Genomic DNA, 57,671 nt, shown 5'->3' with positions numbered 1-57,671 from the left:
CGCGAGAATGCCATCAAAGCTTTTACACCTTACTTTGTAATGCGCATTGGCGAACTGCCAGTGATTCCGTACCTGCGCCCGGGCGACCCTCAGATTGCTGAAGAACTTGCGCAACGGGCTAGTGACTACCGAGCTTTCCTCCTGGCGAACCATGGTCCAGTGATCACGGGTACGGACTTTGAAGATGCAGTAGATAACGCAGAAGAGCTAGAAGAGACAGCGAAGCTAGCGTTCATTCTTAAAGACAGCAACATCCGCTATTTAACGGATACTGAGATTCAAGACCTAAAAGGGAGAGGTAAGTAATGGCTAAATTCGCGGCAAATCTGACAATGTTATTCACAGAAGTTCCTTTTCTAGATCGTTTCGAAAAAGCACACCAAGCGGGCTTCAAAGCGGTGGAATACCTTTTCCCATACGCATTCGAAGCGCAAGAACTAGCAAGCAAGATACAGCAGTTTGGTTTTGAGCAAGCGTTATTCAACATGCCTCCAGGTGATTGGGATGCAGGTGAACGAGGTTTTGCAGCTATTCCGGGGCGTGAGGATGAATTTAAAACGAGTGTCGAGACTGCGCTGATGTACGCCAAGGCACTGAACTGTAAAAAGGTTCACGCTATGTCTGGCATTGTTGATTCACGCTTCACTCGTGATCAGCATATTGAAACCTTTATCTCAAACATTCGTTATGCAGCGGATAAGTTTGCCGAACATGGTGTTGAGCTGATGATTGAGCCACTCAACAATCGCGATGTACCGAACTACTTTGTTGCACATCAACGTGAAGCGGTGGAACTCATCAAACAAGTGGCTCGTCCAAACGTGAAATTGCAGCTCGATCTCTATCACGCACAAATTATGGACGGTGATCTGAGTACGTTGATTCGCGATGTGGCGCCATACACAGGCCATATTCAAATTGCTTCTGTGCCTGAAAGGCACGAACCATCGGAAGGCGAACTGAATTACCCACACCTATTCAATGTTTTGGATGACTCTGGTTACCAAGGCTGGATCGGTTGTGAATACAACCCAAGGCATAGCACGCAGCTGGGCCTTAGTTGGGTTAAACCATACCTATAACAATTTTAATTTCTATCCATAAATAACTTGAAACCAATTACAAAAACAAAGGGTCGTGACTATGAATATTATCATAACTGGAGGGGCGGGTTTTCTCGGAACCCTACTTGCCAAATCACTACTAAAAGAAATCAAAGCTGAAAGTATTACTATTGTCGACATTCAAAAGTCGCGCTTAGAGGGCATTGATGACCGAGTCGTTTCTTTAGTCATGGATATGACAAAGCGAGAAAATATAGACCAAGTTATTACTGCCGAAACGACACACATTTTTCATTTAGCGGCAATTGTATCGAGCCATGCTGAGCAAGATTTTGATTTAGGCGTAGCTGTAAATCTGACGACCACACAGTTATTGCTTGAGCGTTGCCGTAAAGTAAACCCTAATATTCGTTTTACGTTTGCTTCATCTTTAGCTGTATTTGGTGGTGATCTTCCGGAAACGATTACACCAATAACAGCACTTCATCCTCAGTCATCCTACGGGACGCAAAAAGCTATAGGTGAGTTATTGGTGAACGACTATGCCCGTAAAGGCTTTGTTAAAGCTGTATCCGTACGTTTACCGACTATTTGTATTCGCCCTGGGAAACCAAACCTTGCCGCTAGCTCTTTCGTAAGCGGAATTATTCGTGAGCCTTTGAATGCTCAAGAATCAAATTGTCCTGTAGACCCTACGCTAAAACTTTGGATATCGAGCCCGTCTAGAGTGGTGGACAATATTCAATATGCAGGGCTAATGCCTTATGAGCAGTTAAATAATCTGTCCTATAGAACGCTTAATTTACCTGGTATTCAAACTACACCAGCTGAGATGATTCAAACAATGGACACTCTAATGGGTAAACAACTTTCTAATTATATTACCTATGAGCATGATGCGGGTATTGATCGTATTGTGAGTAGTTGGCCACAAAAAATTGATTGTACTAAAGAACTGGAGCTTGGATTTAAAGCAGACAGTAATTTCAAGGATGTATTACAACAATTTATTTCTGTTAACAATATGGAGATTGTCTAATGTTACCAACCTCAGTAATTGGACTAATAGTAGCCGTATCAGTCCTTGTTTTTCTTGTATTACGTACAAAAGTACATGTGTTAATTGCGATGTTAATTGCGGCATGTATCGCAGGTATTATTGGTGGGTTAAGTGTTGACGACACGATTGCGACCGTTAGCAAAGGATTTGGTGGAACATTAGGCGGTATAGGGATTGTCATCGGTCTCGGCGTTATGATGGGGGCTATTTTAGAGGCTTCTGGAGCAGGAGAAAGTATTGCCTATAATTTTATAAAGTGGTTAGGAAAAAAGAAAGAAGAGGCCGCTCTTGCTGTAACTGGCTATATTGTTAGCATCCCAATCTTTGTGGATAGCGCGCTTATCATTCTTTATCCAATAGCGAAGTCTTTGTCAAAAACGTCCAATCGCTCGATTTTAACGCTTACGGTTGCTCTGGCGGGCGGCTTGGTCGTAGCGCATCACGCTATTCCGCCGACTCCAGGGCCTTTGGGAGTTGCTGGTATCTTTGGTGTCGATCTTGCCAGCATGTTAGGTTTTGGTTTGATGATCGCAGCGCCTTGTGTCATGGGTATTGTTTGGTATGCAAGATGGTTAGAAAAGCAGTTTCCTGAATTCATTCCAACCGAACATTTCTCGAAGTCTAGTGAGCAACTGATTAATGATCACAAAGAGTACATTGCAAGTAAAGAAGCGAAAGACCTACCATCTTTAAGTAAATCTATCGCTCCAATTATTATCCCAATTTTACTTATACTTGCGAAATCAGTGATGGGTTTATTAGAGGGGACTTTCGGTTTCGAAGGGCTGACTGCAACAACATTTGGTCAATTTATCGCTTTTATCGGCAGCCCTACTATTGCACTATCAATAGCGACGTTACTAGCGGTTTACACATTGGGTAATAACCTTACCAAAGAAGAAGCGAATGAAAAGATGGAACAAGGAATCTCCACTTGTGGCATCATTTTGTTAGTAACAGGAGCTGGTGGCGCGTTAGGTGCCGTATTGCGTGAAACGGGTGCGGGCGCAGAGATTGCTAACCAAGTTGCAGGGCTTCCTATTTCTGCGGTTATGATTCCATTTATTATTGCGACGTTAGTTCGTATTATTCAGGGCTCTGGTACAGTCTCCATGATAACCGCTGCTTCTATATCTGCCCCAGTTTTAGTGAATATTCCTGACGTTAACCTTTTATTCGCAGCGACGGCAGCTACGATGGGATCTCTATTTGCTGGCTACTTTAATGACTCGCTATTCCATATTGTTAATCGATTAATGGGGGTGACTGAGGTTAAGAAACAACTCATTATTTGGACTATTCCAACAACAATTGCTTGGGCTATTGGTGGTTCATTAGTCATGATTCTTAACTTATTCTTCGGATCTCATGGTTCAATCTTTGATCCTGTGTTACCACTTGCTGTACTTTTGGGGTGTGTTGCATTTACAAAATCTTACAGTGCTAAGCACGTCGAATTACAAGAGGTATAAAGGTTTACTTGTACTCTTCCATAAAGTAAAAACCTATCACAATATGTATTTTTATCAGATAGTTTAGAGTTTTTTAATAATATGAACGGCCCTATGTTTGGGCCGTTTTAGTTCTTATAAATAAACTATTTAACTTGAACCGATATAGGTTCCATTTTCAACTTAATCAATATGAAATGGAATTGTTATTTCCCGCTTAGTAAGCGATTACATATAAAGGATATATTCGAGTGTAACCCTAGTGACTTTACTCTAGCGAAGTAGGGTTACTTTATATAAGAGTCCAGTACTTTTAATACGACTTCCATATCTTTTTCACGTTGAGTTTTGTCTTCCTCAAGTACAACGTGCTCAAGTAAGTGACCTTTAATTACTTCTCGCATCAAACCATTTACTGCTCCCCGAATAGCGGCAATCTGCTGCAACACATCTTGGCATTCATGCTCTTCTTCCAGCATTTTTTTAAGTCCATTCACCTGACCCTGTATTTTACTGACTCGAGTGTTGAGCTTCTTTTGATCTCTGGTTGTATGCGACATGTCTTATCTTCTTTAAGTTACGGGCCGAGTTATTCTAACTGATAATGTAGCACTCAATTTATACTGGGGGGTAGTATTTAATACTAGGGGGGAGTATAGTTTGCGATAAATTAGAATCAACAACAGAGAACAACAATGGATTTTGTCGCGTTACTACAACAAGGTAATGGGTGGTTCTTTATTCCCAGTGCCATTTTGCTTGGCGCTTTGCATGGTTTAGAACCTGGGCACTCTAAAACGATGATGGCGGCGTTCATTGTCGCTGTGAAAGGAACGGTCAAACAAGCCGTGATGCTGGGTTTAGCTGCCACACTTTCTCACACTGCAATTGTATGGTTAATCGCTGTTGGCGGGATGTATATTAGCCAGAAATTCACCGCTGAAGCGGCTGAACCATGGATGCAACTTATCTCTGGGGTCATTATCGTGACAACCGGCGTATGGATGTTTTGGCGGACATGGAGCGATGAGCGAGCTTGGAACAAAGCTCAGGATCATGCTCGCGATTGGACGACGCAAGTTGTGGATACAGGACATGGGCATGTTTCGCTTTCGATTACAGAGGAAGGGGAGCATCACCGTTTCCAGTTGCGAACACTCAGCGGTAAACCTTTAACTGCTGAAGGTATCAAGGTTTCGGTATTGAGTGATGGTTATCAACCTGCTGATATCTATCACTTTATAGAGCGTGATGGATACTTGGAATCGGCGTCTTGCATTGAAGTCTCTAAAGGACTTTCTGTCACTTTGATCATCGGGCACCATGATCATACCCATGACTTTGATGTACATTTTCGTCCTGGTTCTCATTTAGAAAGCGAAGATAAGGAATATCAAGATGCTCACGAACGCGCTCACGCTTTAGACATTCAAAAACGCTTTGAGAATCGAGACGTGACGAATGGGCAAATTCTGCTGTTTGGATTAACGGGCGGTTTGATTCCATGCCCTGCTGCGGTAACGGTTTTGCTTATCTGTTTGCAGCTTAAGGCAATGACTCTTGGTGCGACTTTAGTTGTGTCATTCAGTATTGGCTTAGCCTTGACTCTGGTTGCAGTTGGCGTTGTGGCAGCAGTGGGCGTGCAAAAAGCGACATCTAAATGGAGCGGTTTGAATGATGTTGCACGTCGAGCTCCTTACTTATCGGGCGTCTTGATCAGTGCAGTTGGTTTATACATGGGTATGCATGGATACATATCGCTGACGAGTTAAACTCTGTGATAAAGACTCTTTTCCTTTCTTTTTGTATGGGTAATGGCTTCATGCCTTGGTTTGCATGTTTTGCTGCCGGTTCTTGATTGAGAATCACTCGATCCGACATCGCTGCCATATCTACAAACCAAGTCATTCTCGCTTCACCAAGCATCTCGGATTACAACCGCTGCAATTGTGGCTCTAATATCTGAACCTGAGATACTAAATGATAAAACGGGAGCACTGACCACAGCGCTCCCGACGGCAAAACGCTAATTAGAACTCTTTTCTTTAATGTTCGATACCAATTTGGTCGCATAGTTAAATTTAACTATGCAAACGTTTCCTTTTGCGTACTCGTCCCTTCGCCAAACCTCGTAGAAATGTGACGTTTTGAAGACTTTTTTTCCTTCTGTCTAAAGTAATCGGGAACCAAGCAGATACATAGTTATAAAGTTATGTCTTGCTCTGCCAAACAGACCCAAAATGCAGTTTGGTTGGTTTTGGAGAAGAAAGGCTTAGCGCTCGATTAATGAGCATCAATTGAATTGTATTGAGACAATTATAATGAAAAGAATCATCTTATTAGCAGTCTGCGCCATGTTTGGTATTGCTGTCGTGGCGAGTATGGCATCAACGTACCTAATTTCGAGTCAGAAAATCGATGACATCATCTTAAACAAATCCCAAGTTCAAGCTGAGTTTCTAGCGGGAAATGCGAGTTATATTTTGGAGAACTCAGCCAATCCAATGCAAGATTTACAATCGCTTGTTGAGGGGCTGAAACAACGTTCAGACGTGAGTTATGCCGTTGTAATTGATCGTAACGTGACGGCAGTAGCCCACAGTGATAAGCACAAGCTGAACAAAACCTATAACGATGAATATACTGTTGAAGGCGCGACGAGAGGTGTTCAACAGTACTCAAAGTGGTATGCCGATGTACAGAAAGTATGGGTGTTTGACATCATGGCACCAATTTATGTGGATGGTCAGTTATACGGTACTTTTGATATTGGTATTCCTATTACCGAAGTGAGCCAAGCGACGAATGGAATTATTACTTACCAGTTGATCTCTATGGTGGCGATCTTCGTTATGTGTGTTTTGATTCTGTCACTTCTGCTAAATAAACTGATGAGACCGCTTTCTGCGCTTAAAGACGCTCTACAAGACATCTCAAAAGGAGACGGAGACTTAACCGTTCGTTTGCCAGCGAAAGGTAATGACGAAGTCGCGCAAATTTCTTCTGCTTTCAACGTTTTTGTTGGGAAAGTACATGAGATTATTACACAAGTTGTAAATACTGGTGTGGAGCTTAATAGTTCAGCTGTCGCTTTGCGTGGGCAATCTCAACAAGCGCTCACAAGAGGGCAAGAGCAGAACGAGCAAACCATGCTGGTTGTCACATCCATGAACGAAATGATTGCGACGGTCAATGAAATTGCCTCCAATGCTGCTGGAGCGGCAAATGCTGCGAGTGCAGCAAGTAATGAAGCGCAAGATGGCTACACGACGCTAGAAAGAACCAAAACGGCGATGACTAATCTTGAAAACGAGATGAACAGCACTTCCAACATTATCGTGAGTCTTGCTGAAAATACTCAGTCGATTGGTAGTATTCTAGAGGTGATTAGAGGTATTTCGGAGCAAACCAATCTATTGGCTCTCAATGCGGCTATCGAAGCTGCACGCGCTGGTGATGCCGGCCGAGGTTTTGCAGTCGTAGCTGATGAAGTTCGCAACCTAGCGACTAAAACGGCTCATTCTACCGATGAAATTGACAATATGATTCACCAGCTACAAACTGAAGCTCAAAGTGCGGTGAATTCAATGAGTAATAGTAAGACTCTTATTGAAGAAGGAACGGCAGAAACTGAGTTAGCTCGACAGGCTTTAGAAGCAATAGCTGCACAAGTGACGACTATTTCAGATATCAATACTCAAGTAGCAACCGCAACAGAACAGCAATCAACGGTAGCAAACGAAATTAATATGAACATGGATACCGTCAGCCACTCAGTGAAAAGTGCGCTAACGGCGAGTGAGCAACTAGAAGCATCAAGTCAACAACTCGCGGAGCTATCGCGAACACTCGATCGTCACGTGGGAGCGTTTAGAATCTAAACGCCAACTGACCCTCTTTAATAAAAAGCCAGTAAATGTTAATTGCTGGCTTTTTTATTTGAAAAAATCGAGTCTCAAATCGCTTAGCGGTGTCTGTCCTTTCTAGACGATAAAACAAAATATGATAAATTAGTTGAGTAAAGCTTAGCTAAGCGTTAAGTTTCGCATTTTGCTTTAAATGTTCAACAAACATAGATATTTTCTTAGCTACATGTTTTCTAGACGAGTAAAAGGCGTAAAGCACTAAATCCTCAGGTTCGTACTCTAGAGTGACGATTTCTAGCTCACCATTTTTGATCTCATTTTGGCATGACTCAATTGGCAATATTGCGTATCCAAGCCCTAATAACGCGCCATATCTGGCGAGATGACCGCTGTTTACTTTGAATGAAGATTGCACAGTTTGAGTAATATGGCCCCCAACAGGGTTTCTGAATACCCATGGTGCACCATTTACTGCGGTAAGCGTCGTGATGCAGGGAACATGACTTAGATCCGTAATTTTGTAAGGGGTGGCGTATTTCTCAATTAGTTGAGGCGCGGCTAAAATGGCACTGGGCCAGCGTTTTATCTCTCTCGCCACCCAGTTACTGTCTGACAAAGTCCCTCTATGAAAACTCAAAATGACATCAAAGCTGTCAATAACATCATCTTTAGGGTTTAGCGTTGTATCGCAAGACAAAGAGATTGACGGGTATTGCGTGCAAAAGGTGACAACCGCTTTGGCCAGTACAGGTGTGTCTGGCATAAGAATTCGCAGTTCCCCTGTTACCGTGTGCGAGTGGCGCGTTACCGTTTCTAGTGCGGCGTTGAGTTGCTCCAATAACGGACGAGTGCTGCTATAGAGCTCTTCTCCAGCCTCGGTAGGCGTCATTCGCCTTGTTGTTCTATTGAACAACCTAATGTTTAACTTTTCTTCAAGCAGGGCAATGTGTCGGCTGATATTTGATGTTGGTATATTCAAACACTCAGCGGCTCGCTTAAAGCTGTTGTTCTCATAAACACAGTGAAAACTTTTTAACCAGATTTGGTCAACGTTATCAAACATTTCATTATCCCACTTTATTGGATTATCAAGCCAGCATATCGCACTTTATTCCTGTACTAAGTTACATACAATTTTATTTACAAGTTTAAGCGAACAAACAACGAGATATCGCGCTAGAACGTAATCAATAGTGGTGAATTTATGAGCTGGTTAGAACGGTTATTTGAGAATAAAAATATAATAGGTTCGCGCAAAGCGTCTATCCCTGAGGGCGTTTGGACAAAGTGTCCTGAGTGTGAACAAATACTTTATCGTGCCGCGTTAAAAGAAAATTTGGAAGTATGCCCTAAATGCTCATATCACATGAGAATGGCTGCGCGTCAAAGGTTGATCTCTTTTCTGGACCATGGAACACAACAAGAGTTGGCAAGTGAGTTGGAGCCACAAGATATTTTGGGTTTTAAAGACTTAAAGCGATATAAAGAGCGAATTGCTTTAGCGCAGAAAACGACTGGAGAAAAAGATGCGTTGGTGGTGATGCAGGGCAAGTTATTGGGGCTGCCTGTTGTTGCGTGTGCATTCGAATTCTCTTTCATGGCAGGCTCGATGGGCGCAGTGGTTGGCGAGAAGTTTGTCCGAGCAATTGAAAGCGCAATTAATACAAAATCTGGGTTAGTATGTTTTTCCGCTTGCGGAGGGGCGCGCATGCAAGAGTCTTTGGTGGCACTAATGCAAATGTCAAAAACCAGCGCCGCGTTAAACCACTTATCTGAGCACAGATTACCCTATATCTCAGTATTGACGGACCAAACTTATGGTGGCGTCTCGGCGAGTTTAGCCATGTTAGGAGACATCAATATTGGTGAACCTAAAGCAAGTATTGGCTTTGCGGGAAGACGTGTCATTGAGCAAACGGTACGTGAAAAGTTACCAGACGAGTTTCAGCGAAGTGAATTTTTACTAGCGCATGGTGCGCTAGATATGATTGTCGATAGACGTGAAATGCGCGATCGCGTTGGCCGCTTACTGGCTAAGTTAACCAACGCGAGGGTGGTCTCAGAATAGGTTGTATTAAAATTAGACTTAGTACTTGCGTTTATTGAGCCGTAATCATTACAAACCGTTCATTTTGCCCCCATCTTGGTTCCGCATTCATTAGGCTGAGATCCAACGCCGTTTGGTATGGGTCAACAGCAAAATGGTTGCTTACTAACCCCCAGAGCATCCAGTTGATTGCGGTTTCATTCTCGGTAAGCTCTTCGAGTGGCGCTTGGAGGAAAAAGTACTCATCTTCGCCATCGTAACCGAGCCGATCATAGATAATGTTGCGTAGCTCTCGATCCAAATCATGTTGGAGGTTGATTGAGTCGTACAGTTGCTCTTCTGTTGGGCCATTCTCATGGTGATAAACATTGCGTTTTGACTCTTTGTGTAAAGTACCTGCGCCAGTTTCAATGCTTACTTTCTTTTGCGAGTGTTGCTCAAGAACTTGAATGATTTCATCCTCTAGTTGATCGAGTTTACTCAGCAAAACTTGATTGTTTATGTCACCAGCGGGGGAGGCCATCGTTTGGAAGGCTTTCACTCTCTCGTAGACTGCTTTCCCGTGAGGAAGGGCTGCAAAACACTGTTCTTGGAGCGCTTCATTGGCTTGCCAAATGCCCGAGTAGAGCTCGTAATCATGTGTATATGGTGGAAGCTCTTCAGTATCTTCCCCTAATAATTCTCGCCAGTGCTTTTGCCACTGTTCTTCTTTTGCGTGTTTTACACGCGCGTATTGCTTAACCCAGCGGTTACGAAGTTTTACCCCAAAAATGGCAAGTCCCCATGGAGCGAGCAAATAAAAATAATAGTGAGAAGAGTTATCCCAAAAGTAACCGTAAACGTAAACACCAAAAGCAAGCACCCAAGTTCCAATAGTACAAGCAATAACCCCGGACATTATTGATGATTGGCGCTTTGTTTCTCTTAATGTATTACCTTCAGAACATAACCAAAAAATGCCGCCAAAAACAAAGGCAAACGTTGTCATGAAGTAGGCAATCCCCGCTCCCCAAAATCCCCAAAGTGACATGTATTATCCCTAGCCAAATATCTGCTTTATTCACTCATCAATGACTGGAGGAGTAAATGTGTTTGATTTGGCGGAGAATTTACCATTAATGCCAACCTTTTGATATGCACTCTATGACTTATTGGGTATGAGTCACAAATAAAAATAGATGGTATCAAGCATCAAAATTTAATTTAGAACCTTTGATTGTCGTGAACTCTATCTGGAAGAGTTAAGGGGGGCGTTTAAGGGCAATTTTCCTCATAAAGTCGTTATTTAGAAAAAGGTAAATTAATGTTTTTATTGATAATTGTGAGTTTTTTTGGAGTGGGATTGCTCCCATTTAATTAGAGTAAAAGACCTATTTTTGGGAGCGGTTTCATAAATTTTATGACACTGATTTCACTGTTTGAGCTGTAAAGAATATAAACCCCCACTCAATGTATGTTAATAATCAATGAGTGTTGTTATGTCTCATATCCGTTTTTTCCCGCGCCATCGTTTGGCGCTTGCTTGTATGCTAGCGAGTGTGTCTGGCTTCTCTTTTGCACAAAATCAGTGTGCTGTTGCTGATTTACAACAATCGCGAGATCTGGCTACTGCCGTTTCTGGTGCTGAGTATGATTGCTACCACGCATGGTTTTCAGCACCTTCAGAAACGCTGAATGATATCTATAGTGAAGCGAGCCTAAGCCGTATCCAAGTCGCGCTGGATCAAGAAATCGCTCGCTATCGTGGTGAAGCAGATCAAGCTCGTATTCTAGAGAACCTAGGCGAATTTATTCGAGCGGCCTACTACGTTCGCTACAACGCTGGTACTGGTACACCTGAGTTTTCGCAAGCGTTGAGTCAGCGTTTTGCTCAGTCGACGAACCTATTCCTAAACAACCCTCATGCTTTGGATCAAGGTCGTGAACAAGTTGGTGCAATGAAGAGCCTGACTTTGATGGTTGATAACGTTAAGCAGTTGCCGCTGACCATGGATAGCATGATGGCCGCGTTGATGCACTTTAATCGTGAAACCGCACAGGACACGCAATGGGTCGATGGTTTAAACAACTTGTTCCGCTCTATGGCAGGCCATGCGGCGAACGATGCGTTCTACCGATACATGGCAAACAATACACACCATATTGATACGTTGGTGAAATTCGCATCTGATAATGCTTGGGCATTAGATACGGATGCAAGCTTTATCGTTTTCAATGCATTACGTGAAACTGGTCGTTTGCTCGCGAGCCCAGATCAGGAGACCAAACGCAAAGCATTGGCAGTAATGCAACAGGTGATGCAGCGTTATCCACTGGGTAGTGAGCATGACAAACTATGGCTTGCTGCCGTTGAAATGATGAGCTACTACGCACCAGAAGGCCTAAATGGTCTGAATATTGAGCAAGCCAAGCAAGATTTAGCTGCACGTGTAATGCCAAATCGTTTTGAATGTCAGGGACCTGCCATTATTCGCTCTGAGGATCTGACCGATGCTCAAGCAGCGAAAGCGTGTGAAGTGCTAGCGGCAAAAGAAGCCGACTTCCATCGAGTTGCGAATACGGGTAATCAACCTGTCGCTGATGATTTGAATGATCGTGTTGAAGTGGCGGTATTCGCGAGTAACACTAGTTACGTTGATTACTCTTCATTCCTATTTGGTAATACAACGGACAACGGTGGTCAGTACCTAGAAGGTGACCCTTCAAAAGCGGACAATACTGCGCGTTTCGTCGCTTATCGCTACGCGAATGGTGAAGATCTCTCTATCTTGAACCTAGAACATGAATACACGCACTATTTAGATGCACGATTTAACCAATACGGTTCGTTCAGCGATAACTTGGCTCATGGTCATATTGTTTGGTGGCTAGAAGGTTTTGCTGAATACATGCATTACAAGCAAGGTTACCAAGCTGCGATTGAGCTGATTGCAGATGGTAAACTGAGCCTTTCCACTGTGTTTGATACCACGTACTCTCACGATACCAATCGTATCTATCGTTGGGGTTATCTAGCTGTTCGATTCATGTTAGAAAATCATCCACAAGACGTCGAAAGCTTGTTGGCATTGTCGCGCTCTGGCCAGTTCGAACAATGGGCACAGCAGGTGACGTCTTTAGGTCAACAATACGATGCTGAGTTTGAACGTTGGTTGGACACATTAAAAGTGGAACCTGAGCAACCTGATACAGACCCAGAAGAGCCAACAGAACCAACAAGCCCTGAAGCACAAGTGACTGAATTGACGGCGAACCAAAGCCTTCAGCTCAGTGGCGAAGCATACAGCGAAAAACTGTTCTACGTTGATGTTCCAGCCAACACCGTTAACTTCAATGTATCTATTGAGGGTGCGGGTGATGCGGATCTTTACATGAGCTACAACAAAGTCGCGCATTACTATGATTTCGAAATGAGTCAATATGCTGATGGCAGCAATGAAGAGATTGTGTTTGAACCAGAGCAAGATGGTTACGTTAAAGCGGGTCGTTACTACATCAGCTTAACTGGACGTGATAGCTATGACTCAGTGAATCTTGTGGCTGCGTTAGAAGTGGAAGCGCAAACACCGCCAACCCAAGTGCAAGATGATTTAGCACCTGTGGTATTAGAGTCTGGTGAAGCCAAAATGCTTACCGTTCACAAGCAGCGTTATGCAGCAGTTTATGTGCCTGAAGGTGTTGAAGAGGTTCGTGTATGGCTAACGGCTCACTCTCAAACTGGTAATGTCGATCTATACGCGAGTAGGGAGCATTGGCCTACAGTAGAGCAGCACGAGTATGCGTCCAACTATGCAGGCAGCAATGAATACCTTGCGATTCCTGTTACTGAAGCAGGGTACGTGCACTTCGCTCTTCAGGCTCCAGAGCAAGGCGATGACGTTGAAATGCTAGTGCACTTCAACTAAACAGGTTCGATTAACTAAAGTCGAGATAAAACGTCGCTGATACAGCGACGTTTTTGTTTATATCGGACACGATTATAAACAAACAGCGGCGAATGCTAGTTAATCGGCTGATCTATCGAGTTATCAGTTGCCCTTTTTCTAAACGGCTTTAGGTTTGTATTGCAATTTACCGCGCACATAAACTTTTTTAGCGACGCGTTCTGTGACCTAGCTTCTGATTTGTGCTTCCCAAATGGATACAATATATATGCACCCCGTGCAATAAAGTGAAAAGGGAAAGACATGAAAACGCTTATTTATGAAACGTTGATTAGCCTTGCTAACCAAGAACCAGAACAACATGCAAGAATCCGACAAAATCTCTATGAACAGTTGGATCTGCCGTTCGATAAGCAGCTGGCTTTGTATTCTTGTGCCCTTGGTCCTGCAAGTTCAGGCAAGTTGGAGAGCAGTCAAGGCATTAACAACGCGGTAGATTGCGCGGTTAAACTGCTTGAAACTCCTGAGCGCTAATTCACTCGTTGTTTTAATCACGGCCCGAACCCCAAGGGCCGTTTTTAATTGCGGTTAAATTGATTTCAACGTCGTTATTACTCTGCTCTTTCCGCTAGCACTTCTTTGAATGCAAACATGCCGTTTAATGCCGCGGGAAAACCTGCGTAGACGGACATCTGCAAAATGATCTCTTTAATCTCATCCTCGCTACAGCCTACATTCAGCGCTGCATTTAAGTGCACTTTTAGTTGCGGCGCGCAATTCCCCATTGCCGTTAGCGCGGCGACGGTTGCGATTTCTCTCGATTTTAGGTCTAAGCCCGGGCGAGCATAAATATCGCCAAACGGATACTCAATGGTGTACTGAGCTAAATCTGGACAAATATCTTGTAAGGTTTCGATGACATTATGACCAGCGTCGCCATCAATTTGAGAGAGTAGTTCTAATCCTTTGTTAAAGCGTGATTGTTCCATCGGTATGTTCCTAGTGAATAAACGTAAACACACCTTAATCGTTAGAGTTAACTCTAAGTCAACGAACTTTTCCGCTTTTATACAAGGCAATTTTTTCTTCTAGAGCCGATAAGTGCTTTTTCTGTTGCTCAATGTGGCGTTTGAGGTTTTCTTGGTGTTGTTCTAACAGGGCTTGACGTTGTGGTACAGATTGAGAGCCGACTTCCCTTAATTTGGCATACTCTAGAATCTCTTCAAGTGGCATTGCAGTTTCTTTTAAACGCTTAACAAAGCTTATCCAGTTTAGATCTTTCGAACTATACATTCGATGTCCACTCGCGTTTCTATGGACATGTTTAAGTAAACCGATTTTTTCATAGTATCGAAGTGTATGAGCAGATAGCCCGACGAGGTCAGAAAATTCTTTGATATTCATTATTATCCTCCAAGGTAGAGCATACCCCATAGAGATAAGCTAAGTTTCGCATTTTGAAGTCATTTCGGGACAGATACAAACAGAAATCTTTAGTCTTTTAACGCTAGGTATGGTGATTTACTGGATTTTTGAAACGCGCCAAACGTGATCCATCTGCCAGTTTCGTTTTATTAACAATTGATTACTCAACGGGTTGGCTTGGCTATTTTTATCCTTTGGGCCTATTTTAGGGCGTACATAGGTCTTATGTTCTATCTTTTTAAATTTAAGTTTTTGTTAATCAAAACAATGCCTTAGTTTTGTGTTGGTCTGTTCGGGTTGTATGCCGTGTGCCCGTTATTCACTCAGAACGATTTATCGCTGTGCAATGGATGAGTCGCTACGCCTTCGATTTCAGCCTTGAGTTAGTGCTAAAAGGGTGAGTGCCTCTGATGAATAGCTTTTATAATTTCGATTATTGAATTCACTCACAAAAAAATGCAAACAAGTAATCGTGAGTGGAAACGAGCAGGAGAACAACATGAGTGGCTCACAGGAAACACAATCATTCGGTGCAAACGTTATCTTACATGCGTTTGATTGGAAGTATGCTGACATTGCCCAACGAGCAAAAGAAATCCGCGAGCTTGGTTATGGCTCTGTGTTGGTTTCGCCACCAATGAAAAGCGCACACGATGAGCGCTGGTGGCAGCGTTATCAACCACAAGATTATCGTGTTATCGATAATGCTTTGGGTGATACCAAAGATTTTATTCATATGGTTCGTGAACTGGAGCAAGTTGGTGTGTGGGTTTATGCCGACGTAGTGTTTAACCATATGGCAAATGAGGCCCACCTTCGCAGAGACCTTCAGTACCCAAGACAAGAGGTCTTGGAGGAATACCAGAACAACAAACAGAAATATCAGTCGCTAGCGTTGTTTGGCGATCTATCTCAACCACTTTTTGATGAAGAGGACTTTGTTGAAGCATTCGGCATCAAAGACTGGAAAGATAAGTGGCAGGTTCAAAACGGACGTATCACAGGTGGGCCAACCGACCCTGGCTTGCCAACTCTTCGTGTTTGTGACCATGTCGTTGAACAGCAGCGAGCGTACCTAACGGCGCTGAAAGCTATTGGTGTGAAAGGTTTTCGTATTGACGCTGCGAAACACATGACGTTAGAGCATCTTAAGCGTGTTTGGACAGACGACATCACGCGGGATGTGCATATATTTGGTGAAATTATTACCGATGGCGGTGCGACGGAAGAAGAGTATCAGCTGTTTCTTGAGCCGTATCTACAGGAAACTCGCCTAGGTGCGTACGATTTCCCTTTGTTCTCAACCATGTTTAAGGCGTTTGCTAAAAAGGGCAGCTTCAAGTCTCTGATTGATCCCTATTGTTTTGGTCAGGCTCTGTCCCCCGGTCGTGCGATTACATTTGCTATCACACATGATATTCCTAACAATGATGTCTTTCTTGATCTCATCATGGACGAGGAAAACGAATGGTTAGCTTATGCCTATATTCTAGGCCGAGATGGTGGTGTGCCGTTGATTTATACCGACTTAAACACCAGCGGTATTAAAGGCAAAAATGGTCAGCCAAGATGGCAGGGTGCATGGAGCGATCCGAGAATGGCAAAAATGATCCAGTTCCATAATATGACGCATGGCGAGCCGATGAGTGTTCTTGAAGGTAACGATGACATGCTCGTACTTAAGCGAGGTGACAAAGGTATTGTGGTGCTTAATAAATCACAGCGTCAACAGTCTTTGACATTAAAAATCGATGGTAATTGGGTTGATTTGATGACAGAACAAATCATTCCAACTGACGGTAAGTTAATCGTACCATCTAAGTCGTCAATGTTACTCGTAGCGAACTAGAAGATGTACACACCGAGGTTAGCAATTTCGGTGTGTATGTTTATCATCGTCATTCACGTTCTGCTGAAATTCAATATAAACTCAAACTCTCTCGTTTTTGCTAGAAATTTATGAGCACTCGTTAACGCAACATTCTGCTTTTAAAAAACCAATTACGTCATCTAAGCACTGATACTCTGCAACACAAAAAAGGGTTCTACCCTCTCGGCGCTGGGTGAGAAGACCAGCTGAAGCAAGGCTCGAGATATGATGAGAGAGAGTGGATGCCGGAATGCCAAGCTTTTCTTGTACGCCGCCTACCGCGATACCTTTGTATCCCGCTTTGACGACTTCTTTGTAAATACTTAAACGAGTCGGATGCCCTAACTCTTTTAGTGCTTTAGCAACGGCTTCAAGCTCCATACTGACCTCTAAAGAATGACCACAGTAATTTTGTTTCGATAATAGGGAAAGTCTCGGTAAATGCCAACTATTACGATCTCAGAACAATTTAAATCAGATGAGATTCATGCTGGCTCATGCTGGCTCATGCCTTCATGACAACAATTGTCTGTTCTAATGAGACAGATCAATCTTCATTATTATTTCACGCCACGTTCAAAATCCCTCGTCTACACTCAATGTTGAGTTGTCAGTTGGCAGACCAAGGAGGCGGCCATGATTGCGGTTCATAGAGATTATTGTTTGTCTAACAGTTCGGAGTTACATGCCCACGTTAAAGTCAATCCTGTCGGTAAATTAGAAGTTGAGATTGTTGAACTTCAAGAGCGCCACACCACAGAGTTTGATGATTTGTCTTTTGAGAGTCGTGGGTGTGAAACTCGAATCTGTGGTAAAGAAGACACAACTCCGTGGCAGTTCAATCTTGCAGTTACTGATGCGTTAGAGCTTTCTCATTTAGTGGAAGAAGCAAACGAAGAGTATGAGATTTTAATGAATGATCTTATGTAATATCGAGAAGATCATTTTATCCTGCACGGCGTGTGGCTCTGTACTGAAAAAATAAAAACCTCCCAAGTGGGAGGTTTTTAATATGGAGTGCGTTATCGTTGGATAGGCTCTTCTCTTGGTGGTGTTAGCTCTTGGACGTTATCTTCATTAAAGTCATCGGCGTAACCTTTAGGTGGCGGTGTCCAACCACGTTCTGACCGCGATAGTTTGTCATGACGATCTTTTTGCATCTCTTCCGCCATTTTCTCCTCTAACTGAATAAACAGTTGTCGGAAATTGTTGTCATAGCGTTCACCTTCAGAATCATCCTCCCAAGCTTTGTAAAGTATTTCTGACTTACGTGCTTCAACACGCTTATATGTCGCCTTCTGTTGTTCAACAAAGAAGGGGTGAATGCCAAGGGCTTTCATTGTGTGACCGCCCATCTCCAATGCAGAATGGTAGGTCTCTGATTCAATAATATCAGCCCCCGCTTGACGCAAAAGATAGCCATGTCCACGGTCAAAGGCACGTGCAATCACTGTTACTTTTGGGTACGTGTGCTTAACGTACTTCACCAGTTCTACACTCGATTCTTGGTTATCAATCGCCACAACCAACGCAGCGGCGTGCTCAATGCCGGCTGTATGTAGCATATCTGGTCGAGTCGCGTCGCCAAAATAGGCGCGAGTGCCAATCTGGCGCATGTTATCGACTTGGTCAGATTGATGGTCAAGTACTACGGTAGTCACGCCGTTTGATACCAATAGGCGATTCACTATTTGTCCAAAGCGGCCGATGCCGGCGATGATCACCGTGCCTGTTTCCTCAATCGTATCGCTTTCGCGTTCATTTGACTGGCTTTCAAAGCGCGGCAGAATCACTCTATCAAACAGAATAAACAAACCTGGTGTCAGGAACATCGAAATCGCAACCACTAACGCAAGAGTTTGTGAGAGTTCAAATGGGATGACGTGGTTTTGCACTGAAAAGCTTAGAAGCACAAAGCCGAATTCACCTGCTTGAGCCAAGCTTAGGGTAAACAGCCAGCGGTTGCTGCCTTTCACCCTAAATATCAGTGCAAGAATAAACAGCACCAAGGCTTTCAAAACCATCACGCCAATGGTCAATGCCATGACCAACCAGAAATCACCAAAAAGGACCGAGAAGTTGATCCCTGCGCCAACGGTAATAAAGAACAGACCTAACAATAGGCCTTTAAATGGTTCGATATTGGATTCTAACTCGTGGCGGAATTCACTGTTCGCCAATACAACGCCAGCCAAGAAGGTTCCTAAGGCAGGAGATAAGCCCACTAAACTCATCAGTGCAGCGATACCAATGACAAGCATGAGTGCAGTTGCGGTAAAGATTTCTCGCAAACCAGAGCTAGCCACATAATTGAGCAGCGGTCGACTTAAAAAGTGTCCACCAACGACGACGATTGCTATCGATGCTGTGATTACGATGCCGTATGCCCAGCCTGGCAACCCCGCAACGAGGCTTAATTCTTCATGGTGCGCTGCGGCTGTTTGTGCTGCGGACTGTGCCTGTTCAATTAATTCAGGTAAGGCCAATAGGGGAATGAACGCCAACATTGGTATCACTGCAATATCTTGAAAAAGCAACACGGAGAAAGCGTTTTGTCCACCTTCCGTCTTCGTTAATCCTTTTTCGCTAAAAGTTTGCAAAACAATCGCAGTAGAAGAGAGGGCGAAGATCAAACCTATGGCTAAGGCTATGGTCCAAGGCTGGTCAAAGTATAAGGCAATACCCATAATCGCCGCGACGGTACCGCCGACTTGCAGACCTCCTAAACCCATTAAGCGATTGCGCATCGCCCACAACATTTTGGGTTCGAGCTCTAAACCAACGAGAAACAGCATCATCACCACGCCAAACTCGGCAAAGTGCTGTATTGTTGTTGTTTCTTCACCGACTAAACCGATAATTGGGCCAATGACCACACCTGCGATGAGATAGCCTAAAACGGACCCAAGTCCCAAACGCTTAGCAAGTGGGACTGCAATTACAGCAGCAATCAAATATACGAAGGCTTGTAAGAATATCCCTGTCATGAAGCCTCCTTAATGAGCTCTGGCAATGCGCTGTTAAGCTTGATTAATGACGCCGCAGCTTCAACATCCAACCTATCTTCGACTAAAGCTGTTAGCAGGCTCTTGTACCGCTCAACATGACGAGGGATTCGCCCTTCTTCATCTGCTGTACGTGCGCCAAACATCGCGAGAGGGGCAATGTAGTTCATGCCGGTCAGTGCGGACATTTGTTCAATAGGCGCAAGCAGTTGACGAATCGTAAAGTGGTTGTAGCCCTCTGCCTTATAAGCTTCTTCTTTGCCCCCTGCAGACAGCACACAAAGCATGGTCTTGCCTTGCAGTACTGTGCCATCTGTACCGTAAGCAAAGCCATATTCCAAAACCAGATCTTGCCACTCTTTTAAAATCGCAGGCGTTGAATACCAATATAGTGGGAATTGGAAAATCACCACGTCATGCTCACGTAAGCGTTGCTGCTCACGGTCGATATTAATATCGAAACGAGGGTATTCGCCATAGAGATCAACACATGTCACGCCTTCAATTTTTTGAGCTTCTTTGAAAAGTGGAGTATTCACTTCTGAACGATGCTGGGAAGGATGAGCAAAGAGAATGAGTACTTTTTTATTTGCCATAGGGATCCTTGCTATCTAAATAACCATGCCCAGTAGGAGCGCGGGTTGGTTAGAAAATGTAACTCATAAATGATCGCCAAGCTAGTTTGGAAAACTGTTTAAGCTGTTTCAATATCAATAAAAAACCACCAAATAAATTGGTGGTTTTGGGAAGCGTTACGTTTTACTAATCATGAATAGGGACGACTAGAATATCCACCGGTGACTTGTTAATTAAGTGTCTGGAGTAAGAAATAATCTTGCTCCAGAAATCTTGGTGGTGACCACAAATCAGAAGATCCACTTCTTGCTCTTTAATGGTGACCTCTAATTTATCAGCCAAGTCGCCAGTACCTACGAAGAAATGTTTAAGTGGGTAATCCATGTAATCACTAAATGTTTTTAAACATTCCATTGAATGCTCATTCAACGGCCTTTGATCCGGGTTTTCTTTAATGTCTACAAGCTCACGATAGATTTCTCCGTGCGTACCATCAATATGAATAAAGGAGATATCGGAGTCGAGATAGTTTGCCATTGATACCGCTCTGTCGATAAGCACGGTGCTTTCATCTGACAGTTCGAGTGCAACAAGGATATGTTTGTATTTCATAACCACGCCCTTATGTGGATTATCTTTACCCTAAGCATAGTATGGCTTGGATAAAAATTGTGTTGCTAAGATCTCGAAATTGTTCAAAGACTTGTTAAAAAGTTAATGTGATATAACAACTTACTGTGAAACTTTCTTTTTGTTCGCATTTGGTTAGAAAGCTTGCTTTTTGAACAAAAAAGCGGCTACACTCTGTGCATCATTTCTCTAGGAGATTACGCCAACATGAAGAACTAAACCTGTCATCCATATTTTTACTTATTTTTTGGATCTGCAGGGTTAGTAGGCGTAGCTCACTTTCCGATATTTCTTTGCAACAAGACGACTTTTTGATTTGACGTATATCGTCGAACTTTACATAGAGCTTAATGCGTTTGTGCACGCGTTTTGTTGCAACCTCAAATCATAGCTACGGCTGTTGTCCCTGTCATACAGGAGGCAAATTATGCCAGTTTTACAAGCTTTTAATGTTAGCCATCAGTTTGATAATGGCGATACGCTATTCCAGTCTATTTCTTGTTCCATGACTAAACGACGTGTTGGTTTGGTTGGGCGCAATGGCATCGGCAAGTCGCTTTTGGCTTCCATTTTAGCGGGAGAAATTCAGCCTGCCAGCGGTGTTGTGACTGCTCCCTCTTCTTTCATGATGTATCGCCAGCAGCCGTCTGATCTGCTTTCAGGTCAGCAATCGATCGCCCAATTTCTGGGAACAGACTCGGCCTTACATGCTTTGAAGCAGATTGAACAAGGTGATGTTTTTGAGCATTGGTTCGAACTGGTTGGCGAACAGTGGGATATTGAACTGAAACTCAAACAGCAGCTTGCTGCGATGGGCTTGCCGCAAGACCCTGATTTCTCTTGTGCTCGGCTCAGTGGTGGTCAGTTGGCGCGTTTGCAGTTATGGCAGTTATTTGAAAACGAAACGGATCTTTTGATTCTCGATGAGCCATCCAATCACCTCGATACCGAGGCGAAACAATGGCTGATAGAGTCTATGACGCATTTCAGCGGTGCGATTTTACTCATCAGTCACGATCGCGAGCTGCTTCGAGCAATGGAGGAAATTTGGGAACTCTCGGGCCTAGGCTTACAGGTTTTTGGTGGAAATTACGATGTGTATGCCGAGCAAAAACGCACTGAGCTACAAGCGGTCGAAAGGCAGTTAGCGCAGGTCGATAAACAGAAAAAACGGTTAGCTGAGCAAGCCCAGAAAAATCGCGAAAAAGCAGACCAACGCGCCGCGCAAGGGAACAAACTGCGCAAAGACGGCAGTCAGCCCAAAATTTTGCTTGATGGCAAAAAGGATAGCGCGACCGCCAGCGCCTCAAATCGCAATAAGAATGAGCAACTCAGACAAGTGCATTTACAAGCCAAAGAGCGGGCGTTGCAATCGCGACATGAGCAGCTCAAAGCGCAAAAGCTTTATCTTGCAGATAATCCGAACCGTTCGAAAAAAGTGTTGTCGATACAAGAAGGTATATTGCCTTTTGGGGATTCTACTCCTATCACTTTGCAGATTTTTGCGAACGACAAAGTCCATCTCAAAGGGAAAAATGGATGCGGAAAGTCAACCTTGTTAAAGACGTTGCTTGGCGAGTTGTCGTTGCTGAGTGGTGAGCTGCAAGTGAATACTCCCTTGTATTATCTCGACCAACACTTTGGCGCAGTGAATCCAAATCTTTCGTTACTTGAGAACGTAATGGAGACCTGCCAAGAGATGACGGAAAGTGAAGCGAGAACCTTATTGGCGGGGATCGGTTTTCGTCGAGACACTGTGTTTCGGTTGGGATGCGTACTCAGTGGTGGCGAGAAGATGAAGCTCGCAATGCTGATCGTCAGCCATCAACACTCCCAGCCTTTGCTGCTGCTTGATGAGCCAGATAATCATCTCGATCTCGAGTCAAAAATAATGCTTAGTCAGGCGTTAAATGTGTACAAAGGTGGATTTGTTCTGATTAGTCACGACCAAGATTTCGCTTCTGAGTCTGGGGTTTTGCGCCAAATCGAGCTGACTTAGACGAAAGAGAGTAAACGCCATCGTAGCTCTTCAGCGTTGTTCCTAAGCTCTACACAGCCACTTACCGATATGTAGAATTGGCAGGAAATAAGGGAGTTAGGATGGCTTTCACAACTCGTTTAATGAAATTAGATTCATTTTGTCGATATATAGTAGAGTTCTGATGTATTGCACAAAAAGACAACAGAAAAATAAAAAGGAATTTAATGAAAAAGAACACCCTAGCGTTCGCAACGGCTCTCGCACTCGGAAGTGTGTTGTCTGTGGCGCATGCAAATGAAGCGGCGCAATCGTCGGTTGAACAGGTAACCCCGAAAGCCATCACGTATCCAACCACACAAAAAGTGGATGTTGTCGATGACTACTTTGGTACAAAAGTGAGTGATCCTTATCGCTGGTTGGAAGACGATCTCAGCCCAGAAACCGCAGAATGGGTGAAGGCACAAAATGCAGTGACGTTTGATTATCTGTCGAAAATCCCTTACCGCGAGCAGATTGAAGAGCGCATCACTAAGCTCATGGACTACGAAAAGCAAAGCCAACCGTTCAAAGAGGGTAAGTTCACTTATTTCTACAAAAATGACGGTTTACAAAACCAAGATGTGCTTTATCGGCAGTTAGGTGATGGTGACGCAGAAATGTTCCTCGATCCAAATACGTTTAGTGAGGATGGCACCACATCATTAGCTGGAGTGAGCTTTTCACGAGACGGTTCGTTGGTCGCATACAGCATTTCGGAAGGCGGTAGCGATTGGCGCAAAGTCATTGTGTTAGACACAGAAACCAAAAAGCCAGTCGGTGAAACGCTGGTGGATATTAAGTTCAGCGGCATCAGTTGGCTCGGCAATCAAGGTTTCTATTACTCGAGTTATGACAAGCCACAGGGGAGTGAACTCTCCGCGAAGACAGATCAACACAAGCTCTACTTTCATAAGCTTGGAACGAAACAAAGTGAAGACCAGCTGATTTTCGGCGGTTTTGAGGAAGAGAAATACCGTTATGTTGGCGGCTATACGTCAGATGATGAACGCTACTTGTTTATCTCAGCCAGCGTATCGACATCGGGTAACAAACTGTTCTTTAAAGATCTGAGTAAGCCAAACAGCCCGCTTAAAACCATTTTAGATAACACCAGTTCTGATACTTGGGTGATAGACAACCAAGGCACGAAGCTGTACTTGGTTACGAACCTTAACGCGCCGAACAAACGCGTCGTGACGGTGGATGCGAGTCAGCCGCAGCCCAAAAACTGGAAAGATTTGATCCCTGAAACAAAGAATGTGTTACGCGTTTCTACCGCGGGTGGCAATTTGTTTGCGAGTTATATTGTTGATGCGATCTCGATGGTGAAGCAATACGACATGAACGGCAAACTCATTCGAGAAATCAAATTGCCTGATATTGGCAGCGCATACGGTTTCTCGGGTAAAAAAGAAGAAACCGAAGTCTACTATTCTTTCACCAACTACAAGATGCCCAGCACTACGTATCGTCTGAACATCAAAGATGGTAATAGCGAGGTGTACTACAAATCTAAAGCGCCATTTGATCCAGCTTTGTATGACTCTCGCCAGGTGTTTTACACCTCAAAAGACGGAACAAAAGTGCCGATGATCATCACTTATAAAAAAGGGACACCGATGGACGGCAGCGCACCAACCATCCTATATGGTTATGGCGGCTTCAACATTAGCCTCACACCATCTTTTAGCCCGACACGTGCGGCTTGGCTGGAGCTTGGTGGTGTTTACGCGGTAGCGAACATTCGTGGCGGTGGGGAGTATGGTAAAGAGTGGCACAACGCTGGCATTCAAATGCAAAAGCAAAATGTGTTTGATGACTTTATTGCGGCGGCTGAATTTCTAATTGATGAAAAGGTAACGTCATCAAACAAGTTAGCCATTAACGGTGGATCGAATGGTGGCTTGTTAGTGGGGGCCGTTATGACGCAACGTCCACAGCTGTTTAAAGTGGCGCTGCCAGCAGTCGGCGTACTGGATATGCTGCGTTACCATACTTTTACCGCAGGTGCTGGTTGGGCGTATGATTACGGCACGGCAGAGCAAAGTAAAGAGATGTTCCAATATCTGAAAAGTTATTCGCCGGTGCACAATGTAAAAGCGGGGGTGGAATACCCAGCAACATTGATTACAACCGGTGATCATGATGACCGTGTTGTTCCTGCTCACTCATACAAATTTGCTGCTGAGTTGCAATCGAAGCAAGCGGGTTCAAATCCGACCTTAATTCGCATCGAAACCAATGCAGGACATGGTGCAGGCACACCAACGCGTAAAATAATTGAGACAAATGCAGATATTTATAGTTTTGCACTGTTCAATATGGGAATAGAGAAACTGCAATAGTGCGAATTGTTTGCGTTTTAGTTATCGAAACGCATCGGCGCTTTATCGCTCGATAATAAAAGGGAATCACAGAGAGTGATTCCCTTTTTATTTATTATAGGCCTACTATTCTAATCTGATACTAGGCTAATCAAACTAAGGTTTTTAAATTATTATAATGTTCTAATTAATCTGAAGAGTGTTGTACGATAGAAATGAAACATTGATCGCGATCACCTAAATCCATTGCACTCTCTATTTATATGGTAAAATTAATTAATCATTTGTTCTAATGATAATTGAATTTTCATAAGTTTTAATATTTCCTTCTTCATTGGTATTACCAAATTTCAAGTTATATAAGATATAAGTAGTGGTGATTGAACTTTTACGATGCTTTATTTTATTTTAATTAAAACGTCGAATGTTTCGTCATTATTGAATTTGCTTTGATAATTTATGTTATCCAAAGCGAGTTGTGTTGCTTGCTATTTATGATGACCTCATGACGTGAATAATTTTATAATCATTAAAATGGATATAGTTTTATGAATTTAGTGAAACCGTCTGTTGCCATTATGGTTGCAGCCCTACAACTCGCGTCTTCTGCCTATGCGCAGACAAACAATAACGAAGAACTACAAGATATGTCTGACCCACTTGCGGTATACACCCAAGCGGGCTTTGGTATTACTGATAAAGGCGCGAACATCAAAATCGGTCAAACTTACCAATCTAGCCAGCCTGGTACCATGGCGATGAACATCATTGAAATGAAAGGCATTGGTGGTGAGCTATTTGGCATTCGCGACAATGACGATCCAATATATGCCAACGTTGATGACAGCATTGACTCTTTCCGACTACGTAATTTCCAAGTAGAAGTCGCAAAAGGTCTAGGCCGTCAATTAGATGTAAACTACGACGTTGATAACGATAAATTAGATGCATCTTATAGCTTTATTCAAGGTCTACCTAAGTTTGGTATGTTGCAGCTATTTCCTTTAGCTGGTGCGGGTGTCACTATTGCTAATGATTTTAGTGGTGATGACAAAGGTTATGAAATTCCAGGTACTTTCACTGTTGTGGGTATGTACTCAAAAATTGAATTAACCGATAAAATCTGGATTAACTACAACCCAATGTATATGCATGCGTTGTCAGGGTCTGGTCAATATAAAGATACTTATTACGCGGGTGAAGATAATATCTTGACTCATGAGTTTGCGTTGTCTTATCAAATTAATCCTCGCGCAAATATTCGTTACTTTGCAAACTGGAATGATCACGTTAATTTCGGTGATGGTGATCACCGCATCGAATTTAACTACCAATTCTAACTCCCTCGTTTATTTCCAGAATAGAAAGCGTCTATCCATATATGTAAATATTTAGGCTAGGACACTTTCTACATAAAGTAGGTTTATCATGAAAGCCAAATATAAATTTGCGTTGGTATCTATTGCTATATCTTCTGCATTACTATCAGGATGCAAAACGGGCGATATCGCAACGAAAACTGCCCAAGCACCCTCTGTTGAAACCGTTACCCTAACCGAAACAAAAATCACTCCTTATCATACTTTTATCGGTCGAACTGAAGCGGTAAATGACGTTGATATTATGCCTCGAGTCGGTGGCGAATTAACCGCGATTCATTTTAAAGATGGCGATATGGTCGAAAAAGGCCAATTGCTGTTTGAAATCGACGACCGTCCTTACAAAGCGGCACTGGCGTATGCAAAAGCGTCGTTGCAAAAAGCAAAAGCACAACTCGTTCAAACTACGCGTGATGCAGAACGTGTGAAGAAACTCATCAAAGATAAAAGCATCAGTGAGCAGCAATACGATGACGCCATTGCTGCGCACGCCGCAGCGATTGCTTCGGTAGAAGAGGCGAAAGCGACGCTGGTTTCAGCAAGGCTCGATCTTGAATTTAGCTCTGTGCGTGCTCCTTTCTCTGGCCGCGTGGGTTTCAGCAACTTCCGAGTGGGTGACCGTATTTCGAAAATTCAACTCGTTCCTCTTGTTTCGATCACTCAAATCGACCCAATTCGCTTTGGCTTTGATGTGGATGAGAAGCTCTACCGCCGAGTAAGAAGTGCCATTGATGTGGCTCATCGTAATGATGACAAACTGGATGTTGATTTAACACTGACGCTTTCAGACGGTTCATTGTATCCGCTTGATGGCAAGATCTACGCCGTTGGCAATAAGATCGATTTAGAAACAGGCTCAATTCGAGCAGAAGCACAATTCGATAATCCAACTTACGCGCTTATGCCGGGTGAATATGGCAACTTGACCATCAAGCTGCGCAACAAAACCATTGATGGTTTGCTTATCCCATCGGCGGCTGTTCAACAAGACCAAGCGGGTGACTACGTCATGGTGGTTGGTGATGATCACGTGGTGTCTCGTCGTAACGTTGAACTCGGTCAGACCTACGGTGTGAAACGTGCTGTGCTGACTGGTTTGGCGGCTAACGAAAAAGTCATCGTCCATGGTCTACAAAAAGTGCGTCCGGGTGCAACGGTGAAAGACGTTGAGCTACAGAGTGAACAAGGCTGAGTGAGTACTGATGTTAAGTAAATTTTTCATTCACCGGCCGAAATTTGCTTTGGTGATCTCACTGGCGATGACATTGATGGGTATGATCGCCCTGAAAGTCTTGCCAATTTCTGAGTATCCTCAAATCTCTCCAACGGTAATTACGGTGAGCACCATGTATCCGGGTGCAAATGCGGACGTGGTTAAAAAGACCGTAGCACAACCGATAGAAGCCAAAGTCAACGGCGTTGAAGACATGATTTACATGTCTTCTGTGATTGGTAACGATGGCTCATACACATTGCGTATTTACTTCCGAGTGGGCGCAGATGGCGATATGGCGCAGGTTCGTGTGAACAACTTGGTGGCACAGGCGACGTCGTCTCTACCACAAGAAGTAAACCAAATCGGTGTGACGGTTAAGAAGAAATCTTCCGACATGCTGGGCGTTATCACACTGCGTTCTCCGAAACAGTCTCACGACAGTATCTACCTTTCTAACTACGCGGATCTCAATATTGTCGAGCGTCTAAAACGTATCGAAGGTATGAGTGACATTACGCTGCTGGGTAAGAAAGACTACTCAATGCGTATTTGGTTGAACCCAAATAAACTGGCTACCTTGAAGCTTTCTGCTAGCGATGTTATTGGCGCAATTAAAACGCAAAACATCCAAGTGGCGGCGGGTAAGATCGGTGGTATGCCAGCTCCGGGTGACCAGCAATATCAATATGTTTTGCAAACCAAAGGCCGCCTCACTTCTGCGGAAGAGTTCGAGAACATCATCATTCGTGCGAGCAAGAAAGATTCTTTGATTCGCTTGAAAGATGTGGCTCGTGTCGAAGTTGGTGCACAAGGTTACGAAGCTGATGGTCGTATGAATAACGAACCAGCCGCCGTTCTGGCCTTGTACCAGTTACCGACCGCGAACGCGCTAGACGTGATGGAACGCGTGAAAGAGGCCATGACAGAGTACGAGAAATCGTTTCCTGGTGATTTGGTCTACGACATCGCGTATGACTCTACCGAATACGTAGAGACATCGATTGATGAAGTGTATGAGACGCTGGTGATTGCGGTACTTCTTGTCACCTTCGTTGTGTACGTTTTCTTGCAGAACTGGCGAGCGACCATCATTCCAACCTTAGCGATTCCGGTTTCCATTATTGCGACGTTCGCAATCATGGGCGTGATGGGCATGACCATTAACACGATCTCGTTGTTTGGCTTGATCCTCGCCATCGGTATCGTGGTGGACGATGCGATCATCGTGGTAGAGAATGTGGAGCGGGTTATCCATGAAGAGCATTTAGACCCGATTCCGGCCACGATCCAAGCTATGAAAGAAGTGACAGGGCCAGTATTGGCAACAACGCTTATTTTGTTGGCGGTATTTGTACCGGTTGCGCTATTGCCGGGTATTTCTGGTCGAATGTTCAACCAGTTCGCGGTCACCATCTGTGTATCGGTGCTGATCTCTGCGATCAACGCATTAACGTTAACGCCAGCGCTTTGTGCGTTGATGTTGAAATCTACTCACTCGCAACCTATTGCGCCTTTGCGTGCGTTTAACCGAGGTTTTGAAGCAATAACGCGCAAATACCAAGGTTTAGTTGGCTTCTTGAGCCGCCGCATTGTGCTGAGTATCGGTGTTTATGGCGCGCTTATTGCGGTGCTGGCATTTGCGTTCATGACCGTACCTTCTTCTTTCGTTCCGAACGAAGATAAAGGCGTGTTCATGGTCGAAATGCGTTTGCCAGACGCAGCAGCATTGCAGCGTACTGCACCATTAATGAAGAAGTACGTTGATGAGCTAAAACAGATGGAAGGTGTGGAGAACGTGGTTTCGGTTGCGGGCTTCTCGGTAATTAACATGGCGTCGATTCCAAACTCGGGCATGTTGATCATCAAACTGGATAACTGGAGCAAACGTAAAGACCCTGAGCTACACCAACGCGCATTGATGAATAAAGTTAACCAAATGCTGAACTCAACGCCAGATGCCGCTTCGTTCGTTTTCGCGACACCGGCAATCAAAGGTATGGGTGCGGTGGATGGTTTCAACCTTGTGCTGCAGGACAACTTGGGCCGTTCTCCACAAGAGTTGGCAAAAACAACCGCTGATTTTGTTGCCCAAATCAACCAACTGCCTGAAGTGGCACGTGCGTTCTCGATTTTCCGTGCGAATATTCCGCAACGTTACATCGATATTGATCGCGATAAAGCGATTTCGATGGGCGTACCGTTGAATGAAATCTTCAGCACACTGCAAGCACAGTTGGGCGGCGCCTACATTTCTGACTTCAACTTGTTTGGTCGTTCGTACCAAGTGAAAGTGCAAGCAGAAGAGCAATACCGTGACAATATCGACGACATCAACCATCTGTTTGTTCGCTCAAGCTCTGGAAAAATGGTGTCACTGGCAACGCTAGTGAAAGTGAAGCCGATCTTCGGCCCAGATACCTTGTCGAACTACAACATGTTCAGTTCTGCAACCGTGAACGGTGCGCCAGCGCCAGGTTACAGCTCGGGTGATGTTGTAAAAGCCATTGAAAAACTGGCTGCGGAATCTTTGCCAAGTGGTTACTCATACGAGTGGTCAGGCATGACTTACCAAGAGATGAAAGCAGGCAACATGGCGCCGATCGCGTTCGCATTGTCTTTGCTGTTCACATACTTGTTCTTGGTGGCTCAGTACGAAAGTTGGACCATTCCTGCAGCGGTAATGATGGCGGTTCCAGTCGCGATTCTCGGCGCAATGGGCACGCTACTGCTGGTGGGACAACCGTTCGACTTGTACGTGCAGATTGGTGTGGTCATCTTGATCGGTATGTCCGCCAAAGTGGCGATTCTTATCGTGGAATTTGCCAAAGTTCTGCGAGAAGAAAAGGGCTTATCCATCATTGATGCTGCCAAAGAAGCTGCTCGAATCCGTTTCCGTGCAGTACAGATGACCGCATTTGCCTTCATCTGGGGGGTATTCCCGTTGGTGATTGCATCGGGTGCCGGTGCGGCATCTCGTCACTCACTGGGCTTTGCAGTATTCGGCGGCATGATTCTCTCTACGTTTGTAGGCACGTTACTGACGCCAGTGTTCTTCGTGATGATGCAATCTCTGCGCGAGAAGTTTAAGCGAAAGAAACCCACTGAACTTGAGGTGAGCGAGCAATAACGCTGATTTCAACTGACTGACTCCACAACACCCCCACGCTGTGTGCGATTGGCCAATGCCTTTCATTGATATACAACCACCGTCGCAGCGTGGGTTCCCCAAACAATAATAGGTTTTAGCATGAAAAATCTTTCAAAAATCGTCGTAGCGAGCTCTCTACTGACGTGTGCTGCTGCGCAAGCGGGAGGGTTATACCTTTACGAAACAACTGCATCGGATATTGGTTTGGCATCCGCTGGTATGGCGGCTCGTGCGCAAGATGCCTCAGTAATGGCAGCAAACCCGGCTGGTCTGGCGAATGTTTCTGGTAAATCTTTCTCTGGTAACCTGATTGGCCTTTACGGTGACGCGCAACTAGACACGATGACTGGCGATGCGGGCAACGTGATTGGTTTTGTTCCTATGGCGTCGGCATTTTACAGCCAACAAGTAAACGACAAATGGACGCTGGGTATTGGTCTGTATGGCAACTACGGCCTTGGCCTCGAGTACGAAGGTCTTTTGGATAATCATTTAGATATTCCTACAGCAACGACGCAAGCCTTAACCATTCAACCTTCCGCTTCTTACCGCATCAATGATCACTGGTCTGTGGGTGCGGCGCTTGGTATTCAGTACGGTATGTATGAAGTGGAAACGAAGGGAGTCTTGAACTTCAATGACGAAGACCAAGATACTCAGGTCAACGGCCGAGTAGGTGTGCTTTATGAGGCAACATCAGGCACGCGTCTTGGTCTGTCTTACTCTTCTGAAGCCGAATTTGAATTCGACAAGAGTAACTCCATTGCTCCACAACAACTGATCTTCAGTGCTTACCACGAAGTGAATGATGACCTAGCGGTGATGTGGAACGTGAACTGGCAAGACTGGAGCGAATACACAACCACGCTGAACGTAGAGACACAAGACACTTACCAAATCGCATTAGGTACTCAGTACAAACTGAATGAAAAAATGATGTGGAATGCAGGTTTTGCATTCGATACCAGCATGTATGAAAGTCAATCAAACGGTGACATTACCGTTCCTACTGGCAAGGCGTACCGCATTGGTACAGGCATTGATTACAAATTGGATTCAGAAAACTCAATTGGTTTCGCGTTGGAAGCGATCTTGATGGAATCGTCGGAAACGCCACGCTTACAAGCTGGCTTTGATGAGCCTGCTCTGTACTTCATGAGCATGAGCTACAACTGGAAAAACTAATCATTCCTAATCGCTAAAACGCCTTCCTTACAGGCCATTCCACCCTAACTACCTGCACTGGATGCTGTCACACCATCTAAGGTAGTTAGGGCGCTTCTGTCACATCCAGTGAGTGATGATTCAAAAAGTCTCTGCGCAGCTAAGTGCGGGTATTCAACATCTCAAAGGACTAAAAAATGAAAAATAAACTAGCGTTAGTGTGTACGACTTTGTTGGTCAGTACGCTGGCTCATGGTGCCGAGCATCGAGTAAAAGACAATAAAAACAAGTTGGCGGATGACCCAACAAAAGTCATCACGAAATTTGGCGCCTCATACGCAAACAACTACGATTTTGATGATCAAAACATCTCATTCTCGGGCTCACTTGCGCTTGACCAAGCGCGCAAAATTAACCTGCGTATCAATGATGATGCGAGCGAGTGGCGTATTGGTGGCTCGTGGCTGTTTCCGGTCGGTATCGTGAACTTCAACTTCGGTAAAAATGAATACGTAAACGGCGCGGATCAAACCAACTACAGCGTTGGTACCTTTATGCCGCTAAGTTATTTCGGGATTGAGCCAGCAGGCTTCCAAATTTTCCCAATGGCAGGCTATACGTACAACACTGGTGATGTTCCTGTTTGTGACGGTGCAGAAAGTAGTCTCTGTAGCGAGCCTAACTTTACGGGTACGCCAAGTGCAGAGAATGGCTTCAATATGATGAGCTCTTCAGGCAGTAGCGGTTACGTTGGTGCATTTGCGCTGAAATCGTTTACCAAAGAGCTGACGTTAATCAGCTTCGCAGCAGGCACTTACGGCTCAGAAAACAGTGAAGGAGAGAACTACAAAGGCTTCTTTGGTGGTATCGGCCTTGGTTACCTCGTGAGCAAACGCCACTCTTTTAACGTAATGACGTTTGTCATGGACAACAACACCTATTTGGATGAAGCAGACAAGCGCATCGTATTATCATATCAATATCAATTTGAATAAATAAAAACGCAGCCCAAATAGCTGCGTTTTTACTTTGATAGAATGAACTAGTGAATTGAGTTGTTTTCTTCGATCTTTTTCTGGTATTGGTGTTTTAATATATACATGCGCTTAACATCGCTGTAAGCGCCGTTAATAAAGTATTCCTCTACAAGGTGACCTTCTTCGATAAAGCCGCATTTTTTGTATAAGTGAATAGCGACTTCGTTATCCAATGCGACTAATAAGTAGATTTTACGTAGATTAAGAATTGAGAATGAGTAATCTAACGCACGATTAATCATCTCTGTCGCATAACCTCGGCCTTGATGCTCTGGGGCGATGATTATCTGAAATTCCGCGCTGCGGTGAATGTAGTTAATCTCGATCAGCTCAACTAAGCCAATTACGATGCCGTCTTCATCTTCGACGACAAAACGTCTTTCAGCGTCATCATGTATATGTTTTCGATAAAGTTCTTCGAGCTCGTCATAAGACTCGTAAGGTTCTTCGAACCAGTAGGCCATGATATTTCGGTTGTTATTCAGTTCATGAATAAAGCGCAAATCAGAACGCTCTAATGCACGCATTTTTAGGCCTTTCTTCATCATTTTTCTCCAATGAGGGCGGAGAATACCTCCGCACTTGATGCTAGAAGATATTACCGTATTTCACAAGAATCGCGCATCTTTTTTTGGAAAATATCCTGTGATTTTCAATGTGGAAACTTAGAGTTCACGACAAATATAAATTAATCTTTACGATAAAAAACTCGATTAGGTGCTTTGCCTAATATCGTATTAAATACCGCGCAACGACTTAGTGTCTTAATCTAAACAAACAAGGTATTCAATATGTTTTCAATCGGTGACGTAGTAGTAGCGACTAAAGGTATCGATCTTGGCGAAATGGTTGTTACAGGTTTAAGCAGTGGCGGTTTTTACACACATGTAAAAGCAGGCGAAAAAACACTAACTTACCCAGCTAAAGATCTTAAGAAAGCATAATTAAATTTGCTCATTCTTATTTTTAACTGGCTTAAAGTTCGTATTAGTTATTTTAAGCGGGTTAGAATCGACAAAAGGTAGCGCAATGAGTCGCTACCTTTTTTTTATTTTTTCTACCTTTCTTCACCAATATGAAACTCAACGCGATTTCTTCCGGTTTCTTTTGCCTTGTAAAGTGCTAAGTCGGCGCGTTTAACGAGTGGTTCAAATGAGTCGTCGAGACGACAGACTTGAGTTACCCCAATACTCGCGGTGAAGCTCATATCACAACCTGAATGTTGAACGGTCGTCGTTTCTAGTGCATTACGAATCGTTTCTAATGTGTCTAGAGCTTGCTGTGATGAGCGACTTCTTAATACGATGGCAAACTCTTCACCGCCAACTCTGGCAAGTAAGTCACAATCAAGTAGATGACTTTTAATAGTATTAACTGCATGGATCAGTGATTTATCGCCTGCGTCATGACCAAATCGGTCATTGAGGCTTTTAAAATTGTCGAGATCTAAAATAGCAACATGGAAGTCAATGCCCTGGGTTCGGTATTCATTTAGGCGGCTTTCGATTTGTCGCATGAACTCTCTGCGGTTTGGAATACCTGTTAGATCATCCGCCGTGGCGAGGTGTTCCATTTTCATAATCTGTATATGAAGGGCAATGTTTAAAGCAATCCAATTAGCGATGCACTGAAGCTGTGCCGCTTGTTCGTTTGTGTAAATGTGCGTTTGATGATGCGCAACATTAAGCGTTCCTAGGCAGACTTTACCGTGCATTAAAGGCGCGTCCATACACGTACCCATACCATTGGATGCGAGCATCACACAATCGATCTCATCAGATTGCGTAACATCGTCGCAGATCATCAGTTGTTGCTTTTTGAACACTCGGCCAACAAACGCTTGATGAATGGGCACTAAAAATTCAGCGGGAATCGCTTTACTACCAGAGAAAGAGTAGACCTTTAAATGATCATTGTTTTCATAAAGTGTGATACTCGCACGGTCAGAATTAAATATACGATTTATCCATTCTGCCACCGTATCAAGTACTTGCTGTAGTGTTTCCGATTGAGCTAAAAAGTGAACAAACCCTATCGGCATACATATCAGACTTTCCATGTTTTGCATCGATAAGTCATCAGGGTTAAAAGTTCTTTCAAGTCTCAATAGACATCTCCTTGGCAATGTTGCAAATACCAACAATAAATTACGTGAAGCTATTTTGTAGAAAATGTGCTTCTTGGTAAGAGTATGGTTCAATTATCGCTGTTTGTGTGCATTTGGTTGCTTAATGTGGGCGTTAACTCACCCTAAATAAGTAAATCTTATACCTATTTATAAGTAAGTCATTACTCAATAAGTGGTGTTTTTAAGATGGAAGTACAGAATGAGCCCTTCTGGAAGAGAAGGGCTAGAAAAGGATACAAATAGGGTTAGGTGAGTGGTGACTTAATTGTCTTTGTACTTTTGTAAAATCAACTGACTTATCTGCGCAACGAGTTGGTCCCTAGCTTGAAGTGAGAGCTCGGTTTCTGTGACATAAATACTAATGTAAACAGGTCGATGATTTTCCTTCCATATAATCGCGTTAATGCCACGCGAACCATGACCTCCCGCACCAGAACGGTCTGCAATAGACCAACCTGTTGGTAATACAGAACGCATTAACGAGTCTGAAACTTTGTTGTCCTGCATCCAGATTTTTAATTGTACACGAGACTCATAAGACAACGTTTCGCCTTCGACCAAGGTTCGTAGAGTGTTTAGTATGGCGTTAGGTGTGGTTGTGTCGCGGCTGTCGCCTGGTGTGGCTTCGTTCAAGCGAGGTTCTATTCTGTCTAGGCGCGTTGCTTTATCTCCAATTGTTCGCAGAAACATTGTTACGGCCTTAGGGCCGCCAATTTCATTTAATACCAAGTTGGCTGCAGTATTATCACTCATTAACATAGCGGCTTCACACGCGTGCTCTATGCGTGTGTTTTGGCCTGCGAGCTTATCCATCACTGGAGACCATACAACGATACTGCGCTCATCGACTTTTGCGGTCGCATTTTTACTTAGCTTACCGCTGTCCATATCACTTAGCATTTTTGCACAAGCTAGGGTTTTGAATGTGCTCATGAGTGGGAAGCGTTCATCGCCACGGTAATCCCAACGCTCGTCTGCTTGGGTATCCCAAACTGACACCCCAATTCTGCTTGAGGTTTGTTGCTCGAGGAGAGAAATGTCCTCATTCAATTGGGACGCGTAACTTAGGGTTGAGCAAACCATTAGCCCTGCCAACAAAAATAACTTTTTCATGGATCGTGTTCTTCAATTTTAGTTTTAGTTCGCACGGTAGCGATGTCACGTAAACTATAACGAGCCAATACTCTAAACACTGTTAAATCTATGTCTATTTTATGTAGGATTCTTTGCAATACGCTTAAACGGTCTCAATATGGGGAGAAGAGTGTTGCTATCAAGGCCTGTAGTTTGGCTTATATATTACGTCGGTGATTCGGTCACAAAATATCTTAGCGTGAGACACTGGCTCAGAATTTCTTATCATGAGCTAACGAATAGTTTGATCCAGAGAAATAAAAGGAGCTGAATCATCAGCTCCTTTGTCTATTTGGATAATTACTTACAGTTCAATCTTTTTAACCATGCCCGATTCTGCATGGCCCGGAATGTTGCACGCGAACTCAATCTTGTTGTCACCGTGGAAATGCCACAACAACTGCTTCGCTTTGCCCGGTTCGACCGTCACAGAGTTGCCCGAGTCGTGCATATGATCACCGCTCATTGTCTTCATCATTTCGCGATGTTCTAGCTGCTCTTTGGCCGAACCAATCGTAAACTCGTGGTTGATCTTACCTGTGTTCATCACAACAAATTGCACCACATCGTTTGGCTCAATTTTAACGTCTTTCTTGAACTTGATGGTCATGTCATCACCCAAGATAACGTGTACCACCTTGTCTGGCTTTGCCCCTTTTGCTGGCATACCAACTGCCGACATGCCCGGCATATCCATCATGTTTGAATGGTCCATTTTACTGTGGTCCATCTTCATGCTGCCGTGGTCCATATTTTCATGCTTCATGTTGCTATGATCCATGTTCGCGTGGTCCATGTTTGAATGATCCATTTGGGCAAACGCAGTCGTTGTTGTTAGGGCTAGAGCAAGAGTGATTAGTGTCTTTTTCATTTTTATATCCTTGTTTTAATTCATTAATAACTTGGTTGCTTCCCCTCAAACGGCATGTTTGAGAGGAAGGTAGGGATTAAGCGTTGTTGTTTACATCACTAGCTTGAGTGCTAGCTTGGTGATTAGTCGCATTGCTATGACGCAACTCACGTTGTTTCCACAGCTTGAAGATGGCTGGAAGCACCAACAGCGTCAGCAGCAGTGCCGATGCCATACCACCAATCATTGGTGCGGCGATACGTTGCATTACTTCTGATCCTGTACCTTCGCCGTACATGATCGGAATCAGACCAATAATGACCGTTAGTACCGTCATCATTACTGGGCGAACACGCAGGCCTGCACCTTCACGAATGGCATCAGTTAGGTCTTTCGCCTCAAGCTTCTGTTGGCTCTCTTCCGCATCTAGCTTTTTGTAGTGCCATGCTTGGTTGAGGTAGACGAGCATGATGACCCCAATCTCAACCGCGACGCCTGCTAGGGCAATAAAGCCGACCCCAACGGCAATCGAGAAGTTGTAGTTGAGGATATGCATGAGCCACAAACCACCGACCATAGCGAGCGGTAGCGTAAGCATGATGATCATTACTTCGCCGACACGACGGAAGCTGAAGTAAAGCAGCAGCATAATGATGGCAATGGTGATTGGTACCACGACACTCAAGCGGTCTTTCGCACGTTCCATGTATTCGTATTGACCAGACCAAGCCAGTGAGTAACCCGCAGGAAGCTCCAACTGATCGGCCACGACTTGTTGCGCTTCTACGACGTAAGAACCAAGGTCACGACCATCGATATCGACGAATACCCAGCCGTTTGGACGCGCGTTTTCCGTTTTAATCATTGGAGGGCCGTCTTCGTAACGAATGTCCGCTACGTCAGCCAGCGCAATACGAGCACCATTTGGTGTCACCAATGGTAGATTTTGCAGTTTAACCACTGAATCACGGTAGTCTTGTGGGTAACGAACGTTGATTGGGTAACGCTCCAAGCCTTCGATGGTTTCACCTACATTCATACCGCCCACCGCAGTGGAGATCACTTGCTGAACGTCTTTGATGCTCAAGCCGTAACGCGCTGCGGCACGACGTTTAATGTCGATCGTGACATAACGACCACCTGCTACACGTTCCGCATAAACCGATGCTGTACCTTGTACGCCATTAAGAATTGGCTCCAGCTGGGAACCGATCTTCTCAATCACTTTCAGATCAGGACCCGCGATTTTAATGCCGATAGGGGTTTTGATGCCCGTTGCCAGCATGTCGATACGCGTTTTGATCGGCATTACCCAAGCATTAGTAAGACCAGGGAACTGAACCAGCTTGTCGAACTCTTTGCGCAGTGACTCGGTTGTTACCCCTTCACGCCATTGGTCGCGTGGCTTCAACTGAATCACGGTTTCAATCATGGTGAGTGGCGCTGGATCGGTTGCGGTCTCAGCTCGGCCAATTTTGCCCCATACGGTTTTCACTTCTGGAACGGTTTTGATCAGCTTGTTGGTTTGTTGTAGAAGCTCGCGCGCTTTACCAATTGAGATACCCGGATAGGTCGTTGGCATGTACATCAAGTCGCCTTCATCCAGCGGCGGGATGAACTCGCTACCCAGTTTACTGGTTGGGTAGTAAGCCGATGCCATTAGACCTAATGCGATAACAATCATGGTCTTAGGGTATTTTAAGCTGGTGTTCAACAGCGGGCGGTACAGCGCGACCAAGCCACGGTTAACTGGGTTTTTGTGTTCCGGTAACACCTTACCGCGAATGAAGTAGCCCATAAGTACAGGCACGAGCGTGATTGCCAAACCTGCTGCCGCTGCCATGGCGTACGTCTTAGTGAACGCAAGCGGCGAGAACATCTTGCCTTCTTGGCCTTCCAAGGCGAACACCGGTACGAAGCTAAGAGTAATGATCAGCAACGAGAAGAACAGCGGTGCGCCAACCTCTTCTGCGGCTTTGCCAATCACTTGCCAGCGGTTTTTATCGGTCAGTGGCGTTCGTTCAATGTGCTTGTGAACGTTTTCAATCATCACGATCGCACCATCTACCATGGCTCCGATGGCTATCGCAATACCACCCAAGGACATGATGTTGGCATTGATGCCTTGCCAATGCATCACGATAAACGCAGTAAGAATGCCGACCGGTAGGCTCAGAGCGATAACCAACGAAGAACGAATGTGGAACAGGAACAACGCACACACAATCGCAACGACGATGAACTCTTCTGCAAGCTTCTTCCATAGGTTTTCTACCGCTGAATCGATAAGGGTAGAACGGTCGTAGGTTGGAACAATTTCCACGCCTTCTGGTAGGCTGCGTTGTAGGTCTGCAAGTTTGTCTTTGACTTTCGCAATCACTTCACTGGCGTTCTCACCAAAGCGCATCACGATAACACCACCTACCGCTTCACCTTCGCCATTCAGCTCTGAGATACCACGGCGCATTTGTGGACCAAGGTTAATGTCTGCGATATCACCTAATAGCAACGGCGTGCCTTTCTCGGTGACTTTGAGAGGCAGTGATTTGATGTCTTCAATGCTGGTTAGGTAACCCGTGGTACGAACCATGTGTTCGGATTCCGCAACTTCGATAACGGACGCGCCGGTTTCTTGGTTGCCGTTTTGGATTGCCATGTTCACTTGTTGCAAAGTGAGGTTGTACGCACGCAGCTTGGCAGGATCAATCTGCACTTGATACTGCTTCACCATACCGCCCACGGTCGCAACTTCAGAAACGCCATCAACGGTTTGCAATTCGTACTTCAAGAACCAATCTTGCAGGCTGCGAAGATCCGCCAAATCATGTTTGCCAGTTTTGTCTTGTAATACGTAGCTATAAACCCAGCCCACGCCCGTTGCATCAGGACCTAGGGTTGGTTTTGCGTTCGGTGGCAGCTTTGGTGCTACTTGGCTTAAGTACTCCAACACGCGTGAACGTGCCCAGTACATGTCGGTATCATCGTTGAAAATGATATAAACGTAAGAGTCACCAAAGAAAGAGTAGCCACGAACTGTCTCAGCACCTGGCACGGCAAGCATGGCGGTGGTGAGTGGGTAAGTAACTTGATCCTCGACGACTTGAGGAGCTTGACCCGGATAGCTTGTCTTGATGATCACTTGCACATCAGAAAGATCCGGAATCGCATCAACAGGCGTATTCTTTACACTGTAAAGTCCGCCTAATACAAGGGCTAAGGTCGCGACCAACACTAGGAATCGGTTGCTCAGTGACCAACGAATAATTGCATTGATCATAATTAACCCTCGACGGCTGTTGTTGCAGGAACTAGCTGTTTAAGAACGTAGTCAGATCCTTGTTTTTCAACTAGAAACCGAACTTTCTGTCCTTCTTCAAAACCCGATAGATCAACGTCTTCACCCACAGAGAAGTTCATCTCGCCCGCATCCCAGTTCCATTCTGCAACCGGTAGGTGGTTTAAGGTGATCATGCCAAAATCAGCCATCAGCATCGTGATGTCACCAGTTAGCCAAACTTCTGCTGCAATGACGCTGTTGTCTGCCCTATAGTCAACGATTTGGTACTGACCGGACTCCGTCTTTTGCATTTCAAATTCGATAGCCTGACCTTTTTTCAAGTCACCCATCTCAACGCCATCTGCAAAAGTGAAGTTCATTACCATGCCCGGCCAATCCCATTCTGGTACAGGCTGGTGGTTGATGGTCAGCATACGGTGATCTTTCATCACATCCGTGATCTCACCTTTGGCCCATGCAGTTTCTGCTGCCGCTTCTACACCATTGATGCGAGACAGATCCGCCGACTGGCTTGATTCAGAATCGAGCATGAAGTGAGATGAAGTAACGATCTTATCGCCTTGTTTAAGTCCTTGTAATACTTCGATTTGTTCGCCAGCTTCACGGCCAACTTCAATTCGAGCTGAGCGGTATTTGCCTTCGCCCTCAGCCAGAACAACGCGAGTCATACCGCCAGAGCGAATAACAGATGATTTAGGAATCGTTAACACTGCGTCGTCAGTGACAGGCTGCAAGGCAATGTTTGCGAACATGTTTGGCTTCAATGCGCCATCTGGGTTAGGGAATTTAAGGCGCACACGCAACGTACGTGTTTTCGGATCAAGGATTGGGTACACGTAATCTACGACACCTTGCCATTCATTACCCGGAATCGCGTCAAGGGTCATCGTGGCTTGAGAACCCGCTTTCATCCAGTGTGCTTGACGCTCAAAGACTTCCGCATCAACCCAAACATTGTCCAAAGGACCTGCACTGATCACCGCTTGAGCAGGGGACAAATAGCCACCTTCACGCACGTTTAAGCTCGCGATAACGCCATCAGCAGGCGCTTTGATTTCAATGGTTTGCGATGCTTTACCACTACGAGTAATGGATTTGATTTGAGCGCGGTCAACACCGAGTGTTACCAAGCGTTCGGTCGCCCCTTTTACAAGACCTTTGCGGCCAGTGCGGTACGCATTCAGCAATTCTTCTTGTGCTTTAACCAGTTCTGGAGAGTAGAGCGTGAACAGCACATCGCCTTTCTTCACTTTCTCACCCACGGCATTGATGTAGAGTTTTTCTACCCAACCCGCCACACGAACGTTGGTTTGCCATAACAGACTTTCATCAAAGGCAATATAACCAACCGTTTCGATGCGTGGTGACAACTGCTGTAGTGTCGCGTTTGCGGTTTTAACCCCGAGGTTATTTTCTACTGAAGGGTCAATAGTCACTGTACCTGGTGCATCTTGTTCACCGGATAGGTCTTCTGCGTAAACCGGAATCAAATCCATGCCCATTGGGGATTTACCCGGCTTGTCGCGTTTGTAATTCGGATCCATTGGGGCAACCCAGTAAAGCGGATCATTAGAGCTTGCAGCAGATTCGCCACCCATCGCACTCATGTCGTGAGCCGAGCCCGTAAGAAAATGATTAGCACCAAACCCTAAAGCACCACCAACAATCAGCGCGATGGTTGCAACTTGTAATGTTTTCATTGTTTTACCTTATTTTTTTAATTCAGACAGTTCTGGTTGCTCGACTTGATAGTCGAAACCACCGAGTAGGGTGGCTAAATTGCTGTTTGCGATGTTGAGATCGGTCAGCAGACGTTGTTGCTCTAATTGCAGAGCCAACTCGTCAGTAGTGGCAGAAATCACATCGTTAAACTGCGCTGTGTTGTTTTGATAACCCCGCTCAACGGCTTGAATGCGTGCTTTCGCTTGAGGCAATAAGGTGGATTGATAACGTTCTAAGCGTTGGGTTAAGTTGCCGCGATCAACCAACAGAGTGTTCACCTTGGCATTCATCTGCGTTAGTAAGGTGTCTTTTTGTGATTGTGCCGCGCCAACTTGGTATTGAGCGGCAGCAAGATTGCGATCTTGGCGGTCACCCGTAAACAACGGAATGTCCATGGTGAGGTAAGCGCTAACCAAATCAGAGGCGGGCTCACCCATCATGTTGTCGGCTTGGCGGTAGGCGTACATCACTTCGACGCTAAATTGTGGGTTGTAGGCTTGCTCAGCAATTTCCACCTGCGTTTTATTGGCAGAGATGCTGACGTCGGCCATCTTAACCATCGGGTGTTGGCTGAGTTGCTGATAATGCTTGGTGGAACCCTGACTGGCAGCAAGTTTGCTGTTCAGTGTGTCCCAATTAAGTTGATTGCTCGCATGCAGGGCCTGTTCATTCGCCAACCAATCTGACCCCAACCATTCGGAGAGTTGAGAGATAAGACGACGTTGCATTTGTGCGTTGGCTTGCAGTTTCTCATCCAACTTGCTGACTTGTAATTGAGCGTTGAGTAGGTCTTGCGCTTCACTCTTACCAATCGAATAGTTGGTTTGAATAAAGCTTTCCATCTCCTTCATCAACTTGCGGTTCTCAAGCAAGATTTGCTCAGCGCGTTGCTGGTAACCAAGCTCTAACCAAAGTTGAGTCATGCTGTTGGCTACCTCAAGCTCACGAGCATGCACTTGAAGCCCAAGGCCGTCGGCTTGTTGATTGGCTTTCTTCTGCTGTAAATCAAGCGTCGAGCCACGCTCAAATTGTTGCATTAAACCAACGGAGATGTTGGTCATTGGGTCTTCATCGAATTTGAAGCTGTCGACAGGCAAGCCACCAAAACCCACTTTCAGTTTTGGGTCCATTAAGGTCGAACTCGCGACGCCCGTTTCACGCATGGCAGCAGATTGCGCTGAGTATTGCTTACGATTGCCATCGTTACTCAAAGCGACGTTGATCAGTTGGGCAAGCTTGGTCGTCGAAGCTCGCTCACTTGATGCGGAATTTTGTGCTGCATGCGTCTCTTTACCAGCGGCGTTAACCAAGGTTGGCGCAGCGACCAGAGCCACCATAAAAATAGGTGCAGCTAAGCGGTATGGTTTGATATCCATAATCTAAATCCAGTGTTCGCCGGATCGATGGAGGTGCGGATTTTATTGCGGGAACAGTAAAGCCTTGTTACCTCATCGTTCAGGCGCATTAAAACAACCTGCGATACACGCGCAGGGTCGAATGCTAGGACGGATTTAGGCTATAGGAGGTCGGTACAGGTCGCGGCTGACGTGTACGACTGGGGAAGCAACTTCAGGAGTAATGGTTGCGCGATAGACGACGGGCATTGGGCTATTGATAGGATTCGGTAGGGGGACGAAAACTATCGTACACGCGGCAGTACAGCAGGTATGAACCATGCCGGAGCCTCCACCACAGTTCATGCTGGTTTCTCTTGCATCGCCATCTTCGGACAGAGAAGCGTCTGTCATGGAGACGTCCATCATGCCAGGCATACCGCAGTGTTCGCTGTCACTCATCATAGAGGGATGGTGAGCCATGCCAGTAGACATCATTTGAATATTCATCAACGGCTCACTGTTCGCCACACTAGATACCAATAGTACTAGCGTCGTGAAGAGAGTTAACCAGATTGTATGCAGCGATTTTAAGTGCATACCCTTTCCCATGTGTTTGATGAAAATGATGAAAACCCTTCGATTCTAAAGGTTAACCTAAGGGTAAGGTCAATCATTTATTACTCTTATTATCAAAATAGTCCACCCCTTCAGTTTTCGCACTTTCGAGGGAGTAAAACGTTTGTTAAACACCGAGTGTTGAAAGTTAGCGAAAGAAACCCTCGCTTTTTATGACACGTGAAAAATGTGGTTTATAAGTTTTACATCACACTAACTTGTCTTACAAATGATTATCCTTATAGAATGCATGGTTTTACTTGTGCAGATTTGGATTTGCTTTGCTGCGGGGGTTGCATGATAGAAATTGTCATCGATGGAAAATATAGAATTGTAGAAGAGGGTCTAACCCTTTTAGAAGCAGCAAAAGTGTGTGGGGTCGAGATCCCATCGCTATGCGGAATGAACAAAAGTAATGAAAAAGTACCGTGTGACTTGTGTGTAGTTGAAGTCGAAAGTGGCGGTACTAAGCGTGCGTGTGAACTCGAAGTTTACCGCGGCCTTAATGTGGTCACGCAATCAGAACAATTAAGCGAGCACCGCAGAAAAGCACTCAACCGCATCATGACGGACCATTACGCCGATTGTGAAGCGCCATGTAAAACCGCGTGTCCAGCGGGCGTGGATATCCAATCGTACCTTTATCACATCGCACAGAACGATCATCAAAAAGCGATTGAAGTGATTAAGCGTACGCTTCCTATGCCGCTATCGATTGGTCGTGTGTGCCCGGCATTTTGTGAGAGCGAATGTCGCCGCTCGTTAGTCGATGAACCAATCGCAATTCGTCAGCTAAAACGTCATGCCGCGGATGCGGATTTGTCTGCGCATGAAGCCTATGTACCAGAAAAGAAACCAAGTAAAGGGTTGAACATTGCCGTCGTCGGCAGTGGTCCTGGTGGTCTAACGGCTGGCTACTACCTATCGAACGAAGGCTATGACGTTACGGTCTTTGAATCCATGCCAAAAGCGGGCGGTTGGTTGCGTTACGGTATTCCTGAATACCGTTTGCCAAAAGACATTCTCGATAAAGAAATCGAACTGATGTGCCGTAATGGCATGCAAGTTCACACTAATCAAAAGCTGGGTGTGGATTTCACGCTTTCTCAATTGAGCGAAGAATACGATGCGGTGTGTTTAGCTGTCGGCGCGTCTCAAGCGGTTGAAATGCATTACACAGGCAGTGACCTTGAAGGTTGCTACTTAGGCGTTGATTACCTTAAAGATTACGTCACTGAGCAAAACTATGTAACGGGTCAGAAAGTCGCGGTGATCGGCGGTGGTAATACGGCAATTGACTGTGCTCGTACTGCGCGTCGTGCTGGTGCAGACACCACGTTGATTTATCGTCGTACTCGTGACGAAATGCCGGCAGAAGACTACGAGGTTGTCGAAGCGGAACACGAAGGGGTGAAATTCCACTTCTTGACCAACCCTGCAGAAAACCTTGCCGATGAAACTGGACGCGTGAGTGCGATTCGCCTAGAGCGCATGGCATTGGGTGAGCCGGATGCATCTGGTCGTCGCAGCCCTAAACCAACCGGCGAGTTCTTCACCGAAGAGTTCGACACCGTGATTGCAGCAGTATCGCAAAAGCCAGACCTGAGCTTCCTCGAAGGTGAAGATTTGTCGATTCCGCTTACACGCTGGAACACCTCTGATGCAGATGAAAAGACCATGCACACCGGCACGGGCAACATCTTCAGTATTGGTGATTTCCGCCGTGGTCCTGCAACGGCAGTTGAAGCCGTGGGAGATGGCCGCGTTGCGGCAAAAGCCATTGATCTGTTTTTGAATGGCGATATGGCAGATATGCCAAAGGCGGCGTTTAACTCGCGTAAAGAGAAGAAGCTCTCTCAAGTCGACCCGCTTCACTTCGAGAACATCCAGAAAGTCGCTCGCTCTATCATGCCTGAACTGACTCCAGCACAACGCGAGCAAAGCTTCGCTGAAGTCGAGTTGGGCTTTGATAACGAAGAAGCGATGAAGGAAGCTGCACGCTGCCTTGAATGTGGCTGTCAGGCAAATACCGATTGTGCGCTGCGTGATTACTCCACCGAATATGAAGCCGAGCAAAGCTTTGACTTCTCCTTGCAGATTAAATCACACCAAGATTGGTTAGATCTTCGTGCGAAAGACTTGCGTCATAAGTACGAAGTTGACCGCAGTTCTGAGTTTATTGAGTTTGATGCTAACCGCTGTATTAGCTGTGGTCAGTGCATCCAAGCGTGCCGCGACAAAGCCGTACACGGTGTACTGAACTTCGTGTGCGATAAACAAGGTCGTCCGGCATTACGTCCTGATGATCGTCCACACTTTGGAAGTAATAAGAATGGCTTAACCCTAATGGGCGATTCGAACTGCGTACAATGTGGCGCGTGTGTTCAAGTGTGTCCAACGGGCTCGATGGTCGATAGTCGTGACCGTTCGCAAGGTCGTACTGAAGACCTGAAAGCGGTCGACACTATTTGTACATACTGTGGTGTGGGTTGTAAGTTGACTATGTTCGTGGACGAAGCAACCAATACGATTCGTTACGTGAAGGGCGGTGACTCGCCGGTGAACCAAGGCATGCTGTGTGTGAAAGGTCGCTTTGGTTTCGATTTCATTGGCAGTGAAGAGCGTCTTACTACGCCATTGATTCGCAAAGACGGTTGGTTGCAGCCTGCAAGTTGGGAAGAGGCGATTCAACTGATTGCGAGCAAGTTCTCTGGCATCAAGCAAGATTTTGGCAGCAACGCATTGGCGGGCTTCTCTTCAGCGAAAACTACCAACGAAGATAACTACGCGTTCCAAAAATTTGTCCGTCGTGAACTGGGCACCAATAACGTCGACCACTGTGCGCGTTTGTGTCACGCATCGAGTGTAACCGGTCTTGAGGCGTCACTGGGTAGTGGTGCAATGACCAACGACATTCCAAGCATTAAGCACTCGGATGTGATCTTTATTATTGGTTCGGATACCACATCGGCGCACCCGATAATCGCTTCACATATCAAACAAGCAATTCGTCCTCACGGCGCTCGTTTGATTGTAGCTGACCCGAAACGTGTCGATATGGCTGAACATGCTGAGTTGTACATGGCGCACCGTCCGGGTACGGATGTGATGCTCCTGAACGGCGTCATGCAACAGATCATCAAGAACGGTTGGTACGATCAAGAGTACATCGAAGAACGTGTCGACGGCTTTGATACCTTACTGCAAGAGGTGATGTCGCCAGCTTACAACCTCGATAAAGTGGAGTTGGTTACAGGTGTTAAAGCCGAAGACATTCAAGCAATGGCGCGTATGATTGGTACGGCAGATCGTACGGCTGTTTACTACTCGATGGGTATTACTCAGCACACGACAGGTCATGACAACGTGCGTTCTATCGCTAACCTGCAATTACTGTGTGGCAACATCGGTATTGAAGGTGGTGGCATCAACCCGCTACGTGGTCAATCAAACGTGCAAGGCGCGTGTGATATGGGTGCTTTGCCAAACAGTTTCCCGGGTTACCAAAAGGTATACAACCCAATTGTGCGTCAGAAGTTTGCGATTGAATGGAACGCGCCAAATCTGCCTTCTGAGCAAGGTCTAACCCTGACAGAAATCATTGATGCGGCTTGCCATCGTGACGTTCGTGGTATGTACATCATGGGTGAGAACCCAGTATTGAGTGACCCGAACCAAGCACATGTGATTGAAGGTTTAGAAGCGCTCGATTTCTTGGTGGTTCAAGACATCTTCCTAACGGAAACCGCGCAATACGCGGACGTGGTTCTGCCGTCTTGCTCGTTTGCAGAGAAAGCGGGGCACTTCACCAATACGGAGCGTCGTGTTCAGCGTGTGAATCCGGTTGTCACGGCACCGGGTGAAGCGAAAGAAGATTGGTGGATTATTCAAGAAATCGCTAATGCCATGGGCAGTGATTGGGACTACCACTGCGTGTCTGATATCACTAACGAGATTGCACGAGTGACACCTCAATACGCAGGTCTTCGTTGGGAGGCGATCACGCCAAACGGAGTGCAATGGCCGAGCAACAAGAACAACCCAGCAGGTACTCGCATCATGCACCAAACCCAGTTTACTCGTGGTAAAGGTCAAATGGTGGGCGTACCGTTCCGTTATGCGGCTGAGCTGCCAGATGAGGAGTATCCGCTTGTGTTAACGACTGGTCGTGTGCTTGAGCAGTTCCATACTGGCACCATGACGCGCAAAACTAAAGGGTTGGATAACCTTGCTGGCCCTCGCGCGATGGTGAGCGTGGAAGACGCAGAAGCGCTAGGCATCAGTAATGGTCAGCGTCTGACAGTGTCTACACGTCGCGGCAGCATTGAGATTGATGCTTTTGTGACTAAGCGTATTCAAAAAGGTGTGGTGTTTATTCCATTCCACTTTGTTGAATCGCCGGTGAACCGTTTAACGACAACGGCGACTGACCCGCATGCGAAGATCCCTGAGTTCAAGGTCGCTGCGGTTAAAGTGGAAGTGAGCGAAAAGACAACGCAGACAGAGTCTCTCGAAGATAGTTACCAACACGTTTAAATTCGGCGAGTCACGTTGTTGTGGGCACTGACAATTTGAGCCTAGTTGATGGGCGGATAATCTACTCTTGATTTCCGCTCTCACTACATTCACTCGGATTGTCTTTTTCTTCAAACTCCTTTTACTTTTCTGTTATCACCGCGCTCCGGTTAGTTTTCCTTTCTTACTTCTTACTTCTTACTTCTTACTTCTTACTTCTTGCTGTCTCTGTGGCGTATTTTTGTTCAAGCCCATGATGAGAGTGCAATAAAGTTTGTTGTTGAGCTTGTCATAGAATTGACTGTCTCTGACTGTCCCCTGTTATTTGGGCAAGTTCTATAACCTAAACTTTGCTCGCTTCCTATACTGAATTAACGAAGCAAGATTTTTATAACAACAAGAGGAAGCTTGTATGACAAGAACAACCTCATTTGCACTCGTTTTATTACTTATGTGCGCATACTTTGGTTACAACCGTTATTATGTATACCCCCAGCAGTTGGAAACACAGGCGAAATCGATGCTAATACAAATGGCAAATCGCGAAGAGTGGGTCGATGTGTTTGAGATGATGAATCGCGTAGACGCGCATAAGGGCCATTTGGAACTTGTTGCTGACGTGACATCCTCTGATGGTCAGCGAGCGTACAGTGAAGGTATTATCACGTACACGGATCGCGAAGGCGTTGTCTGTAAACAGGTAGTGTTCAACTTTAAAATAAACTCTTTGAAAAACTACAATATTTCCGATTTACGAGATTGTTCCTACGGTGAGTACTATTAATATTGTCTGAGAGTTGAGCTCGATAGCACAGTGTATGAATACACAAACAAAAAATAGCCCTTCGTTGGGGCTATTTTTGTTTTTAAGGAATGAACGCAATATCGTGGGATTAGTCGAGTGATTTTTTGAAGCGAAATGAAGCGACAATAAGGCCGATAACAGTGAATCCAAGTAACCAGACTGTATCTCGCCATAGCTCCATTAAATCTGCACCACGCAACACCACACCACGAATAATGCGCATAAAGTGAGTGGCAGGCAGGGCTTCTGAGATCCATTGTGCCGCGACGGGCATTCCTTCATAAGGGAACATAAATCCGGACAGAAGAATCGATGGCAAAAGAATAAACACCGTCATCTGCATTGCTTGAAGCTGCGTCGTCGCAATGGTGGATATCACCAAACCTAAGGTTAAACTCGCGGCGATAAACAGCAGCGTACCAAACAGTATCTGACTAATGGCGCCGTTTATCGGCACACCAAATATCCAGTGCCCCAAGCCTAAAATGATAAACACCTGTATCAGACCAACAAAGATGTAAGGGATGATCTTCGCCACCATGAGTTCTATGGAGTGGATTGGCGTAGTAATCAGTAACTCTAAATTGCCACGCTCCCGTTCTCGAACAATGGCTGCACTGGTGAACAAGATCATCGTCATGGTTAGAATCACGCCCAACAAACCAGGGACAATGTTCACCGCTGAGCGCCGACTCGGGTTGTAATACAGCGCAACTTCAAAGGTTTTGGTTGGAGCAGGACGTATCTCAAAATCAAAATCCGTTAACGGCATGGTTTGTAGCGAGAGAATCGCAGAACTGATCATGGTGTCTGAACCATCCACAATCCACTGGCCAAGTTCTCGACCTTGCACCATACGTTGGGTTAAGTCGCTAGGCAGAATTAAAGCCGCTCGTACCAAGCCGTCTTGAATGGCTTGCTCGGCTTCTGTTGCGGTAGCGAAGGTTTCGACCACATCGACCACTTGCGTGACTTTGACGGACTCGGTGATCACACGCCCGGCAGTGCTGCCACTTTGATCGACGACGCCAACGGGAATGTTGCGAATATCGGTATTAATGGCAAAGCCGAACAGCAGAAGCTGAATTAGCGGGATCATCACGACCATGCCAAAGGTAATGCGGTCACGTGAAAGCTGACGGATCTCTTTGATCATCACCGCTTTCATGCGGGCAATAGATTTCATCATTGGCGACCTTCTCCCGTCACGCTGACAAACACATCTTCCAAGCTCGGGCGAGCAATGTTCATCTCGCAGCCATCAAGCTCAGGAAAGGTTTGGGTTAACCATTCGATCGGTTGTTCGATGTGCTGGTGGATCAAAATGCGTAAGCGAATGCCGAGCTGTGCGGCAGAACGGACTTCTTCGCGCTGAATGACTTTCTCTTTTAGCTCGCGTAAGTTATCCGCTTTGACTTCGACGATGTTAACGCCCATTTGCGCCATGAGTTCTTCTGGCTCACCATCGGCGCGGATTTCCCCGGCTTCCATAATCGCCAGGCGATGACAGCGTTCTGCTTCATCCATGTAGTGCGTAGTGACCAAAATCGTCGTACCTTGGTCAGAGAGATCAAACAATTGCTCCCAGAAATCGCGTCGGTTCTCTGGGTCAACCGCAGACGTGGGTTCATCGAGAAACAACAGTTCTGGTTTATGCATGGTGGCTGCGGCGAGAGACAAGCGTTGTTTCTGCCCGCCACTCATTCCGCCGACGCGCTGTTTGCGTAGTTGGTCGAGACCGTAGGTTGACAGTTGTTCTTCGATGCGAGCTTTTAGGGCCTTGGTTTCCATACCAAAGATTTGTCCAATAAACTCAAGATTCTCTTGAACCGTCAGGTCATCATAAAGGGAGAACTTTTGCGTCATGTAGCCAATCTTGAGGCGCAGAAGCTCAGATTGTTTTGGGATCTCTAACCCAAGCACGTCCACGTTGCCCTCACTTGGGCTAAGCAAGCCCGTCAACACACGAATGGTTGTCGATTTACCGCAGCCGTTCGGGCCAAGAAAACCATAAATACTGCCTTTGGGCACATTGAGCGTGATGTTGTTGATGGCGGTGAAGTCACCAAACTTCTTCACTACATTTTCAGCTTGAATCGCGTATTCGGTCATTGGCTTACTCCACCAAATCCACTTGCGCTGGAATGCCCGAAGGCAAGGATTGTGCTAAGTCTTGTAGGTCGACTTCTGCAAGGTACATCAAACGCGAGCGTTCTTCCTCGGTAAGCGCGAAATAAGGTGTGAATGAAGGTTCAGTTGCAACCCAACGAACGGTGCCGCTATAAGGTTGCTCAACGCCATCTACATGCACGTTAACCGTTTTACCCGGCACAAAGTCGACTCGATAGTTAGCAGGAACATAAACACGAGCATATGGGACGCGGCTGGCTTGTATTACAGCAACCACGCCATTCACCGGAACGCGTTCACCAAGGTTAAACGGTAGGTTATCTAACAAGCCATCTCGCGTGGCCGTGATGGTGAGTTCTGCCAGTTTCTGTTCTTGTAGTGCCACATCGGCTTTTGCTGCCATGAGTGCGGATTTCGCTTGTTCAATATCTTCAGGACGAGAGCCAGCGGTCAGTTTGCTGAACTCTTCTTGTGAGGAGTCTAGCTCTGCACGGGCAGAATCTCTGGCTGCTAAAGCGGTGTCTTTCTCTGATTGGCTGATGAGTTTCTTACGAACTAACTCTGCTTTACGTTGGTAGTTCTTTTGCGCTTCAACCAATTGAGCTTCCGCTCTGGCAACACGTGCTTGCGCTGCGGCAATGTCTTCTGGTCGCTCACCATTGGTCAATTTCAAAAGATAGGCGTCAGCCTTGGCTTGTTCGGCTACGGCGTGAGCTAAAACGGCTTCTTGGTTTTTTGTATCGAGCTGAACCAGCACTTCTCCTTCGGTGACTTGGCTGCCTTCCTTGATGGGTAGGGCACGAATTATCTCGCTAGAGGTGGCAGTGAAGGTTACGCGGTCACGTTCTAGTGTGCCAAGGGCTTGCTGTCCGTCATCTTTGGAACAGGCAGTTAAAAGAGTCAGGGCTAGGGTGCCAAGAATGATTCGCTTCATCATGCGACGCTTCCTCTAAGAAGGTGAGCTCGAACTCGTATCAAGCTATAGAAGAGTATGGGACTGCATTCAGTGTAACGTGAGTCAGTTTTGTCCGGCTAGGAAGTTAATTCCTTCAATATTCATCAATTGATTAATTATTGAAGTTGGCTTGATCCTGCTGAAGCCGTGCTTTACTTGGCTCTTTTAAGTTGATTACGTGAATATCATTTAAACAAAAATCTTGCCTTTCATGTAGAGCACGCCGTCGCCAGATACTCTTACTTGTTCGTCAGTAACTTCACAGTGCAAAATACCTCCGCGCTGAGAAGCTTGGTAAGCGACCAGTGATGTTTTGCCTAACGCTTCTGCCCAGAACGGTGCTAATCCAGCGTGAATCGAGCCAGTTACGGGGTCTTCGTCACCACCATTTGCAGGCCAAAAGTAACGAGATACAAAGTCTTGTTGATCGCCTTTCGCGGTAACGACCACATCGTAAGGAGCGAGTGTCTTGAGGTGCTCTGAACGGTATTGAACCTCAAGTACCTCCTGTTGGCTGTCGACCACCACGAAATACGCTTGAGGGCTAAGCAGTACGCGTTCCACATCGCAACTTAGGCCTTCAATCAATGCCGAGGGAATATCAGAAACGGCTTTTGGAAGACGAGCAGGGAACGTCATCTCGATCTTACCTTGCGCATTCTTCTCTACGGTGAGGGTTCCTACTTCCAGAGTATGAAATTCAATCGTGCCATTAATGCCAAGCTCATCAAACAGCACTAACGACGAGGCCAGTGTGGCGTGTCCACAAAAGTCGATTTCAGTTATAGGAGAGAACCAACGAATCTCATATCGGTTTGCGCCAATGGATTTTAGAAAAGCCGTTTCCGACAAGTTGTTTTCTGTCGCGATATTTTGCATCAATTCTGGGGCTAGCCATTCCTCTAAAGGCACCACCGCTGCTGAGTTGCCTTTGAATTGCGTATCGGTGAAGGCGTCCACCACGTAGATATCCAATTCCATTTTCCTTCCTTATTCCGTGAGCGATTAATTAGCATAAACCAAGTGCAATTAAGAGAGTAAGAAATTTGTGTTAGAATCTTAAAGTGTCAAAATTATAGATTATTTTGTGTTTTTTGATACTTACTGACAAGGATTCGGACTGCTGGGTATTTAGACTAGTGTTGAATTCATTGAAAGGAAGAAAAACATGAAAGCGATCTACAAGTCAGTTTTGGTATTGAGTGTTTTTGCGGTCGGTTCTACCCATGCATTTGAACTCGTGAGTAGAGATATTCAAGAAGGCCACCCGATGGCGAAGACATTTGAATACTCTGGTTGGGGATGTGATGGCGGGAATCAATCACCACAATTGATGTGGAAAGAAGCTCCAAAGGGCACAAAAAGTTTTGCGATCACCGTGTATGACCCCGATGCACCAACAGGCAGTGGTTTTTGGCATTGGATAGCGTTTAATATTCCATCCACCGTTAGCGAGCTGCCTCGAGGCATTGATATGAACAAGTTAGGCGGCAAAGAATCTCGTATTGACTACGGCACAACGGGGTTCGGCGGCGCGTGTCCTCCAAGGAATGATGGGATGCATCGTTACCAGTTTACGGTGTGGGCATTGCCAACTGAAGAACTGAATTTGGATGAAAACACGCCACCAGCCATTGTAGGGTTTACTTTGAATAGTGTTGCTTTGGGTAAAGCGACATTAACCACGACTTACACGCGATAATTGAATATAAGGGGAGAGAATGGGTCACCAATATCAGGTTACGCTGTTTCGTGCGGAGCAGCAGCAGAAGCTTCGTAATGTCAGGATTCACTCCCCAAGCCTCATTCAGATTGTTAAGGGGAGTAAACATCTTTTCTGGAAAGATGAAGTACTCGACATCCATCATCCAAATATCATGCTTTGTGAAGCAAATGCATCCCTAAATTTTGAAAACCTTCCTCTACAAAGGCGATTTCTTTCTCGAATGTTCAGTTTTCACTGTGTGCCTAGCGATGAAATGTTGGAGCTAAGCATGAGCAACGCATTAGGAAACTATGTACCCGTTGTTGAGACAGATAAAGCATTGCAAGCGACGTTAAATGCTTTGTTTTCGTTTGAGCGGGAAAGCTTAAGTGAAGCGACACAACGCTATTGGATTATGGGCCTATATCAGCAGCTAGCTGAGAGAGGGTTATTACATCGGTTGTTCTCGAGTTCACATATCTCTTTTAGTCAGAAACTTAGTCGTTACTTATCGCGCTCTCCAGGGGAGGAGCATCCATTAGACATGGTCGCGGGGCACTTTGCTATGAGCCGAGCAACATTGATACGCAAACTGAAACAAGAAGGTACCCAGTATCGTGAAGTATTGGCAGAAGTGCGCTTAAATCACGCACTTTACTTGATGCAAAATGGCTCGTATAACGTTGCTATGCTCGCACAGTTGTGTGGTTATCAGTCAGAGGGGCGTTTTAGCCAACGCTTTAAAAGTAAGTTCGGCCTAACGCCCAGCGAGTATATTAAAACGGTAGTGAGTTAATGTTTTACCGCTTTTGTATTTTTTGTGCTTTTTAGGTTAGCCATAATATTTGGCTTTCATTCGCAATGCTACATTCACCAAAGCAATCAACACAGGCACTTCGATCAGCGGGCCAATGACACCAGCAAAAGCTTGGTCTGAGTTTAGTCCAAACACCGCGATAGAAACCGCAATAGCCAATTCAAAGTTGTTGCCTGTTGCTGTGAAGGCAATCGACGCATTTTTGTCGTAGTCGATGCCCATTTTCTTACCAACGAAGAAGCTGACAAAGAACATCAACACAAAGTAGATAGCCAGTGGAATTGCTACACGGAATACATCCATTGGCAGTTCAAGAATCATCTCACCTTTTAAGCTGAACATCAGTACGATGGTCGCAAGCAGGGCGATAAGCGTAATTGGTGAAATGCGTGGGATGAACACGTCGTTGTACCATTGTTCACCTTTCGCAGCGACCAGCCATTTGCGGCTTAGGAAGCCCGCTAGGAATGGGATACCAAGGTAAATCAGAACACTTTCCGCGATGTCCATCATCGAGATATCAACCACGAAACCTTCGTAACCAAAGACTGGTGGCAACACAGTGATGAACAACCATGCCATCACACTGTAAGTCACGATTTGGAAAGCGCTGTTTAGTGCAACTAGGGCTGCGCCGTATTCTTTGTTACCGCCACCGATATCGTTCCATACAAGCACCATCGCAATACAACGAGCAAGACCGATCAGAATGATACCAACCATGTAACCCGGATGATCACCTAGGAAAGTCAATGCAAGGATGAACATCAAAATAGGGCCGACAATCCAGTTCATGACCAAAGACAGCGTGATTGCTTTTTTGTCTTTCGTCACTGTACCTAGCAGGTTGTAGTTCACCTTTGCGAGTGGCGGGTACATCATCAAAATCAAACCAATCGCTAGCGGTACGTTTGTGCTACCAACTGACATTGACTCATTCCACTCAGCAACTTGAGGGAACGCTGCGCCAATACCTACACCGATTGCCATTGCGACAAAAATCCACACCGTTAGGTAACGGTCCAAGAAGCTCATTTTGTCGCTGGCACTATTTAAAACTTGAGTAGTCATAGTGTTCTCTTATTCGTTTATCGTCGAAAGGCGATAGTTAAAGGTATAGTTTATCTCTGCACGCCTGACCAGCGTGCAAAGGGAATTAATCAAATAACTTGGAAAATCCTAGATTGAACTGATCAAACGCGTCGCGTTGAATGCGGTAACACACCTTAGGTGGGTTTGGCTCGGCGCTGATAAAGCCTGCTTGCTTGAGAATACGCAAGTGCTCGGAAACAGTAGATTGCGCAAGACCCAGTTCAGAAACCAAATCACTGTTCAAACAACCGCCCATGGTATCGAGCGTGTGCAGGATATGCAGAATGCGCAAACGTGCTGGATGCGACAAAGCTTTTGCTTGCGCTGCGAGAGTTTGTTCTTTCTCGAGCTGTTGTTGCGTTGTCTGAAAAACAACTTCGCACGTGTCCTTGCACTTATCACTCATTCGCTGGCCTTAATAGTTAATCGTCGAATTGCGATAAAGTGTACGCTTGCTCTGTAGAAGATGCAACAACTCGATGAAAAAATTAATCGTAAAATAACGATGAATAAAAAATTGAAAAAATATATGTTTTAAAAACAGTGATATAATAAAAAATTACGTAGGTTACTAAAAGTTAACTAATTGCACTATATTTCTAGGTTACCATAATAAACCACATCCGACGCACAATGGTTACTGCGTCATCTTGTGAACTTATTTAAAGGTAATCCCATGAGCAACGTACTGATCATCAATGCACACGAACCATCACCATATTCAGAAGGTCGTCTAAATGCTTCTCTTGTCGACAAAGCACAGACGCTTCTGCAAGCAAAAGGCCATGAGGTTCGCGTTGTGACAATGCAAGATGAGATCAACGTAGATGAGCAACTCGCACACTTTGAGTGGGCTGATCGCGTGATCATCCAAAGCCCAATCAACTGGATGTCTGTGCCTTGGTCATTCAAAAAATACATGGACGACGTGTTTACTGCGGGTATGGGCGGCGCACTATGTGCATTCGATGGCCGTAGCGCAGAAGAACCAAAGAAAAACTATGGTACAGGCGGCACTCAAACCAACAGCAAATACATGCTGTCACTGACATTCAACGCGCCAGAAGAATCGTTTGATGATGAGAGCGAATACCTATTCCAAGGTAAAGGCGTGGACGATTTGATGTTCCACATGCACGCTAACTTCCGCTTCTTTGGTATGTCAGCACTGCCTACATTCGCTTGTTACGACGTGATGAAGAACGCAGATATCGAAAACGATTTTGTTCGTTTCGAAGCGCACATTAACGAAAACTTCTAATCCTTTTAGAAAGATAGTGCGAACTGAATGATGAATTGAGATGGACTGCTACATGCGGTCCATTTTTATTTTCAGCCCTAAACCACCTACTTCAGTAGGTGGTTATCATCCGTTTCGGCTTTGCCTGTAAAACTACTCATG

Annotated in this window: 47 protein-coding genes (1 of these 47 running past the window's edge); 24 read left to right on the top strand and 23 right to left on the bottom strand. The window is 45.3% G+C overall.

The window, feature by feature from the left end; translation table 11 throughout:
* From R7Q39_RS00235 to R7Q39_RS00220, 4 genes are all read left to right on the top strand, one after another.
* Positions 1–306, top strand: partial view of an aldolase gene (locus R7Q39_RS00235; protein ID WP_005385078.1) — the final stretch only. 342 nt of this gene lie to the left of the window's left edge; the window shows 306 of its 648 coding nt (coding positions 343–648); its start codon lies beyond the left edge, outside the window; its stop codon occupies positions 304–306.
* On the top strand, positions 306–1,082 hold the full coding sequence (otnI, locus tag R7Q39_RS00230; protein ID WP_005375365.1) for a 2-oxo-tetronate isomerase: 777 nt from the start codon (positions 306–308) through the stop codon (positions 1,080–1,082). Before R7Q39_RS00235 ends, otnI begins: the two co-directional genes overlap by 1 nt.
* A 61-nt stretch (positions 1,083–1,143) precedes the next feature.
* Positions 1,144–2,103 (top strand): D-erythronate dehydrogenase, encoded by a 960-nt coding sequence (gene denD / locus R7Q39_RS00225; RefSeq protein ID WP_170890011.1) that lies wholly within the window; start codon positions 1,144–1,146, stop codon positions 2,101–2,103.
* A complete protein-coding gene (locus tag R7Q39_RS00220) occupies positions 2,103–3,596 on the top strand; it encodes a GntP family permease (RefSeq protein ID WP_005375369.1) in 1,494 nt (497 codons plus the stop codon). The genes denD and R7Q39_RS00220 overlap by 1 nt, the downstream gene beginning before the upstream one ends.
* Positions 3,597–3,862: 266 nt before the next feature.
* On the opposite strand, the gene rcnR is transcribed toward R7Q39_RS00220, so the two are convergent.
* Positions 3,863–4,135 carry a Ni(II)/Co(II)-binding transcriptional repressor RcnR gene (gene rcnR, locus R7Q39_RS00215; RefSeq protein WP_005375370.1) on the bottom strand — a complete coding sequence of 91 codons (273 nt, stop codon included), beginning with the start codon at positions 4,133–4,135 and terminating at the stop codon, positions 3,863–3,865.
* Positions 4,136–4,270: 135 nt separating this feature from the next.
* Between rcnR and R7Q39_RS00210 the strand changes: the two genes are divergently transcribed.
* Both R7Q39_RS00210 and R7Q39_RS00205 read left to right on the top strand, forming a co-directional pair.
* The gene (locus R7Q39_RS00210) at positions 4,271–5,347 is read left to right on the top strand and encodes a nickel/cobalt efflux protein RcnA (RefSeq protein ID WP_318075638.1); all 1,077 of its coding nucleotides are present in this window, start codon (positions 4,271–4,273) and stop codon (positions 5,345–5,347) included.
* Positions 5,348–5,896: 549 nt separating this feature from the next.
* Entirely contained in the window at positions 5,897–7,456 is a 1,560-nt protein-coding gene (locus R7Q39_RS00205; protein ID WP_031778895.1) for a methyl-accepting chemotaxis protein, read from the top strand.
* 148 nt (positions 7,457–7,604) lie between these two features.
* On the opposite strand, the gene R7Q39_RS00200 is transcribed toward R7Q39_RS00205, so the two are convergent.
* Positions 7,605–8,504: a LysR family transcriptional regulator gene (locus tag R7Q39_RS00200; RefSeq protein WP_005375376.1), complete on the bottom strand. Its 900-nt coding sequence runs from the start codon at positions 8,502–8,504 to the stop codon at positions 7,605–7,607.
* Positions 8,505–8,645: 141 nt separating this feature from the next.
* Here R7Q39_RS00200 and accD point away from each other — a divergent pair, with 141 nt between their 5' ends.
* On the top strand, positions 8,646–9,509 hold the full coding sequence (gene accD, locus R7Q39_RS00195) for an acetyl-CoA carboxylase, carboxyltransferase subunit beta (RefSeq protein ID WP_005385089.1): 864 nt from the start codon (positions 8,646–8,648) through the stop codon (positions 9,507–9,509).
* 31 nt (positions 9,510–9,540) lie between these two features.
* Here the strand turns inward: accD and R7Q39_RS00190 are convergent, their stop codons facing one another.
* The gene (locus tag R7Q39_RS00190; protein ID WP_065275418.1) at positions 9,541–10,518 is read right to left on the bottom strand and encodes a hypothetical protein; all 978 of its coding nucleotides are present in this window, start codon (positions 10,516–10,518) and stop codon (positions 9,541–9,543) included.
* Positions 10,519–10,966: 448 nt separating this feature from the next.
* Here R7Q39_RS00190 and R7Q39_RS00185 point away from each other — a divergent pair, with 448 nt between their 5' ends.
* Both R7Q39_RS00185 and R7Q39_RS00180 read left to right on the top strand, forming a co-directional pair.
* A complete protein-coding gene (locus tag R7Q39_RS00185) occupies positions 10,967–13,393 on the top strand; it encodes a M9 family metallopeptidase (protein WP_005375382.1) in 2,427 nt (808 codons plus the stop codon).
* Positions 13,394–13,675: 282 nt separating this feature from the next.
* Positions 13,676–13,906 (top strand): PAS factor family protein, encoded by a 231-nt coding sequence (locus R7Q39_RS00180; protein ID WP_005375384.1) that lies wholly within the window; start codon positions 13,676–13,678, stop codon positions 13,904–13,906.
* Between the two features lie 77 nt (positions 13,907–13,983).
* On the opposite strand, the gene R7Q39_RS00175 is transcribed toward R7Q39_RS00180, so the two are convergent.
* A complete protein-coding gene (locus R7Q39_RS00175) occupies positions 13,984–14,361 on the bottom strand; it encodes a carboxymuconolactone decarboxylase family protein (protein WP_005375385.1) in 378 nt (125 codons plus the stop codon).
* A 58-nt stretch (positions 14,362–14,419) separates the two neighbouring features.
* The gene (locus tag R7Q39_RS00170; protein ID WP_005375386.1) at positions 14,420–14,776 is read right to left on the bottom strand and encodes a MerR family transcriptional regulator; all 357 of its coding nucleotides are present in this window, start codon (positions 14,774–14,776) and stop codon (positions 14,420–14,422) included.
* A gap of 520 nt (positions 14,777–15,296) precedes the next feature.
* On the opposite strand from R7Q39_RS00170, the gene R7Q39_RS00165 reads away from it, so the two are divergent.
* Complete coding sequence (locus tag R7Q39_RS00165) at positions 15,297–16,646, top strand: alpha-amylase family protein (RefSeq protein ID WP_237305764.1); 1,350 nt, start codon at positions 15,297–15,299, stop codon at positions 16,644–16,646.
* 108 nt (positions 16,647–16,754) lie between these two features.
* Here R7Q39_RS00165 and R7Q39_RS00160 read toward each other — a convergent pair whose 3' ends face one another.
* Positions 16,755–17,048 carry an ArsR/SmtB family transcription factor gene (locus R7Q39_RS00160; protein ID WP_005375388.1) on the bottom strand — a complete coding sequence of 98 codons (294 nt, stop codon included), beginning with the start codon at positions 17,046–17,048 and terminating at the stop codon, positions 16,755–16,757.
* 255 nt (positions 17,049–17,303) lie between these two features.
* Here R7Q39_RS00160 and R7Q39_RS00155 point away from each other — a divergent pair, with 255 nt between their 5' ends.
* Positions 17,304–17,597, top strand: a complete 294-nt coding sequence (locus tag R7Q39_RS00155) for a hypothetical protein (protein WP_005375389.1) — start codon at positions 17,304–17,306, stop codon at positions 17,595–17,597.
* A gap of 92 nt (positions 17,598–17,689) precedes the next feature.
* Here the strand turns inward: R7Q39_RS00155 and R7Q39_RS00150 are convergent, their stop codons facing one another.
* The 3 genes from R7Q39_RS00150 to R7Q39_RS00140 all read right to left on the bottom strand — a co-directional run bounded on the left by R7Q39_RS00150 (position 17,690) and on the right by R7Q39_RS00140 (position 20,860).
* Positions 17,690–19,654: a monovalent cation:proton antiporter-2 (CPA2) family protein gene (locus R7Q39_RS00150; RefSeq protein WP_005375390.1), complete on the bottom strand. Its 1,965-nt coding sequence runs from the start codon at positions 19,652–19,654 to the stop codon at positions 17,690–17,692.
* A complete protein-coding gene (locus R7Q39_RS00145; protein WP_318075637.1) occupies positions 19,651–20,268 on the bottom strand; it encodes an NAD(P)H-dependent oxidoreductase in 618 nt (205 codons plus the stop codon). The genes R7Q39_RS00150 and R7Q39_RS00145 overlap by 4 nt, the downstream gene beginning before the upstream one ends.
* Positions 20,269–20,434: 166 nt before the next feature.
* Entirely contained in the window at positions 20,435–20,860 is a 426-nt protein-coding gene (locus R7Q39_RS00140; RefSeq protein WP_005375398.1) for a universal stress protein, read from the bottom strand.
* 445 nt (positions 20,861–21,305) lie between these two features.
* On the opposite strand from R7Q39_RS00140, the gene R7Q39_RS00135 reads away from it, so the two are divergent.
* The 7 genes from R7Q39_RS00135 (at position 21,306) to R7Q39_RS00105 (ending at position 33,124) form a co-directional block, all read left to right on the top strand.
* On the top strand, positions 21,306–22,877 hold the full coding sequence (locus tag R7Q39_RS00135; RefSeq protein WP_318075636.1) for an ATP-binding cassette domain-containing protein: 1,572 nt from the start codon (positions 21,306–21,308) through the stop codon (positions 22,875–22,877).
* A 206-nt stretch (positions 22,878–23,083) separates the two neighbouring features.
* Positions 23,084–25,243 (top strand): prolyl oligopeptidase family serine peptidase, encoded by a 2,160-nt coding sequence (locus R7Q39_RS00130; protein WP_318075635.1) that lies wholly within the window; start codon positions 23,084–23,086, stop codon positions 25,241–25,243.
* 527 nt (positions 25,244–25,770) lie between these two features.
* On the top strand, positions 25,771–26,562 hold the full coding sequence (locus tag R7Q39_RS00125) for a hypothetical protein (protein WP_318075634.1): 792 nt from the start codon (positions 25,771–25,773) through the stop codon (positions 26,560–26,562).
* An 88-nt stretch (positions 26,563–26,650) separates the two neighbouring features.
* Positions 26,651–27,793: an efflux RND transporter periplasmic adaptor subunit VmeP gene (gene vmeP, locus R7Q39_RS00120; protein ID WP_318075633.1), complete on the top strand. Its 1,143-nt coding sequence runs from the start codon at positions 26,651–26,653 to the stop codon at positions 27,791–27,793.
* Between the two features lie 10 nt (positions 27,794–27,803).
* Positions 27,804–30,944: an efflux RND transporter permease subunit VmeQ gene (gene vmeQ, locus R7Q39_RS00115; RefSeq protein WP_318075632.1), complete on the top strand. Its 3,141-nt coding sequence runs from the start codon at positions 27,804–27,806 to the stop codon at positions 30,942–30,944.
* 120 nt (positions 30,945–31,064) lie between these two features.
* Positions 31,065–32,150, top strand: a complete 1,086-nt coding sequence (locus R7Q39_RS00110) for an OmpP1/FadL family transporter (RefSeq protein WP_017635244.1) — start codon at positions 31,065–31,067, stop codon at positions 32,148–32,150.
* 176 nt (positions 32,151–32,326) lie between these two features.
* On the top strand, positions 32,327–33,124 hold the full coding sequence (locus R7Q39_RS00105) for a hypothetical protein (protein WP_005385112.1): 798 nt from the start codon (positions 32,327–32,329) through the stop codon (positions 33,122–33,124).
* 47 nt (positions 33,125–33,171) lie between these two features.
* On the opposite strand, the gene speG is transcribed toward R7Q39_RS00105, so the two are convergent.
* Positions 33,172–33,711, bottom strand: coding sequence for a spermidine N1-acetyltransferase (speG, locus tag R7Q39_RS00100; protein WP_258481298.1), 540 nt, complete (start codon positions 33,709–33,711; stop codon positions 33,172–33,174).
* 246 nt (positions 33,712–33,957) lie between these two features.
* Here speG and R7Q39_RS00095 point away from each other — a divergent pair, with 246 nt between their 5' ends.
* On the top strand, positions 33,958–34,110 hold the full coding sequence (locus tag R7Q39_RS00095; protein ID WP_005375418.1) for a hypothetical protein: 153 nt from the start codon (positions 33,958–33,960) through the stop codon (positions 34,108–34,110).
* Between the two features lie 113 nt (positions 34,111–34,223).
* Here the strand turns inward: R7Q39_RS00095 and R7Q39_RS00090 are convergent, their stop codons facing one another.
* The 7 genes from R7Q39_RS00090 to R7Q39_RS00060 all read right to left on the bottom strand — a co-directional run bounded on the left by R7Q39_RS00090 (position 34,224) and on the right by R7Q39_RS00060 (position 44,232).
* Complete coding sequence (locus tag R7Q39_RS00090) at positions 34,224–35,273, bottom strand: sensor domain-containing diguanylate cyclase (protein WP_318075631.1); 1,050 nt, start codon at positions 35,271–35,273, stop codon at positions 34,224–34,226.
* Positions 35,274–35,555: 282 nt separating this feature from the next.
* Positions 35,556–36,407, bottom strand: coding sequence for a carbenicillin-hydrolyzing class A beta-lactamase CARB-42 (locus R7Q39_RS00085; protein ID WP_005375420.1), 852 nt, complete (start codon positions 36,405–36,407; stop codon positions 35,556–35,558).
* 325 nt (positions 36,408–36,732) lie between these two features.
* Complete coding sequence (gene copI, locus R7Q39_RS00080) at positions 36,733–37,299, bottom strand: copper-resistant cuproprotein CopI (RefSeq protein WP_213897577.1); 567 nt, start codon at positions 37,297–37,299, stop codon at positions 36,733–36,735.
* 76 nt (positions 37,300–37,375) lie between these two features.
* Entirely contained in the window at positions 37,376–40,555 is a 3,180-nt protein-coding gene (locus R7Q39_RS00075; RefSeq protein WP_318075630.1) for an efflux RND transporter permease subunit, read from the bottom strand.
* 2 nt (positions 40,556–40,557) lie between these two features.
* The gene (locus R7Q39_RS00070; protein ID WP_318075629.1) at positions 40,558–42,276 is read right to left on the bottom strand and encodes an efflux RND transporter periplasmic adaptor subunit; all 1,719 of its coding nucleotides are present in this window, start codon (positions 42,274–42,276) and stop codon (positions 40,558–40,560) included.
* A 9-nt stretch (positions 42,277–42,285) separates the two neighbouring features.
* Complete coding sequence (locus tag R7Q39_RS00065; protein ID WP_318075628.1) at positions 42,286–43,674, bottom strand: TolC family protein; 1,389 nt, start codon at positions 43,672–43,674, stop codon at positions 42,286–42,288.
* A 135-nt stretch (positions 43,675–43,809) separates the two neighbouring features.
* Entirely contained in the window at positions 43,810–44,232 is a 423-nt protein-coding gene (locus R7Q39_RS00060) for a hypothetical protein (protein ID WP_132936334.1), read from the bottom strand.
* Between the two features lie 315 nt (positions 44,233–44,547).
* Here R7Q39_RS00060 and fdhF point away from each other — a divergent pair, with 315 nt between their 5' ends.
* Both fdhF and R7Q39_RS00050 read left to right on the top strand, forming a co-directional pair.
* The gene (gene fdhF / locus R7Q39_RS00055; protein ID WP_318075627.1) at positions 44,548–48,786 is read left to right on the top strand and encodes a formate dehydrogenase subunit alpha; all 4,239 of its coding nucleotides are present in this window, start codon (positions 44,548–44,550) and stop codon (positions 48,784–48,786) included.
* Between the two features lie 391 nt (positions 48,787–49,177).
* Entirely contained in the window at positions 49,178–49,549 is a 372-nt protein-coding gene (locus R7Q39_RS00050) for a hypothetical protein (RefSeq protein WP_005375433.1), read from the top strand.
* A 109-nt stretch (positions 49,550–49,658) separates the two neighbouring features.
* Here the strand turns inward: R7Q39_RS00050 and R7Q39_RS00045 are convergent, their stop codons facing one another.
* The 4 genes from R7Q39_RS00045 to R7Q39_RS00030 all read right to left on the bottom strand — a co-directional run bounded on the left by R7Q39_RS00045 (position 49,659) and on the right by R7Q39_RS00030 (position 53,636).
* Positions 49,659–50,756 (bottom strand): ABC transporter permease, encoded by a 1,098-nt coding sequence (locus tag R7Q39_RS00045; protein ID WP_213965255.1) that lies wholly within the window; start codon positions 50,754–50,756, stop codon positions 49,659–49,661.
* Positions 50,756–51,682: an ABC transporter ATP-binding protein gene (locus tag R7Q39_RS00040; RefSeq protein WP_033906808.1), complete on the bottom strand. Its 927-nt coding sequence runs from the start codon at positions 51,680–51,682 to the stop codon at positions 50,756–50,758. The genes R7Q39_RS00045 and R7Q39_RS00040 overlap by 1 nt, the downstream gene beginning before the upstream one ends.
* Positions 51,683–51,686: 4 nt before the next feature.
* Positions 51,687–52,637: an HlyD family secretion protein gene (locus tag R7Q39_RS00035; protein WP_390509567.1), complete on the bottom strand. Its 951-nt coding sequence runs from the start codon at positions 52,635–52,637 to the stop codon at positions 51,687–51,689.
* A 207-nt stretch (positions 52,638–52,844) separates the two neighbouring features.
* Positions 52,845–53,636, bottom strand: coding sequence for a PhzF family phenazine biosynthesis protein (locus R7Q39_RS00030; protein WP_054577093.1), 792 nt, complete (start codon positions 53,634–53,636; stop codon positions 52,845–52,847).
* A 187-nt stretch (positions 53,637–53,823) separates the two neighbouring features.
* On the opposite strand from R7Q39_RS00030, the gene R7Q39_RS00025 reads away from it, so the two are divergent.
* On the top strand, positions 53,824–54,357 hold the full coding sequence (locus R7Q39_RS00025) for a YbhB/YbcL family Raf kinase inhibitor-like protein (RefSeq protein ID WP_206952735.1): 534 nt from the start codon (positions 53,824–53,826) through the stop codon (positions 54,355–54,357).
* A 19-nt stretch (positions 54,358–54,376) separates the two neighbouring features.
* Positions 54,377–55,156 (top strand): helix-turn-helix domain-containing protein, encoded by a 780-nt coding sequence (locus R7Q39_RS00020; protein ID WP_270054832.1) that lies wholly within the window; start codon positions 54,377–54,379, stop codon positions 55,154–55,156.
* Positions 55,157–55,192: 36 nt separating this feature from the next.
* Here the strand turns inward: R7Q39_RS00020 and arsB are convergent, their stop codons facing one another.
* Together arsB and R7Q39_RS00010 are read right to left on the bottom strand one after the other, a co-directional pair.
* Positions 55,193–56,248: an ACR3 family arsenite efflux transporter gene (gene arsB, locus R7Q39_RS00015; protein ID WP_005385145.1), complete on the bottom strand. Its 1,056-nt coding sequence runs from the start codon at positions 56,246–56,248 to the stop codon at positions 55,193–55,195.
* A gap of 85 nt (positions 56,249–56,333) precedes the next feature.
* Positions 56,334–56,675: an ArsR/SmtB family transcription factor gene (locus R7Q39_RS00010; RefSeq protein WP_005375451.1), complete on the bottom strand. Its 342-nt coding sequence runs from the start codon at positions 56,673–56,675 to the stop codon at positions 56,334–56,336.
* A 270-nt stretch (positions 56,676–56,945) separates the two neighbouring features.
* Here R7Q39_RS00010 and R7Q39_RS00005 point away from each other — a divergent pair, with 270 nt between their 5' ends.
* Positions 56,946–57,530, top strand: a complete 585-nt coding sequence (locus R7Q39_RS00005; RefSeq protein ID WP_017635228.1) for an NAD(P)H-dependent oxidoreductase — start codon at positions 56,946–56,948, stop codon at positions 57,528–57,530.
* The last annotated feature ends 141 nt before the right edge of the window (positions 57,531–57,671 follow it).

The sequence above is a fragment of the Vibrio sp. 947 genome (assembly GCF_033339115.1).
Classification (GTDB): Bacteria; Pseudomonadota; Gammaproteobacteria; order Enterobacterales; family Vibrionaceae; genus Vibrio; species Vibrio alginolyticus.
This window is presented reverse-complemented; position numbering and strand designations above follow the sequence as displayed.

Bases quoted from the DNA above. Each gene is read 5' to 3' on its own strand.
- rcnR (WP_005375370.1), bottom strand. From the start codon at position 4,135: ATGTCGCATACAACCAGAGATCAAAAGAAGCTCAACACTCGAGTCAGT.
- R7Q39_RS00165 (WP_237305764.1), top strand. From the start codon at position 15,297: ATGAGTGGCTCACAGGAAACACAATCATTCGGTGCAAACGTTATCTTA.
- R7Q39_RS00220 (WP_005375369.1), top strand. From the start codon at position 2,103: ATGTTACCAACCTCAGTAATTGGACTAATAGTAGCCGTATCAGTCCTT.
- vmeQ (WP_318075632.1), top strand. From the start codon at position 27,804: ATGTTAAGTAAATTTTTCATTCACCGGCCGAAATTTGCTTTGGTGATC.
- R7Q39_RS00040 (WP_033906808.1), bottom strand. From the start codon at position 51,682: ATGACCGAATACGCGATTCAAGCTGAAAATGTAGTGAAGAAGTTTGGT.
- speG (WP_258481298.1), bottom strand. From the start codon at position 33,711: ATGAAGAAAGGCCTAAAAATGCGTGCATTAGAGCGTTCTGATTTGCGC.
- R7Q39_RS00030 (WP_054577093.1), bottom strand. From the start codon at position 53,636: ATGGAATTGGATATCTACGTGGTGGACGCCTTCACCGATACGCAATTC.
- R7Q39_RS00070 (WP_318075629.1), bottom strand. From the start codon at position 42,276: ATGAAAACATTACAAGTTGCAACCATCGCGCTGATTGTTGGTGGTGCT.
- fdhF (WP_318075627.1), top strand. From the start codon at position 44,548: ATGATAGAAATTGTCATCGATGGAAAATATAGAATTGTAGAAGAGGGT.
- R7Q39_RS00065 (WP_318075628.1), bottom strand. From the start codon at position 43,674: ATGGATATCAAACCATACCGCTTAGCTGCACCTATTTTTATGGTGGCT.
- R7Q39_RS00180 (WP_005375384.1), top strand. From the start codon at position 13,676: ATGAAAACGCTTATTTATGAAACGTTGATTAGCCTTGCTAACCAAGAA.
- copI (WP_213897577.1), bottom strand. From the start codon at position 37,299: ATGAAAAAGACACTAATCACTCTTGCTCTAGCCCTAACAACAACGACT.
- R7Q39_RS00140 (WP_005375398.1), bottom strand. From the start codon at position 20,860: ATGAAATACAAACATATCCTTGTTGCACTCGAACTGTCAGATGAAAGC.
- vmeP (WP_318075633.1), top strand. From the start codon at position 26,651: ATGAAAGCCAAATATAAATTTGCGTTGGTATCTATTGCTATATCTTCT.
- R7Q39_RS00175 (WP_005375385.1), bottom strand. From the start codon at position 14,361: ATGGAACAATCACGCTTTAACAAAGGATTAGAACTACTCTCTCAAATT.
- R7Q39_RS00125 (WP_318075634.1), top strand. From the start codon at position 25,771: ATGAATTTAGTGAAACCGTCTGTTGCCATTATGGTTGCAGCCCTACAA.
- R7Q39_RS00010 (WP_005375451.1), bottom strand. From the start codon at position 56,675: ATGAGTGATAAGTGCAAGGACACGTGCGAAGTTGTTTTTCAGACAACG.
- accD (WP_005385089.1), top strand. From the start codon at position 8,646: ATGAGCTGGTTAGAACGGTTATTTGAGAATAAAAATATAATAGGTTCG.
- R7Q39_RS00085 (WP_005375420.1), bottom strand. From the start codon at position 36,407: ATGAAAAAGTTATTTTTGTTGGCAGGGCTAATGGTTTGCTCAACCCTA.
- R7Q39_RS00160 (WP_005375388.1), bottom strand. From the start codon at position 17,048: ATGGAGCTTGAAGCCGTTGCTAAAGCACTAAAAGAGTTAGGGCATCCG.
- R7Q39_RS00135 (WP_318075636.1), top strand. From the start codon at position 21,306: ATGCCAGTTTTACAAGCTTTTAATGTTAGCCATCAGTTTGATAATGGC.
- R7Q39_RS00105 (WP_005385112.1), top strand. From the start codon at position 32,327: ATGAAAAATAAACTAGCGTTAGTGTGTACGACTTTGTTGGTCAGTACG.
- R7Q39_RS00110 (WP_017635244.1), top strand. From the start codon at position 31,065: ATGAAAAATCTTTCAAAAATCGTCGTAGCGAGCTCTCTACTGACGTGT.
- R7Q39_RS00185 (WP_005375382.1), top strand. From the start codon at position 10,967: ATGTCTCATATCCGTTTTTTCCCGCGCCATCGTTTGGCGCTTGCTTGT.
- R7Q39_RS00200 (WP_005375376.1), bottom strand. From the start codon at position 8,504: ATGTTTGATAACGTTGACCAAATCTGGTTAAAAAGTTTTCACTGTGTT.
- R7Q39_RS00095 (WP_005375418.1), top strand. From the start codon at position 33,958: ATGTTTTCAATCGGTGACGTAGTAGTAGCGACTAAAGGTATCGATCTT.
- R7Q39_RS00060 (WP_132936334.1), bottom strand. From the start codon at position 44,232: ATGCACTTAAAATCGCTGCATACAATCTGGTTAACTCTCTTCACGACG.
- R7Q39_RS00170 (WP_005375386.1), bottom strand. From the start codon at position 14,776: ATGAATATCAAAGAATTTTCTGACCTCGTCGGGCTATCTGCTCATACA.
- R7Q39_RS00050 (WP_005375433.1), top strand. From the start codon at position 49,178: ATGACAAGAACAACCTCATTTGCACTCGTTTTATTACTTATGTGCGCA.
- R7Q39_RS00210 (WP_318075638.1), top strand. From the start codon at position 4,271: ATGGATTTTGTCGCGTTACTACAACAAGGTAATGGGTGGTTCTTTATT.
- R7Q39_RS00190 (WP_065275418.1), bottom strand. From the start codon at position 10,518: ATGTCACTTTGGGGATTTTGGGGAGCGGGGATTGCCTACTTCATGACA.
- R7Q39_RS00035 (WP_390509567.1), bottom strand. From the start codon at position 52,637: ATGATGAAGCGAATCATTCTTGGCACCCTAGCCCTGACTCTTTTAACT.
- R7Q39_RS00005 (WP_017635228.1), top strand. From the start codon at position 56,946: ATGAGCAACGTACTGATCATCAATGCACACGAACCATCACCATATTCA.
- R7Q39_RS00045 (WP_213965255.1), bottom strand. From the start codon at position 50,756: ATGAAATCTATTGCCCGCATGAAAGCGGTGATGATCAAAGAGATCCGT.
- R7Q39_RS00025 (WP_206952735.1), top strand. From the start codon at position 53,824: ATGAAAGCGATCTACAAGTCAGTTTTGGTATTGAGTGTTTTTGCGGTC.
- R7Q39_RS00205 (WP_031778895.1), top strand. From the start codon at position 5,897: ATGAAAAGAATCATCTTATTAGCAGTCTGCGCCATGTTTGGTATTGCT.
- R7Q39_RS00130 (WP_318075635.1), top strand. From the start codon at position 23,084: ATGAAAAAGAACACCCTAGCGTTCGCAACGGCTCTCGCACTCGGAAGT.
- R7Q39_RS00075 (WP_318075630.1), bottom strand. From the start codon at position 40,555: ATGATCAATGCAATTATTCGTTGGTCACTGAGCAACCGATTCCTAGTG.
- otnI (WP_005375365.1), top strand. From the start codon at position 306: ATGGCTAAATTCGCGGCAAATCTGACAATGTTATTCACAGAAGTTCCT.
- R7Q39_RS00155 (WP_005375389.1), top strand. From the start codon at position 17,304: ATGATTGCGGTTCATAGAGATTATTGTTTGTCTAACAGTTCGGAGTTA.
- R7Q39_RS00150 (WP_005375390.1), bottom strand. From the start codon at position 19,654: ATGACAGGGATATTCTTACAAGCCTTCGTATATTTGATTGCTGCTGTA.
- denD (WP_170890011.1), top strand. From the start codon at position 1,144: ATGAATATTATCATAACTGGAGGGGCGGGTTTTCTCGGAACCCTACTT.
- R7Q39_RS00145 (WP_318075637.1), bottom strand. From the start codon at position 20,268: ATGGCAAATAAAAAAGTACTCATTCTCTTTGCTCATCCTTCCCAGCAT.
- arsB (WP_005385145.1), bottom strand. From the start codon at position 56,248: ATGACTACTCAAGTTTTAAATAGTGCCAGCGACAAAATGAGCTTCTTG.
- R7Q39_RS00020 (WP_270054832.1), top strand. From the start codon at position 54,377: ATGGGTCACCAATATCAGGTTACGCTGTTTCGTGCGGAGCAGCAGCAG.